Raw genomic sequence first — 49,737 nt, forward strand, 5'->3', positions numbered from 1 at the left:
AGGCCGTCGATGAGCCGGATGTAGCGCGAGGGGTGCACCTGCGCCAGGTGCCGGATGAGGTCGTCGAACGCGTCGTCCGACACGGCGCCGTCCGCCGTTGCCCTCTCCACTGCGGCGCCGTACGCCGCGTCGTCCAGCGCCACGGCGTGACCGTCGATCGCGCGCTGCCGGAAGTCGACGCCGTCGATGCGCAGGGTCTGGAAGCTGTCCGACATCGCGTGGATCTCGCGGAGGAAGTCCTGCGCGGCGAAACGCCCCTCGCCGAGCGCGTTCGGCGGCGTGTTGGAGGTCGCCGCGAGCCGGGTCCCGGTGGGCACGAGCTCACCGAGCAGACGCGTCATGACCATGGTGTCGCCCGGGTCGTCGAGCTCGAACTCGTCGATGCAGAGCAGATCGGCGCCCTTCAGGAGGTCGACGGTGTTCTTGTAGCCGAGGGCACCCACCAGGGCGGTGTACTCGATGAACGAGCCGAAGTACTTCCGGCGCGCGGGCATCGCGTGGTAGATCGACGCGAGCAGGTGGGTCTTGCCCACGCCGAAACCGCCGTCGAGGTAGACCCCGGGCTTCAGCTCGGGCTCCTTCTTCGCCCTGCTGAACAGGCCGCCCCGCTTGACGGGGGCGCCGCGTCCGGCGAACCGGAGCAGCGTCTGCTTGGCCTCCTCCTGCGACGGGTAGGCGGGGTCCGCACGGTAGCTGTCGAACGTGGCGTCGTCGAACTGCGGCGGCGGCACCAGGCTCGCGAGCATCTCGGGTCCGCTGACCGTCGGCGTGCGCTCGGTGAGGTGGACGGTTCCGGTGCGGGTGGTCGGGTCGGTCATCACGGTCCTGAATCAGGCAACGGCCTGTGTCGAAGTCTTACGGATCGGGTCCCGGGGGCGCGCGGAGGATCTATCGTCGAAGGGACGGATCCACACTACGCCGTCCGTACCGCCCGCTCGCCCGCTCACCGCTACGGAGACCCCATGGCCATCGAGTTCGACTCCTCCTCCCCCAAGTTCGCCGAGTACGCCGAACCCGGCCGCCTGGTGACGACCGAGTGGCTCGCCGCCCACCTGGGAGAGCCCGGCCTCGTCGTCGTCGAGTCGGACGAGGACGTCCTCCTCTACGAGACGGGCCATATCCCCGGAGCGGTGAAGGTGGACTGGCACACCGAGCTCAACGACCCGGTGGTGCGGGACTACGTCGACGGCGAGGGCTTCGCCGAGCTGCTGAGCCGCAAGGGCATCGCCCGCGACGACACGGTGGTCATCTACGGCGACAAGAACAACTGGTGGGCGGCGTACGCGCTGTGGGTGTTCTCGCTCTTCGGCCACGAGGACGTCCGTCTGCTCGACGGCGGTCGTGACCGCTGGATCGCGGAGGGCCGCGAGCTCACCCGCGAGGCGACGAACCGCCCCGCCACGGAGTACCCGGTGGTGGAGCGCGACGACACGGTCATCCGCGCATACAAGGAGGACGTGCTCGCCCACCTCGGCGCCCCGCTCATCGACGTGCGCTCGCCGGAGGAGTACAGCGGCGAGCGGACCACCGCTCCCGCTTACCCGGAGGAGGGGACGCTGCGGGCCGGCCACATCCCCACCGCGCAGAGCGTGCCGTGGGCGAAGGCCGTCGCCGAGGATGGCGGCTTCAAGAGTCGCGCAGAACTCGACGCCATCTACCGTGACGGCGCCGGGCTGCAGGACGGCGACGACGTCGTGGCCTACTGCCGCATCGGGGAGCGCTCGAGCCACACCTGGTTCGTGCTGAAGCACCTCCTCGGCTTCGAGAACGTCCGCAACTACGACGGCTCGTGGACGGAGTGGGGCAGTGCCGTGCGCGTCCCGATCGTTACGGGCACGGAGCCCGGCACTGTCTGAGGTGGGAGAATGGCGGGGATGAACGCCTCCACCCTGCCCGAGACCCTCGCCGAGATCCGCGACGGATTCCTGGAGACCCCGGAATCGGACCGTCTGCTGCTGCTCCTGGAGTACGCCGACGAGCTGCCTGCCGTCTCCGACGAGGTGGCGGCGCATCCGGAGATGTGCGAGCGCGTCGCGGAATGCCAATCGCCGGTCTACATCTTCGTCGAGGTCCACGACGACGTTGTGACCATGCACGCCACGGCTCCGGAAGAGGCGCCGACGACCCGGGGGTTCGCGAGCATCCTCGTGCAGGGCCTCACCGGACTGACGGCGGACGAGGTCCTGGCGATCCCCGAGGACTACCCGCAGTCGATCGGGCTCACCAAGGCCGTGTCACCGCTGCGGATCGGCGGCATGACCGGCATGCTGATGCGGGCCAAGAACCAGGTCAGGCAGAAGCGCTGAGCCCCTGTGCCGCGAGCCACTCCGTGATGGCCGTGGTCCAGCCCTTCTCGTCGTAGTTCCAGAGCTTGGTGTGCCGGGCGACGGTGAAGCGCGGCATGGTCACGAGGTCCGGCCGCGCCTCCTGCAGGGCGTGCGAGGCGTCCGCGGGGACGAAGCCGTCGTCGTCGCTGTGCAGGATGAGGATCGGCGCCTGCAGCTCGTCGGCCCGCGCGACCATGTCCAGGCGGTCGAACAGGATGGGCTCGTCCGCACCGCTGAGCTTCGCCGTGAGCGGCAGCTGCAGCGCCCCCATCGCGAGGGCGGGCAGAGGTTCGCGGACCCGGGCGACCCGGGCCTGGAAGCGCAGCACGGTGCGCCAGTCCACGACCGGCGACTCGAGGATGATGCCCGCGATGCGATCGCGGTGGCCAGAGTTGACCGCAGCCTGCAACGACACCGCCCCGCCCATGGACCAGCCCATCAGCACGACGCGCTCCGCGCCGTGACGCAGCGCGTAGGCGATCCCGGCGTCCACGTCCCGCCACTCCGACGCGCCGAGGGCATAGGCGCCCGCTCGCGTGCGCGGCGCCTCGCCGTCGTTGCGGTAGGACACGACGAGCGTGGGCAGCCCGGCCGCGTGCAGCACCGGCACGGCACGGAGGCATTCCGCCCGCGTGGTGCCGCGACCGTGCACCTGGATGACCCAGGTCGAGGATTCCCCGGGGAAGAACCACGCGGGGCACGGTCCGGCCGGAGAGCCGATGAGCACGTTCTCCCAGCGCAGGTGCAGCTCGCTCGGCGACGTGTAGTAGCTTCCGCTGAACGATGCTCCGCGGTCCACCCGGGCTCCGGGTTCGATCTTCGTGAGGAGCTTGCGCCGCACGGTCGTGCTGTCCGCGCTGAGCACCGCGCCGAGCTTGACGTAGCCGTAGGTGCCCGTGGTGAAGAGGCCGTACCGCCCCGGCAGCTCGGTGTCGAGGGTGCGGCGGAGCTCGATCGTCTGGGCGCCGGTGTCGATCGCGAGGATCTCCGTGTCCTGAATGCGACTGCGCAATGGGATGACGACCCGGCGCGCCACCGCGATCACGAGGACCCCGACGGCAGCGCCCACAGCGAGGAGCGCGGGGACAACGATCGCAACGGCGTGCCTGAGACTCTTCATCGCCTTCCGACTCTAGCCTGTTGCCGTGACCGCACACCCCGAGGCCGGGACGCCCTTCGACGCCGCCGTCGCCGAACTGCGCGCGACCGCGTTCCGCGACGACATCGCGGTCCGTGAGATCCCCACGCCGCAGAATCTGGCCCCCTTCGCGATCGCTCTGTCCGCCGACGTCCGCCCGGGCGAGGACGGCGACTCCGTGTACGGGACCGGACGGTTCATCCTGCTGCACGACCCGCACGAGCCGGATGCCTGGGGCGGCGCCTGGCGCATCGTGATCTTCGCCCAGGCGCCACTCGAGACCGAGATCGGCACCGACCCCCTGCTCGCCGACGTCACCTGGTCGTGGCTCGTGGACGCGCTGGATTCCCGGGACGCGATCTACCACTCCCCGTCGGGCACGTCGACGAAGACGCTGTCGAAGGGATTCGGCGGCCTCGCCGACGAGGGCGATGGCGCACAGATAGAATTGCGGGCGTCCTGGACTCCGGAGGGCCCGTTCCGACCGCACGTCGAAGCATGGGCCGAGCTGGTCGGAATGCTGGCGGGGCTTCCGCCGGGTTCCGAGGGCATCGCCGTGATCGGCGCGCGAAAGGCTGTACGTGACTGAATACTCCGTGATCTCCGAAACCGAGGAGTTCCGCGCCGCCTGCGCTGCGCTCGCCGCAGGCACCGGCCCGGTCGCCGTCGATGTCGAGCGGGCGTCCGGCTTCCGCTACTCGCAGCGGGCCTATCTGGTGCAGGTGTTCCGGCGCGAGGCCGGGGTGTTCCTGTTCGACCCGCCCGCAATCGGTGACTTCGCTCCCCTGCAGGAGGCCATCGGTGACGTCGAGTGGGTGCTCCACGCCGCCAGCCAGGACCTCCCGTCGCTGCGCGAGCTGCACCTGGAGCCGACGGAGATCTTCGACACCGAGCTCGCGTCCCGCCTGCTCGGTCACGACCGGGTGGGTCTGGCCGCCGTCGTCGAGGACACGCTCGGCATCACCCTGAAGAAGGAGCACTCGGCGGCCGACTGGTCGACCCGGCCGCTGCCCGACTCCTGGTTGGACTATGCCGCGCTGGACGTGCTGCACCTCGTCGACGTCCGCGACGCCCTCGTCGCCGAGCTCGAGGAGCAGGGCAAGACCGCCTTCGCTGCCCAAGAGTTCGCCGCCACCCTGGCCCGAGCCCCGAAGGCCCCGCGCGAAGACCCCTGGCGGCGGCTGAGCGGTCTCCACCAGGTGCGCGGTGCCCGCAATCTCGCCGTCGCCCGCGCCCTGTGGGAGGCACGGGAGATGTACGCGCAGCAGCAGGACATCTCCCCCGGCCGTCTCGTTCCCGACCGCTCTCTCGTCGCTGCGGTCCTCGCCAACCCCGCCTCCAAGCAGGCTCTCGCCGGAGTCAAGGAGTTCCAGGGCCGCGCGAGCCGCACCCAGCTCGACCGCTGGTGGCAGGCGATCGTCGACGGCCGTGCCGCCGAGACGCTGCCGCGCGAGCGTGTGCCGAGCGACGCGCTCCCGCCGCCCCGCGCCTGGGGCGACCGCAACCCGGAGGCGGACGCCCGCCTGAAGGCCGCCCGTCCCGCCGTCGAGGCGGTCGCGGAGGAGCTGGGCATGCCCACCGAGAACCTCCTCACGCCCGAGTACCTGCGCCGGGTCGCGTGGGACGGCCCGGACGCCACGGCGGAAGGGATCGGTGCCGCGCTCTCCGCGCTCGGAGCCCGCCCCTGGCAGGTTGAACAGACTGCACAGAAGATCGCCGACGCCTTTGTAGAGGCGACGCAATCGCCCGACACCACGTCCGCGACCGCTTCGTAGGTTCGATCCAACCGATTCCTCCCGGTTTCCGGCCGTTCATAGACTGAGGCCACCGCACTAACTTGGAGGCAGAGTGGCCGAGATCTCGGACGTCTTCTTCGTCGATGGAGTGCGCACCCCCTTCGGGCGCGCCGGCGAAAAGGGCATGTACTGGAACACCCGCGCGGATGACCTCGCCGTCAAGGCGACCATCGGCCTGATGGAGCGCAACGCGGCCGTGCCGGCGGACCGCATCGACGATGTCGCCATCGCCGCGACGAGCCAGACCGGCGACCAGGGGCTCACCCTCGGGCGGTCGGTGGCGATCCTCGCCGGACTCCCCCAGACCGTCCCCGGACTCGCGGTCGAGCGCATGTGCGCCGGCGCGATGACGAGCGTGACGACCATGGGCGCCTCGATTGGCGTGGGCATGTACGACCTCGCCCTCGCGGGCGGCGTCGAGCACATGGGGCACCACCCGATCGGCGCGAACGCCGACCCCAACCCGCGTTTCGTGGCGGAGAAGATGGTCGACCCCGGCGCCCTCAACATGGGCGTCACCGCGGAGCGCATCTTCGACCGCTTCCCGCACCTCACCAAGGAGCGCTCCGACCGCTACGGCATGCGCAGCCAGCAGAAGGTGCAGGCCGCCTATGACGCCGGCAAGATCCAGCCGGATCTCGTGCCGGTCGCGATCAAGGGCGCCGACGGCGCCTGGGGCCTGGCCACCGAGGACGAGGGCCGCCGTCCGCAGACCACGATGGAGGACCTCGCCGGTCTCAAGACGCCGTTCCGTCCGCACGGCCGCGTCACCGCCGGGACGTCTTCGCCGCTCACCGACGGCGCGACGATGTCGCTGCTCGCCGGCGGCAGCGCCGTCAAGGAGCTCGGCCTCGCGCCGAAGATGCGGATGGTCTCGTTCGCCTTCGCCGGCGTGCAGCCGGAGATCATGGGCATCGGCCCGATCCCGTCGACCGAGAAGGCGCTCAAGAAGGCCGGCCTCGACATCTCCGACATCGGACTCTTCGAGCTCAACGAGGCGTTCGCCATCCAGGTGATCTCCCTCCTCGACCACTTCGGCATCGACGACGACGACCCCCGGGTGAACCCGTGGGGCGGCGCGATCGCCGTCGGCCACCCGCTGGCCGCCTCTGGCGTCCGGCTCATGATCCAGCTCGCGGCGCAGTTCGCGGAGCGCCCCGACGTGCGCTACGGCCTGACGGCGATGTGCGTCGGTCTCGGCCAGGGCGGCTCGGTCATCTGGGAGAACCCGCACTACGACGGAAAGAAGAAGAAGTGAGCTACGACGACGTCGACTTCTCGCCCATCCAGGCGCTCACCGAGGGAGAGGTCGTCACGCACTCCCCCGTGCGCGACATCCGCCTCGCCTCGGGCAAGGTCCTCGCCCTGATCACGCTGGACAACGGTCGTGACCACACCCGCCCGAACACCCTGGGCCCGGCCACCCTCACCGAGCTCGGCGCGACGCTGGACGGACTCAAGGCCCGCGCGGTGGCCGGCGAGATCCAGGCGGTCGGCATCACCGGCAAGCAGTACATCATGGCCGCCGGCGCCGACCTCTCGGACATCAGCAAGGTCGGATCGCGCGACAACGCGCGTCTGATCGCCCAGCTCGGACACAAGGTGCTCGGGAAGCTGAGCGAGCTCGGCGTGCCGTCGTTCGCGTTCGTGAACGGCCTGGCGCTGGGCGGTGGGCTGGAGATCGCCCTGAACTCCACGTACCGCACGGTCGACGCCTCGGCCGCGGCCGTGGCGCTCCCCGAGGTCTTCCTCGGCATCATCCCCGGGTGGGGCGGCGCCTACCTGCTGCCGAACCTCATCGGCATCGAGAACGCCCTCGAGGTGGTCATCTCCAACCCGCTCAAGCAGAACCGCATGCTGAAGCCCCAGCAGGCCTTCGACCTCGGCATCTTCGACGCTATCTTCCCTGCCGCGACCTACCTGGAGAACTCTCTCGCCTGGGCGGACGCGGTCCTCGGCGGCAAGAAGGTCGTGCGCAAGAACGAGCCCGGCAAGATCGAGCGCCTCACCAAGTGGCCGATCGCCATCAAGATGGCCCGCGGCATGCTGGAGTCGAAGATCGGCACCGTGCCGAAGTCGCCGTACGCCGCCCTCGAACTGCTCGACAAGGCGAAGAGCGGCACCAAGGCGGAGGGCTTCGCCCGCGAAGACGAGGCGCTGGCGGAACTCGTGACCGGCGATCAGTTCGCGGCCTCGATGTACGCGTTCGACCTCGTGCAGAAGCGCGCGAAGCGTCCGGTCGGCGCCCCCGACAAGGAGCTGGCGAAGAAGGTCACCAAGGTCGGCATTATCGGTGCGGGCCTCATGGCCAGCCAGTTCGCGCTGCTGTTCGTGCGCAAGCTCCAGGTGCCGGTGCTCATCACCGACCTCGACCAGGCGCGCGTCGACAAGGGTGTCGCCTACATCCACGAGGAGATCGGCAAGCTGGAGACCAAGGGCCGGGTGGACGCGGACACCGCGAACAAGCTGCGCGGCCTCGTCACCGGCACGACCGACAAGAGCCTCTACGCGGACTGCGACTTCGTCATCGAGGCGGTCTTCGAAGAGGTCGGCGTCAAGCAGCAGGTCTTCGGCGAGATCGAGAAGATCATCGCGGAGGACGCGGTGCTCGCCACCAACACCTCGTCGCTGTCGGTCGAGGAGATCGGCGCGAAGCTGGCCCACCCGGAGCGGCTCGTCGGCTTCCACTTCTTCAACCCGGTCGCGGTCATGCCGCTGATCGAGATCGTGAAGACGCCGGCGACGGCGGACACAGCACTGTCGACCGCGTTCGTCGTCGCCAAGAACCTCGGCAAGAACGCGGTGCTCACCGCCGACGCCCCGGGCTTCGTGGTGAACCGTCTGCTCGCGAAGGTCATGGGCGAGGCGGCGCGCGCCGTCTACGAGGGCACCCCGATCGCTGACGTCGAGAAGGCGTTCGCGCCGCTCGGCCTGCCGATGGGTCCCTTCCAGCTCATCGACCTCGTCGGCTGGAAGGTCGCCGCGCACGTGCAGGACACGATGGTGCGCGCGTTCCCCGACCGGTTCTACGCCAACGAGAACTTCCACGCCCTGGCCGAGCTCGACCAGGTCGTGGAGAAGGACAAGGGCGGCCGGGTGGTCGGCTGGACGAAGCGGGCCGAGAAGGTCCTCGCTCCGGCGGTCGGCAAGAGCCCGGCGTCCGCCGCCACGATCCTGCAGCGCGTACAGGACGGGCTCGCGACCGAGATCAAGCGGATGCTCGACGAGGGTGTGGTCCCGGAGGTCGAGGACATCGATCTGTGCCTCATCCTGGGCGCGGGCTGGCCGTTCATCGATGGTGGGGCGTCGCCGTACCTCGACCGCGAGGGGGCGTCCGAGCGCGCGTTCGGCGGCTCGTTCCACACGCCGCAGATCCGCGGTATCGAGAGCCGCTGATCACATCTCCGCAGGGGGTCGCGCCGAAGGCGTGGCCCCCTGTGTCGTCCCCGGCGTCGGCCGGGGATCCGGCTCCCCGCGTCGTGGCCAGTGCGACAGGGCGTGCTCCGCGAGGGCGGTGATGGTCAGGGACGGGTTCACCCCCGGATTGGCGGGCACGGCGGCCCCGTCGACGACATGCAGTCCGGGGTGTCCCCAGACGCGCTGATACTCGTCCACGACGCCGTGCTCCGGCGAAGCGGAGATGACCGCCCCGCCGAGGAAGTGCGCGGTGAGCGGGATCCCGAAGACCTCCGGCCAGGAGCCGCGCGCTTCGGTGGGCACCCCGCCCTCGCGCTGCAGCCGGGCGGCGATGGCACGGGCGGCGCGATGCGCCTCGGGGAGGTGGCTGGGGTTCGGTGCGCCGTGCCCCTGGGCGCTCGTGAGCTGCACGCGCCCGAAGCGCCGCCGCAGCGACAGCGTGAGCGAGTTGTCGGCGGTCTGCATGACGAGCGCGATGATCCCCCGCTCGCTCCAGCGTCGGAGAGAGGCGAGGCGCAGGGCCCGCGCGGGACGGCGCAGCACCTGCCCCGCGAGCGCGACCAGGCGACCCGGCAGGGCGCGGTCACCCGGGACCAGCACGGTGGCGAGAGCGCCCATCAGGTTCGATCCCGGACCGTAGCGGACGTTCTCGACGTGGGTGCGCTCGTCCACGTGGAATGAGGTCGTGATCGCCACGCCGCGCGCCAGTTCCACCCCCTCGGGCACTCGGACGGCGACGGCCCCGTCCAGGGCCTCCGAGTTGGTCCGCGTGAGCCGGCCCACGGCGTCGGAGATCCGTGGCAGCGCTCCGGCGTCCTTCATCCGGTGCAGGAGCTGTTGCGTGCCCCAGGTCCCCGCGGCCAGCACGACCTCTCGTGCGGTGACGGTCTGCTCCCGCCGGCGGAACCAGGCCCCGCTGCGCCGCGTCGTGACGGAGAAGCCGCCGTCCGACAGCTCCCTCACCTCGGTGACGGTGCGCAGCGGCTCGATGACCGCTCCGCGGCGCTCGGCGAGGGCGAGGTAGTTCTTCACCAGGGTGTTCTTGGCACCGACGCGGCAGCCGACCATGCAGTTACCGCAGAGCGTGCATCCCGTGCGATCCGGACCCTCGCCCCCGAAGAACGGATCGGCGACCCGCTTCCCGGGTTCACCGAACCACACGCCGACCGGAGCTCGGCGAAAAGTCGCGCCCACCCCGAGGTCCTCCGCGGCTCCGGCCATGATCCGCTCCACCGGACCCTCGTGCGGGTAGCGCTCCACCACACCGAGCATGCGCCTGGCCGTGGCATAGTGCGGTGCCAGTGCCGCGCGCCAGTCTCGGATCGACGCCCATTGGGGGTCGGAGAAGAACGCCGCGCCCGGTTCGTAGAGCGTGTTCGCGTAGTTGAGCGACCCGCCGCCGACGCCCGCGCCGGCGAGGATCATGACGTGCGGCAGCCGATGGATGCGCTGCACCCCGAAGCACCCGAGCGCCGGGGCCCAGAGATAGCGACGCACGTCCCAGCTGGTCTTCGCGAAGTCCTCGTCGGCGAAGCGCCGCCCGGCCTCGAATACGCGGACGCGGTAGCCCTTCTCCGTGAGTCGGAGCGCCGCGACGGATCCGCCGAACCCCGACCCGACGATGACGACGTCCTCATCGAACATGCGTGTCCCTCCGCTCCGCCCGGGTCATGACGGTCAGTGCCCCCGCGCGGATCGAGATGGTGCAGGAATCCTCCCCCACGCGCTCGCCGTCCGCGTAGGCCACAAGCCCCGGGGCGGCGACGGTGACCGTGCGGGCCCGGACGTGCCGCACCTCCCGGCGCGCCAGGTGCGTCCCGCGCAGGAGGAGTGGGAACAGGCGCACCAGCCGGAGGCGGCCCAGGGGCCCCACGGCGACGACGTCGAGGGCGCCGTCGTCCGGGGCCGCCCCCACGCAGACCGGCATCCCCCCGCCGTAGCTGGCCGTGTTCCCGACCGCCACGAGGATGCCGCGGGCCGGGGTCACCGGGCCGTCATCGGCACGGATCGTGAAATCGAGGGGACGCAGCCGGATGAGCTCGATCAGCAGCGCGAGGTAGTACCGCAGCGCGCCGGAGGGCCAGCGGAGGCGGTTGGTGCGATCGCTCACCCGGGCGTCGAACCCCAGAGCCGCCACGGTGAGGAAGAGGGAAGTGCCCGTCGACGTCCGCACCTCGCCGATGTCGATGGCGCGGGGCACGCCGGTCAGCGCGAGCTCGACCGCCTCCGCCACGTCCGCGCGCGGCAGCCCGAGCGCGCGCGCCAGATCGTTCCCGGTCCCGGCGGGGACCACCGTGACCGGGATGCCCGCGGCGCACACGAGTTCGAGGATGCCCGAGAGGGTGCCGTCGCCGCCGACCACGACGAGACCGTCCGGTGCCGCGTCCAGGGCCACCGCGGCCAGCCGCCTCGTGTCGGCAGCAGAACGCCCGGCGTACACGCGCACGTCCGCGCCGCACCGTCGGAGGTGAGCGAGCGCGTCGTCCGCGACCCGCTGCCCGCGGCCCTTGCCGGACAGCGGGTTCGACAGCACCGCTATGTGCCCCATGTCAGACGGTCGTCCCGATCGGGACATCGGCGAGGACGGCGCCCGGGTTCATGATGCCGCGAGGATCGAGCTCCCGCTTCACGGCCGTGAGGATCCGCACTCCGGTGTCCCCGATCTCCTGCGCGAGCCAGGGGGCGTGATCGCGACCCACGGCGTGATGGTGGCTGATCGTCCCGCCGTTCGCGAGGATCGCGTCGTTCACCCTGCCCTTCACGACGGTCCAGGCGCCGAGCGGATCCTGTCGCAGCCCGGCGAGCACCGTGAAGTAGAGGGACGCGCCGGTCGGGTACACGTGGGAGACGTGACACATGACGTACGAGCGGGCGTCCGCCGCGTCGAAGCCGTCCCGCAGCGCCCCCTCGACCGCTTCCTTCAGAGTGCGCAGGTTCGACCAGGTGGTCGCGGTCTCCAGCGTCTCGCAGAACACCCCGGCGTCGAGCAGAGCATCGCGCAGATACGGACCGTCGAAGCGTCCCGCCGCCCATTCCTCCGCGTCGCCGGTGCCCGCGGACCGGCCGCCGACCTCGGCGAGGATCTCCGCGGTCCGGTCCCGGCGCGCTGCGGCGTCGTCGCCCTCGAACACCGTCACGACGCTCGCCCCCTTCGCGAGAGCCTTCCCGATCCGGCCGACCTGGGCGAGGCTCACAGCGGTCTCGGCTTCATCCGAGAGCCGGATGACCGTGGGGCCGGCCCCCTGCTGGACGACCCGGCGGAGCGCATCGGCCCCGCGATCGAAATCGGGAAAGGTCCACGACTCGAAGATCCGCACCGTCGGTACCGGGTGCACGCGGACGCGGACCTCCGTGATCACGCCGAAGATCCCCTCGGAACCCAGGAAGAGGCGGAGGAGATCGGGCCCCGCCGCCGATCCCGGCGCGCGGCCGAGGTCGAGGTCTCCCGTCGGCGTCGCGACGCGGATCCCCGTCACCATCGCGTCGAAACGCCCGTTGCCCGCGGAGTTCTGACCGGAGGATCGGGCGGCGGCGAAACCGCCGATGGTCGCGTACCGGAAGCTCTGCGGGAAGTGCCCCAGCTCGAACCCGTGCGCCGACAGCAGCGCTTCGGCCTCGGGTCCGGTGGTACCTGCCGCGAGGGTCGCCTCGCCGCTCACTTCGTCGAGCCGGAGCAGCCCGGAGAGCCGGCGCAGGTCCAGGCTCAGCACCGCGCGATGCGGGCCGGTCTCCGGGTCCAGCGCCCCGACCACGCTCGTTCCTCCACCGAAGGGGATCACGGCGATCCCGCGCTCTACCGCCAGCGCGAGGCAGGCGCACACGGCGTCATGGTCCGCGGGGAACACGACGGCGTCGGGCGCATCCTGCTCGACAGCCCGCCGCCGCAGGAGATCGGGGGTGGAGCGCCCCCCGGCATGCCGGAGGCGCGCCGACGACGTGGCGTCGACAGCGTCGGGACCGACCGCCGCCACCAGCGCGTCGAGATCAGCGGCCGTCAGCCGGGAGGGCCGCACACGCACGTCATCCAGAGCGGGCGGACGCGGCGGGCGGGGAACACGGCCTAGCAGCAGGGGCAGCAGGCCGCGGACCGCGAGAGGGAGGTCCTTCGCCCGTTCCGGGTCGCCCCAGCCGTTCCAGCGCATCTCGGGCCTGTCGGCTCCTCTGCCGTTCCGCTGCTCCATGGGTTACAGTGTGACACATCATGGAAGAACGTCAACCTTCGGATTCTCCCACGGAAGCCTTCCCTCCCACCTGGGATGCCACGCAACGCCGAGTCCTCGACGCGGCGGACGACCTGCTCGTCCGCACCGGTGTCCACGGCGTGACCATCGCCGCACTCGCCCGGCGCTCCGGCCTCAGCCGCCCGACCATCTACCGGACCTGGCGTGATGCCGACGACGTCGTCCGTTCCGCACTCCTCCGGCGCGTCGCCACCCTCCTCCAGGAGTTCCCCAAGAAGGTCGACTCCCGGGATGCGCTCGTCGCCGACGTGCTCCGGTTCACCTCCCTCTTCCGCGCCGATCCGGTGTACGGGCATCTCCTCGACGAGGAGCCCGAGGCGTTCACCCGCTATACGCTGCACCGGGTGGGCTCCAGCCAGCGACTCATCCTCCGGTGGCTGGCCGACGCGATCGCAGCGGCACAGGCCCAGGGCTCGGTGCGCGCGGGCGAACCCGGCGAGATCGCCGTCATGCTGCTCCTGATCGCCCAGTCTGCCGTCCTCTCGCACGGCACGGTGGCCGACCTCATCGACGAGCAGGCGTGGGAACGCGAGCTCCGCGCCGCGCTGGACGGACACCTGCGGCCATGACCGCCGCCTCGACCGCCCTCCACGCGGCGCGCCGCGGAAGCGACCTCGCGGCCGCGGCCGCCGACACGTGCGACCTCCTCGTGGTCGGCGGCGGGATCACCGGGACGGGCGTGGCCCTGGACGCCGCATCACGCGGGCTTCGCGTGACCCTCATCGAGGCGGAGGACCTCGCCTTCGGGACGAGCCGGTTCAGTTCGAAGCTCGTCCACGGCGGCCTGCGGTACCTCGCGACGGGCGACGTGGCGACGGCACGCGAGAGTGCACGGGAGCGGCATCTGCTGATGTCGGTGATCGCGCCGCACCTCATCCGTCCGCTCGGACAGCTTCTCCCGTTCGCCCCGGGCGTCAGCGGCCGCCAGCGCGGGGCCGGCGCGGCGGGGATGGCCATGGGCGACCTCCTCCGCCTGCAGGCGCGCACGAGCGGGAAGGTCCTGCCTGGCCCTCACCCCGTCGGGACGGCGAGAGCGCTGCGCCTCTTCCCCGCTCTGAATCCCCGCGGCCTGCGGGGTGGCATGGTCACGTACGACGGCCAGCTGTCCGATGACGCGGCCCTCGTCGTGGCTGTCGCCCGCACGGCTGCCGGTCTCGGCGCGCGGATCCTCACGCGAGTCCGCGCCGAGCGGCTGCACGCCGACGGAGCCACGGCGACGGACATGCTCACCGGCGAACGCATCGAGATCCGGGCACGGGCCGTCGTCAACGCCACCGGAGTCTGGGCGGCGACCCTGGACGACGGCCTCACGCTGCGCCCGAGCCGCGGCACCCACATCGTCCTCGACGCCGCCGACCTCGGCCGCCCGACCGCCGCGCTCACCATCCCTCTCGAAGGCTCCATCAGCCGCTACGTGTTCGCCCTGCCGCAGCGCGGCGGGCGTGTCATCGTCGGGCTCACGGATGTCGACGCACCGGGGCCCATCCCCTCCGTCGCCGAACCCACCGAGGCGGAGATCGCCTTCCTCCTGGAGACCCTGAACCGCCTGCTCGCGGTGCCGCTGGCGCGGGACCGCGTCCGCGGGGCGTTCGCCGGCCTCCGCCCGCTCGTCGACACCGGAGCGGCTGAGACCGCGGACGTCTCCCGTCGGCATCTCGTGCGCACCTCCACGTCGGGCGTCGTCTCCGTTCTCGGCGGCAAGCTGACGACCTACCGTCGGATGGCCGAGGACGCCGTCGACCTGGCGGTGCGGCAACGCGGTCTCCGCGCCGGCCCCAGCAGCACCGCGTCCCTGCGCCTGATCGACGATCCCGCACCGATCGGCCCGCAGGACGCCGTCGTCGAGGGAGCCCCTCTCTCCCGCGCCGCCATCGAGCACGCCGTCCGGTTCCAGGGCGCCCTCACCGCAGCCGATGTGCTGGACCGCCGCACGCGGGTCGGTCTCGTCCCCGACGAGCGCGCCCGCGCCTTCACCGCAGTGGAACAGATCGTCGCCGAGACGGTGGCCGACCTCCGCTGACGACGGGAGTGCTGCTCGGGACCGCGTCAGTGGCGCTCGTGCAGCGGGAGCTCGATCGCGCCGGTCTCGCCGGCGTGTCGGGCCTTCGGGATCCGGGTGCCCAGCACCTGCGCCACGACGTCCTGGGCGATCTTCGAGGCGGTGAGCCCCGCGTCGGCGAGGATCTGATCGCGCGACGCGTGGTCGATGAACTCGTCGGGAAGGCCCAGCTCGTCGACGGCCGTGTCGATGCCCGCCTCGCGGAGCACCTGCCGCACGCGCGTGCCGATGCCGCCCACGCGGATGCCGTCCTCCAGGGTGATCACCAGGCGGTGCCGCGCCGCGAGCTCGACGACCGAGGGCTGCACGGGGATCGCCCACCGCGGGTCGATCACGGTGGCACCGATGCCCTGGGCGCGCAGCCGGTCGGCCACGTCCAGAGCCAGGGCGGCGAACGGACCGATGGCGACGATGAGGACGTCTTCGCCCTCGCCGCGGGCCAGCACGTCCACGCCGTCCGAGAGGCGCTCGAGCGCCGGCAGATCGGCGGAGACATCGCCCTTCGGGAAGCGGATGACGGTCGGAGCGTCCTCGACGGCGACCGCTTCGTCGAGTGCCTCCGTCAGTCGTGCACCGTCACGGGGTGCGGCGATGCGGATGTGCGGCACGATCTGCAGCATGGCGAGATCCCACATGCCGTGGTGGCTGGGGCCGTCGGGACCCGTGACGCCGGCCCGATCGAGCACGAAGGTCACACCGGCGCGGTGCAGCGCGACGTCCATCAGCACCTGGTCGAATGCCCGTCCCATGAACGTGGCGTAGACGGCGACGACCGGATGCAGGCCGCCGTACGCGAGTCCCGCGGCCGAGGCCACCGCGTGCTGCTCGGCGATGCCGACATCGTAGACACGGTCCGGGAAGCGCTCCGCGAAGGGGGCGAGGCCGGTGGGCCGGAGCATGGCCGCGGTGATCGCGATCACGTCCGAGCGCCGCTCCCCGACCTTCACGAGGGCATCGGAGAACACGTCGGTCCATCCGCGGCCGCCCGAGGACAGGGTCTCCCCCGTCGTGGGATCGATCTTGCCGACCGCATGGAACTGGTCGGCCTCGTCGTCGCGGGCCGGCTGGTAGCCGCGGCCCTTCTCGGTGATCGCGTGCACGATGACCGGTGCGCCGTACGACTTCGCCAGCTCCAGGGTCTCCAGCAACGCCGGAAGGTCATGCCCGTCGACCGGACCGAGGTACTTGATGTCGAGGTTGGAGTACAGGGCTTCGTTGTTGGTGAACCGGGAGAGGAAGCCATGGGTGCCGCCGCGCACGCCGCGGAACACGGCGCGGCCCACCGGCCCGAACGCGCGGAAGAGGCGATCGGACTTGTGGTGGAGGTCTTTGTAGGCCGCCGCGGTGCGGACCCGGTTGAGGAACCGCGACATGCCGCCGATGGTCGGCGCATACGAGCGGCCGTTGTCGTTGACGACGATGACGAGGTTGCGGTCGTTGTCGTCGGAGATGTTGTTCAGCGCCTCCCACGTCATCCCGCCGGTCAGCGCTCCGTCGCCGACCACCGCGACGACGTGTCGGTCCGCGCGCCCCGTCGCGGTGAGCGCCCGGGACACACCATCGGCCCAGCTCAGCGAGCTGGAGGCGTGGGAGGACTCGACGACGTCGTGGGGGCTCTCCGCCCGCTGCGGGTAGCCCGCGAGGCCGTCCCGGACGCGCAGCTTAGAGAAGTCCTGACGACCGGTGAGGATCTTGTGGACGTAGGACTGGTGGCCGGTGTCGAAGATGAAGGGATCGTCCGGAGACGAGAACACGCGGTGCAGGGCGATCGTCAGCTCCACGACGCCGAGGTTCGGACCGAGGTGACCGCCCGTCTGCGAGACGTTCTCGACGAGGAAAGCCCGTATCTCCGCAGCGAGTTCTTCCAGTTGCTCCGGCGAGAGCCGATCAAGATCGCGCGGTCCAGAGATGCTCGGAAGAATGGGCATCTGCGCCTCCTCACAGGCCTCGGCGGTGCGCCCGAACGGGTGCGGACACGCTCTCGATCCTACCGCTCGGAGCCGGGAATCCCCCGAGGGCGGCAGACCCTTGACATGCCGAAGGGGCCCGTGTCCGTGGACACGGGCCCCTTCGTCGTCGTGGCTCAGACGAGCGAGCGCAGCACGTACTGCAGGATGCCGCCGTTGCGGTAGTAGTCCGCCTCACCGGGGGTGTCGATGCGGACGACCGCGTCGAACTCGACGGTCTGCTTGCCCTCAGGCGAGTGCTCGCTCGGGGTGGCGGTGACCTTGACCGTCTTCGGGGTGACGCCGTTGTTGAGCTCTTCGAGCCCCGTGATCGAGACGATCTCGGTGCCGTCGAGGCCCAGCGACTCCCAGCTCTCGCCGGCGGGGAACTGCAGCGGGACGACGCCCATGCCGATGAGGTTGGAGCGGTGGATGCGCTCGAAGCTCTCCGTGATCACGGCCTTGACGCCCAGGAGGCTCGTGCCCTTGGCGGCCCAGTCGCGCGACGAGCCGGAGCCGTACTCCTTGCCGCCGAAGACGACCAGCGGGGTGCCCTGCTCGGCATAGTTCATGCACGCGTCGTAGATGTACGACTGCGGGCCGCCCGGCTGCGTGAAGTCGCGGGTGTAGCCGCCCTCGACGACCTGTCCGTCGTTCACGGCCGAGACCATGAGGTTCTTCAGACGGATGTTCGCGAAGGTGCCGCGGATCATGACCTCGTGGTTGCCGCGACGCGAGCCGAAGGAGTTGAAGTCCTTGCGGTCGACGCCGTGCTCCGTGAGGTACTGGGCCGCGGGGGTGCCCGGCTTGATGTTCCCGGCGGGCGAGATGTGGTCGGTGGTGACCGAGTCGCCGAGCGTCGCCATGACGCGCGCGCCCTCGATGTCCTTCACCGGGGTGAGCTCCATCTTCATGCCGTCGAAGTACGGGGCTTTGCGCACGTAGGTCGAGTTCTCGTCCCACTGGAACGTGTCGTCGTCCGGCGTGGGCAGGTTGCGCCAGCGCTCGTCACCGTCGAACACGGTGGCGTACTGCTTGATGAACTGGTCGCGCGAGATCGACGAGTCGACGATCTCCTGCACCTCGTCCGGCGAGGGCCAGATGTCCTTGAGGAACACGTCGTTGCCGTCCGGGTCCTTGCCGAGCGCGTCGGTCTCGAAGTCGAAGTGCATCGAACCGGCGAGGGCGTACGCGATGACCAGCGGCGGGCTGGCCAGGTAGTTCATCTTCACATCCGGGCTGATGCGACCCTCGAAGTTGCGGTTGCCCGAGAGGACGGCCGTGACCGCGAGGTCGTGCGAGTTGATCGCCTCGGAGACCTCTTCGATCAGCGGGCCGGAGTTTCCGATGCAGATGGTGCAGCCGTAGCCGACCGTGTAGAAGCCGAGACCCTCGAGGTCCTTGTCCAGACCCGACTTCTCGTAGTAGTCGGTGACGACCTTCGAGCCGGGGCCGAGCGTGGTCTTGACCCACGGCTTCTGCTTGAGGCCCTTCTCCCGCGCCTTGCGGGCGAGGAGGCCGGCGGCGATCATGACCGACGGGTTGGACGTGTTGGTGCACGACGTGATGGCGGCCAGGGTGACGGCGCCGTTGTCGAGCGTGTACTTCTCACCCTCCGGAGTCGTGACCGGGACGGGGTTCGACACGTTGGCCGGCGCACCGCTGCTGATGTGCACGGGGCGCGTGGTCGGCTCCTCCTCGCCGGGGACCTGACCGGGGTCGGACGCCGGGAAGGAGTGCTTGGACTCGAGATCGACGATGTCGTCGCTGGTCGAGGCCGTGGCGTAGTTCAGGATGTCCTGCTCGAACTGCGTCTTCGCCTCGGAGAGGAGGATGCGGTCCTGCGGGCGCTTCGGGCCGGCGATCGACGGGACGACCGTGCTCAGGTCGAGCTCCATGTACTCGCTGAAGACCGGCTCGTGGGAGGCGTCGTGCCAGAGCTTCTGCTCCTTGGCGTAGGCCTCCACCAGCGCGACGGCCTCGTCGCTGCGGCCGGTGAGGCGCAGGTAGTCGAGGGTGACGTCGTCGATCGGGAAGATCGCGGCGGTCGAGCCGAACTCGGGCGACATGTTGCCGATCGTCGCGCGGTTCGCGAGCGGCACCGAGGCGACGCCCTCGCCGTAGAACTCGACGAACTTGCCGACGACGCCGTGCTTGCGCAGCATGTCGGTGATGGTCAGCACCACGTCGGTCGCGGTCACGCCGGCGGGGATCTCACCCGAGAGCTTGAAGCCGACGACGCGTGGGATGAGCATCGACACGGGCTGGCCGAGCATCGCGGCCTCGGCCTCGATGCCGCCGACGCCCCAGCCGAGCACGCCCAGTCCGTTGACCATCGTGGTGTGCGAGTCGGTGCCGACACAGGTGTCGGGGTAGGCCTGGAGGACGCCCCCATTGGTGCGGTCGTAGATGACCTTCGCCAGGTGCTCGATGTTCACCTGGTGGACGATGCCGGTGCCGGGGGGCACGACCTTGAAGTCCTGGAACGCGGTCTGGCCCCAGCGGAGGAACTGGTACCGCTCGCCGTTGCGCTCGTACTCGATCTCGACGTTGCGCTCGAGGGCGTTCTCGGTGCCGAACAGGTCGGCGATGACGGAGTGGTCGATGACCATCTCGGCCGGCGAGAGCGGGTTGATCTTGTTCGGGTCGCCGCCGAGCGCCGTCACGGCCTCGCGCATGGTGGCGAGGTCGACGATGCAGGGCACACCGGTGAAGTCCTGCATGACCACGCGCGCCGGCGTGAACTGGATCTCCGTGTTGGGCTCCGCATTGGCGTCCCACGACCCGAGCGCCTCGATCTGCGCCTTCGTGACGTTCGCGCCGTCCTCGGTGCGAAGCAGGTTCTCCAGGAGGACCTTGAGGCTGAAGGGGAGCTTGTCGAAACCGGGCACCGTGTCGATGCGGAAGATCTCGTAGTCGGTGCTGCCGACCGTCAGGGTGCTCTTGGCACCGAAGCTGTTCACCGTGGACACGAATCCGTCTCCTTCTATTCGGATGGGAGCGACAGGCGCCTCCATCTTGCTCGCCGGTGCGGCCATGCGGCTAGCAAGGGGGACCTAACCAGTCTGCTCCGCGCTGGTCACCGGCGAAAGCCCGTGATTTATCTTGATGTCGAGATAAATCTATCACGCCGCCGCGGCGTCGTCGTGCGACGACGCGCGGGGATAGAGCGCGCGGACGACCAACCACGTCACCGCGATCAGGGGCGCGAACAACGGCAGCCCCATCACGAGCTTGAGGGTCCCGAGGGCGGTGACGTCGCCGGCCAGATACAACGGGAACTGCACGATCAGCCGCGCGAAGAACAGCGTGGCCCAGGCGATGCCGAGCCAGAAGAACGCGCGTCGCTTGCGACGGTCCGCACGCCAGGCGGTTCCCTCCCCCATGAGGAAGCCGACCGCGAGACCGATGACGGACCAGCCGATGAGCGCCGAGACGAGGATCGCCGAGCCGTAGACCGCGTTCGTGATGAGGCCGGGGACGAAGTTGTCCTCGCCGCGGCCCGTCCACAGCGCCAGCCCCGCAGCGGCCACAGCCGCGATCAGCCCGCCGAGAGCGGCCGACGGCGGCGACTTCTGGACCAGCCGGACGACCGTGAACACGGCGGCCAGACCGACCGAGACTCCGAGAGGCAGCAGCAGGGGTTCGGGGCGGAGGGTGAACAGGATCACGAATGCGAGGCTCGGCAGCACCGACTCCAGGATCCCGCGCCAGCCGCCCATGGCCGACCAGACGACCTTGTGCGTGCTCGCACTCTCGGACGGGTCGAGCCCGGCCTTGCGCGCTGCCCCGCCGAGTGCTGCTCCGAGGATCTCCGACGCGCTCTGCGTGCGCGGCTCCTCGGCGTCCGGCGTGGTCACGCGGAGCCCGGCGTCGCCGGCATCTTCAGCGGGATGAGGTCGCGCGGCGGCATGGGCGCTCCCCCGCGGACGACGACGATCGAGCGGAAGAGGTCCTCGACCTTTGCCGCCGCCTCGGGGTCGGACGCCGCCGCCCCGCCGATCACGCCGCGGAGGAACCAGCGCGGACCGTCGATGCCGATGAAGCGCGCCAGACGCAGGCCGGAACCCTCGCTGGCCGTCGCGGGGACCTCGGCGAGCAGCTCCTTGCCGAGCGGCCCCTCCCGCTCCTCGACGCGACCGCCCTGCGCCTTCACCTGGTCGCGCAGCTGGACGCGCGTCTCGTCCCACAGACCGCCGCTCCGCGGAGCCGCGAACGGCTGCACCTGGAGCGACGACTCGGCGTAGTCGAGCCCGACCGCCACGATGCGCTTGCTCTGCTCCTCGACCTCGAGCCGCAGGTTCAGGCCCTCGCGCGGCAGGATCTTGATCCCGCCGAGGTCGATGTACGGGCGGACGGGGTTCGCCTCGGAGTCGTCGAACGGGCCCTCGGTGGCGCGGTTCTCGGGCGCCGACTTGGAAGGAGTGTCGTTGCTGTCGGTCATTTCGCCTGTCCTGCTTCGTTCTCGGGAGTCTGTGCCTGGTAGCCGGTCGAGCCGAATCCGCCGGCGCCGCGGACGCTGTCCGGAAGCTCGTCGACCGGGAGGAACCGGGCACGGGTGACGGGCATCACGATGAGCTGCGCGATGCGATCGCCGACGGCGACATCGTACGCGCTGTGGATGTCCGTGTTGATCAGACTGACCTTGATCTCGCCCCGGTAGCCGGCGTCGACGGTGCCGGGCGAGTTCACGATCGAGATGCCGTGCTTCGCCGCAAGACCGCTCCGGGGCACCACGAAGGCCGCATAGCCGTCCGGCAGCGCGATGCGCACGCCCGTGGGCACGAGCGCCCGCTCCCCCGGCTCCAACCGCACAGCCTCGGCGGCGACGAGATCGGCTCCGGCGTCGCCCGGATGCGCATAGCCGGGGACCACTGCGGCGATAATGGGGACATCAACGGAATCGGTCACCCCATGAGGCTAATGCAGAACCCCGCAACGGACGCACGTCCCCGCTACCACGAACGACTGGCCCCCAGCCTGTGGCTGCTGGTCACCATCGCCCTGGCGGGACCGATGGTGTCCCTGATCTTCGTGCCGGTCGGCTCGACCTTCGCGCTGCTCCTCGGCGCGGCGGTCTCGGCGCTCCTCGTGGTGGCTGCCCTCGCCCTCGCTCCGGTGGTGGCGGTGCAGGACGGCGTACTCCGCGCCGGGCCGGCTCACATCGACGCGCGCTATCTCGGCGAGCCGATGGCGTTGACCGGCGAGGACGCGCGCAGCGCCAGAGGACCTGAGCTGCCCGCACGCGGGTGGCACCTCATCCGCGGCGGCATCGATGGCGTCGTCGTGGTGCCGAACACCGACGAGGCCGACCCCGTCGTGGCCTGGACGATCTCGACCCGCACGCCCGACCGCCTCGCCGCGGCCATCCGCGCCGCACGGGGCTGAGCGCACCCGCAGACGACAGCGCGCCCCTGACCGGGATGGTCGGGGGCGCGTGGGGCGTCGCTCAGAGGGCTGCTCAGGCAGCGCACTCCTTGCAGATGGGGCCATCGGGTCCCTCGTGGTCGAGCTGCGAGCGGTGCTTCACGAGGAAGCAGCTCATGCAGGTGAACTCGTCCTGCTGCGCGGGCAGCACGACGACATCCAGCTCGAGGTCGGAGAGGTCCGCGCCAGGGAGGTCGAAGCTCGACGGGTTGTCGGAGTCCTCGTCTCCGGTCGTGCCGGACAGCTTGTCCGGCACACGCTCCTTGAGGGCTTCGATCGACTCGGAGTCGTCTTCACTCTTTCGGGGAGCGTCGTAATCGGTTGCCATGCGGTGAATCTCCACTTTCATGGTGCGAGTGGGCGGGTGCGCCGTCGGGTAATCGGCGGCCATAGTTTGCATGACCGGCGGGCGTTTCGCAAATGCCCTCCCATGCGACAGGGCAAACTCACGGCACGCCCGCCGTATTCCCCGTTCGGGCCCCGCCGGCGTGACACCATGAACGCACACCCATCAGAGGGGCATTCGCATGGAAAACGTCACCATCGTCGGCACAGAGGCAGGAGTGCTCGTCCTCGCTACCGAGGCGGGCGAGCGGTTCGCGCTGCCCATCGACGCCGTGCTGCAGCGGGAGATCCGCCGCGCGACGCGCCAGGCCGAACCGGCCGCCCAGAAGCTCGCCGCGAGTCCCCGCGACATCCAGGCACAGATCCGCGCCGGTCTCACCGCCGCGGAGGTCGCCGACCTCCTCGGGATCAGCGTCGACGACGTCGCCCGGTTCGAGGGCCCCGTCCTCGCCGAGCGCGAGCACATCATCGGCCAGGCCCTCGCCGTGCCCGTCCTCATCGGCAGCGAGGTCGAGCCGGACGCGCAGCCCACCTTCGGAGCTGCGGTCCGCGCGAAGCTCGCCGAGGTGGCCGCTTCGTCCGAACGCTGGGCCAGCTGGAAGGAGGAGTCCGGTTGGATCATCAAGCTGGAGTTCTCCGCCAACGACGTCGAGCATGACGCCCGCTGGAGCTTCGATCCGCGGCGCAGCGCCCTCTCCCCTCTGAACGCCGATGCCACGCAGCTCTCCCGCCAGGGCTCGCTCCCGGAGGGCCTCATCCCGCGCCTCAGGGCGGTGGAAGCCGACCGTGCCGCTTCCCCCTACAAGGACGACAGCCGCTTCGACTCCGGTGCCTTCGGTCCTCGTCTGGTCCCGGCTCCGGTCGCAGAGGCCGACGAGCCGACCCAGCCCGAGCGCTCGGCGCCGGCGGTCCAGGACGCCGCGATCAACCGCGCGCCCGACTCCGCCTCGACGAGTCCGGAGACCGCCGACCTCCTCGAAGCCCTGCGCCGCCGTCGCGGCCAGCGGGAACCGTCGCCGATCGAGCACGAGATCGAGGAGACTCCGGAAGAGTCCGACCCCATCGCCCTGTTCGCCGCCCTGGAGGAGCCCGACGACGAGCCCGAGGCCCCCGAGCCCGCGCCGCGCCAGCCTGCTTCCGGGGACAGCGACGGCAGCGGGCGTCGACGCCGCCGGAACGCGATGCCATCGTGGGACGAGATCGTCTTCGGAGCGCGCACCGACGAGTGATCGGTCCCGGGTCGCGCCTCAGGAGGCGAACGACCCGAACCGCAGGAAGGGAACCCGCGTCTCATCCGGCGTGAGCGCCCCGTGCTGCCCCACCATGCCGCGATTGCGCTGGTCGTCGGCCGTACCGTCGTAGAGCGCCCGGACTCCCGTGGCGATGGCCAAGACATCGCCGATGCGCTCCAGGACCTCGTCTCGCACGACCGGACCGAAGAGCCCGGCCTGCACCGCCTCCGAGCGGGTGACGACATCCGCCGCGCCCTCGAGGTCACGGCGAAGGCGCGTCACAACCAGAGCGGCATCGGCGTGGGGTTCACGGTAGAGGTGCAGCATGCGCGGCTCGCCTCCCACGTGACGGATACCCGCGAGATGCGACTCCTCGAGCACGACCTGGCGGTGGAACGGCACATCGACCATCCCGTGATCCGAGGTCACCACCACGCCGACCCGCGGGGGGACACGGAGCGACAATGCCCCGTCGATCCGCTCCAACGCGGCCACCCACTCAGCGGACGCGACACCGTGCTTGTGGCCCGCCTTGTCGACCTCGGGAAGGTAGCAGTACACCAGCGAGCCCGGATTCTCCGCAGCCAGCGTGTAGGCGACCTCGACCCGCTCCTCCGGCGTGGCGGTAGGCACGAAGGTCGCTCCCCGCAAGGTCGCGCGCGTGAAGCCGCTGTGCGCGTAGGTCGCTAGTCCGACGGCGAACGTCTCCCGTCCGACCGACGCCGCGCGCTCGAACACGGTGGGCGTCCCCTGCCAGGTGAGGGGATCCAGGCCGTCCGTCTCCCACCCGCTGAGCTGGTTCACGAGCACGTCCCGTTCCGGATCCCTGACCCGGTACCCGACGAGGCCGTGCTCCCCCGGCCAGGCCCCCGTGGTGAGACTGGTCAGCGCCGCCGCCGTCGTCGTCGGGAACACCGTCTGGGCGATGTCCTTCTTCGTCATGGAAGCGGTCAGCGACCGGGCATGACCGGCGTGGCCCCGGAGGCTGATCGCCCCGAGACCGTCGATCACCACGAGCACGGCCGAATCGGCGCGCGGCAGCGTGGCGGATTCGCCGCGGAGAGCGGCGCACAGGTCGTCCGCCACCCCGACGACGCTCCGGGCGCCGGGCGGCGCGGACGGTAGCATGAAGGACATCCGAGCCAGTCTGACACAGGCTCCCGTACGCCCTCAGGAAGTCCATGCCGAAAACCCCGCCGCCCGAGCCTGTCGAGGAACGCATCCAGGACATCGATCTCTCCCACGAGATGCAGGGCTCGTTCCTGGAGTACGCCTACTCCGTCATCTACTCGCGCGCACTCCCGGACGCCAGAGACGGCCTCAAGCCGGTGCAGCGACGGATCCTGTTCCAGATGGCGGAGATGGGGCTGCGTCCTGACCGCGGTCACGTGAAGAGCGCCCGAGTGGTGGGCGAGGTCATGGGAAAGCTGCACCCCCACGGCGACTCGGCCATCTACGACGCGCTCGTCCGCCTCGCGCAGGAGTGGGCCCTCCGGGTGCCGCTCGTCGACGGCCACGGCAACTTCGGCTCGTTGGACGATGGCCCGGCCGCCGCCCGGTACACGGAGGCGCGCCTCGCCGCCCCGGCGCTGTCGCTCACCGAGAACCTCGACGAGGACGTCGTCGACTTCATCCCGAACTACGACGGCCAGTTCCAGCAGCCTGCCGTCCTGCCTGCCGCCTTCCCGAACCTGCTCGTCAACGGCGCCAGCGGCATCGCCGTGGGCATGGCGACCAACATGGCGCCGCACAACCTCATCGAGGTCGTCGCCGCGGCCACCCACCTGCTCGAGCACCCGGACGCCACCACCGAGGACCTCATGGAGTACGTCCCGGGCCCCGACTTCCCCTCGGGCGGGATCCTCATGGGGCTCGACGGCGTGAAGGACGCGTACACGACCGGTCGCGGCGCCCTCAAGGTCCGCGGACGCACGTCGATCGAGCCGCTGGGGCCCCGCCGCACGGGCATCATCGTCTCGGAGCTGCCGTACATGGTCGGCCCGGAGCGTCTGATCGAGAAGATCCGCGACGCGGTGCAGGCGAAGAAGCTCCAGGGCATCAGTGACGTCACCGACCTCACCGACCGCAACCACGGTCTCCGCGTCGCCATCGGGATCAAGACCGGATTCGACCCGAACGCCGTGCTGGAGCAGCTGTACCGGCTCACGCCGCTCGAGGACTCCTTCAGCATCAACAACGTCGCCCTCGTCGACGGCCAGCCCCGCACGCTCGGGCTCAAGGAGATGCTCAGCGTCTACGTCGGCCACCGCATCGAGGTCATCACCCGCCGCAGCCGCTATCGTCTCGCCCGTCGGGAGGAGCGCCTGCACCTGGTGGAGGGTCTGCTCATCGCGATCCTCGACATCGACGAGGTGATCCAGGTCATCCGATCCTCGGACGACACGGAGCAAGCCCGCACGCGGCTCCGCTCCGTGTTCGACCTCAGCGAGCCGCAGGCCGAGTACATCCTCGAGCTGCGTCTGCGCCGTCTGACGAAGTTCTCGCGCATCGAGCTCGAGGCGGAGCGGGACGCCCTCCTCGCGGAGATCGCTTCCCTGCGCGAACTGCTCGCCAGCCCGGCGCTGCTGCGCGCGGCCGTCGCCCAGGAGCTGGACGCCGTGGCCGAGGCCTACGGCACGCCGCGCCGCACGCTGCTGATGAACGCCGCCCCGCCGAAGCCCCGCGCGACGAAGGGCACGGTGGATCTGCAGATCGCCGACGCGCCGACGACGGTGGTCCTCTCGACCACGGGCCGCGCCGTGCGCGTGGACCTCGGCGAAGGCCAGGAGCTCACGGCTCCAGCCCGGCGGAGCAAGCACGACGCCATCCTCGCGACGGTCGAGACGACGGTCCGGGGTGAGGTCGGTGCCCTCACGAGCACGGGACGCGTCGTCCGCTTCTCCCCCGTCGACCTGCCCTCCGTGCCCGGCACCTCCGTGCAGCTCGCCGCAGGGACCCCGCTGCGCGACTACCTTGGGATCACGACCAAGGGCGAGCGCATCCTCGGGTTCGTCCGTTTCGACAGCGAGACCCCCGTCGCCCTCGGCACCGCCCAGGGCATCGTGAAGCGGATCGTGCCGTCGACCCTGCCCGCGCGGCCCGACCTGGAGGTCATCGGCCTCAAGGCCGGCGACGCCGTGGTCGGTGCAGCCGACGCGGCGGATGACGCCGACCTCGTGTTCCTCACCACCGACGCGCAGCTGCTGCGGTTCTCGGCTTCGACGGTACGCCCCCAGGGGGCACCTGCGGGTGGCATGGCGGGCATCAAGCTCGGCTCCGGCGCCGCGGTCCTCTTCTTCGGCGCCGTCGCCCCGGACACCGAGGCCGTGGTTGCCACGGTCTCCGGCGCGGAGAGCATCCTGCCCGGAACCGATCCCGGCCGTGCGAAGGTCTCGGCCTTCACGGAGTACCCGTCGAAGGGCCGCGCGACCGGTGGCGTCCGCGCCCACGCCTTCCTGAAGGGCGAGGACCGCCTCACCGTCGCCTGGGTCGGCCCGAACCCGGCACTGGCCGTCGACCCCACCGGCGCGGTGCGCAAGCTCCCGGACGTCGGGGCACGACGCGATGCCTCCGGCCAGCCGATCGACGGGGTCATCGGCAGCATCGGCCGCACGCTCGTCTGATCCGTTCCACGAAGAAGGGGACCCGGCCTCGCCGGATCCCCTTCGTCGTTGCGTTTTCCGTCAGGCGTCGATGGACTCGCGGGAGAGCTGGTCAGCGGAGTCGATGATGAACTCCCGCCGAGGGGCGACCTCGTTGCCCATGAGCAGTTCGAAGACCCGGCCCGCCGCCTCGGCGTCCTCCATCCGCACACGGCGGAGCAGCCGGCCGGAGCGGTCCATTGTCGTGTTCGCGAGCTGCTCGGCGTCCATCTCGCCGAGGCCCTTGTAGCGCTGGATCGGCTCATGCCAGCGCTTGCCGGCCTTGCGGAGCTTGGCGAGCAGCGCGTGCAACTCCTGCTCGCTGTACGTGTAGATGGTCTCGTTCGGCTTGGATCCCGGGTTGATGACGATGATCCGGTGCAGCGGCGGCACAGCCGCGAAGACCCGCCCGTGCTCGATGAGCGGTCGCATGTAGCGGAAGAACAGCGTGAGCAGGAGGGTGCGGATGTGCGCACCGTCGACGTCGGCGTCGCTCATGAGGATGATCTTCCCGTAGCGCGCGGCGTCGATGTCGAAGGTCCGACCGGAGCCGGCCCCGATCACCTGGATGATGGACGCGCATTCGGCGTTGGACAGCATGTCGCCGACCGATGCCTTCTGCACGTTGAGGATCTTCCCGCGGATCGGCAGCAGCGCCTGGAACTCGCTGTTGCGCGCGTTCTTCGCCGTGCCGAGGGCCGAGTCGCCCTCGACGATGAAGAGCTCGCTGCGCTCCACGTCGTTCGTCCGGCAGTCGACGAGCTTGGTCGGCAGGGTCGAGGACTCGAGCGCGTTCTTCCGGCGCTGCGTCTCCTTGTGCGCCCGTGCCGACACGCGGGCCTTCATCTCGGAGACGATCTTGTCGAGCAGCTGCGTGGCCTGGCTTTTGTCGTCGCGCTTGGTCGAGGTGAAACGCTGCTGGAGGTCCTTCCGCATCACCTGGGCCACGATCTGGCGCACGGCGGGCGTGCCGAGCACCTCCTTCGTCTGACCCTCGAACTGCGGCTCCGGAACGTTGACCGTGAGGACCGCAGTGAGGCCGGCGAGGACGTCGTCCTTCTCGAGCTTGTCGTTGCCGACCTTGAGTCGGCGGGCGTTCTGCTCGACCTGGCTGCGGAGCACCTTCAACAGCTCCTGCTCGAAGCCCTGCTGATGCGTGCCGCCCTTCGGCGTGGAGATGATGTTCACGAAGGAGCGGATGCGGGTGTCGTAGCCGGTGCCCCAGCGCAGGGCGATGTCGACGGCGCAGACGCGCTCGACCTCGGTCGCCACCATGTGCCCGTCGGGCTGCAGGACCGGGACGGTCTCGGTGAACGTGCCCTCCCCCTGGATACGCCAGGTATCGGTCACCGGCGGGTCGACCGCGAGGTAGTCCACGAACTCGGAGATGCCGCCCTCGTAGAGGTACGAGGTCTCCACGGGGCCGGTCGGCGCCCCGTCCTCCCCCACCCCGGCGCTCGCGGTGCGCTCGTCGCGCACTACGATCTCGAGCCCGGGGACGAGGAAGGCCGTCTGACGCGCTCGCGTCTCGAGCTCGGCGAGCTGGAACGCGGCATCCTTGGTGAAGATCTGACGATCCGCCCAGTAGCGCACGCGGGTGCCGGTGACCCCGCGCGGCGCCTTGCCGATGACGCGCAGCTCGCTGTTCTCCTCGAACGGGGTGAAGGGCGCGTCGGGTCGCTTCTCCCCGGAGTCCTGGAAGATGCCGGGCTCGCCACGATGGAACGACATCGCGTAGGTCTTGCCGCCGCGGTCGACCTCGACGTCGAGGCGCTCGGACAGCGCGTTCACCACGGAAGCGCCGACGCCGTGGAGACCGCCGGACGCCGCATAGGAGCCGCCGCCGAACTTTCCTCCCGCGTGCAGCTTCGTGTAGACGACCTCGACACCGGTCAGACCGGTCCGGGGCTCGACGTCGACGGGGATGCCGCGACCACGGTCGTGCACCTCGACGCTGCCGTCGTCGTGGAGGATGACGTCGATCCGGGAGCCGTTGCCGGCGACCGCCTCGTCGACGGAGTTGTCGATGATCTCCCAGAGGCAGTGCATGAGCCCGGGCGAACCGTTCGAGCCGATGTACATGCCGGGGCGCTTGCGGACCGCTTCGAGTCCTTCGAGCACCTGGAGATGATGGGCGGAGTACTCGGCATTCACAATCTCCGAGTCTATTCGCGAGAGGGAGCCGCCCCTCGCAGACACTCCCCGGGGCGCCGCCATCGCGGGTGCGCGCGTACGCGCTGAGCGAAACACGCCGTCGACCGGGCATGCCCCCAGGTGCAGCGTGGTTGTATTGAGCACGACCAACAAGGACGCCGACACCCGAGGAGGCCCCGAGATGAATGCAACGACCGAACGTGAGACCTCCGCTGTCGAGTACCGCCTGACCGCGATGGACCGCTGCGACTCGTGTGGAGCGCAGGCCTACATCGCCGCCGAGGTCAACGGTTCCGAGCTGCTCTTCTGCGCCCACCACGGCCGCAAGTACGAAGAGAAGCTGCGCAGCGTGGCCACGAGCTGGCACGACGAGACCGCTCGTCTCATCGAGACGGTCTGATCAGCGCCTGACCCGGCCGAGCCGGTTCAGTCCACGACCCTCCGCCGAATCCGCGGACCGAGGCGGGTGAGGATCTCCTCGCCCACCGTATCGATCCGCTCGGCGAGGGTCGTTGCTGTCTCCTCCCCCTGTGCTCCGGGGCCGAAGAGCGTCACCTCGTCGCCGACCGCCATCTCCGGCCAGCCTTCGACCGTCATCGTGGCGACATCGATGGTCGAGACCGCACGAGAGCCGGCGGGGGTGCCTACCGTCATCCCGGTCAGCGTGGAGGGGACGCCGTCCAGACTCCCGACGGCGACGATCGCGCTCTCGCCCTCCACCCGCACGACCGGCGCGACGAGACGCGCCGCAGGACGAACCCCGTCGAGCTCCGGACCGTCGGCCGAGCGGATGCCGTAGCAGAACGCGCCGATCCGCGACACGGTCCCGCGCAGCTCAGGTCGCCACCAGGACGCCGCCGAGGCCGTGAGGTGCAGGGACGCCGGCCGCGGCCCGGAGAGACCGACGACTCGGACGGCCTCGAGGAACAAGGCCTGCGCCGCGTCGTCCTCGGCGTCGCTCGCCTCGGCGATATGGCTCCAGACCCCGACGAGGGCGAGTGCGCCGGATCGCTCGGCGTCTCGGGCTTCGGCGACCGCGGCCGCCCAATCCTCCGGCCGCACGCCGTTGCGGTGCAGCCCGGTGTCGATCTTGAGGTGTACCCGGGCGCGCGCACCGAGGATCTCCGCCCGGGCGATGATCCGTCGGAGGTACTCGACCGTGCCGACGCCGAGCTCGATGTCCTGCAGGAGCGCCTCATCGATCTCCTCATCGGTCGAGGTCGCCCAGGCGAACACCGTGACCTCTCCGCCCGCGATACGCCGGACCTCGACGCCTCCGCGCACGTCGTAGCTGCCGAAAGAGGTCACTCCGGCCTCGAGGGCCGTCTCGACCGCCCAGCGGAGCCCGTGGCCGTAGGCGTCGTCCTTGAGGACCAGCATCAGCGCGGAGTCGCCCAGGCGGTCTCGGACCGCCGCGATGTTGCTGCGGAACACGGCGCTGTCCAGACGCAGTTCGGGGCGCATCGGGCCACCCATCATGCCTCCCATCCGCGCACGGCGTGCGCTCCGGGGACCGCGACGAGCTCCGCCGGGGTCATCCCGGTGAGCGTCGCCCAGCGTGCGATGGCGCCGGACGCGGGGCCGGCACCACCGAAGAAGGTGACCGCGTCGCCGACGTCCGCCGCGGTGTCCTGGAGATCGATGACGCAGACGTCCATCGCGACACGCCCGACGATGGGGTGCAGCGCGCCGTCGATCTCCACGTCGACCTGATTGCCGAGGCTTCGGACGACGCCCTGGGCGTAGCCGCCCGTCACCAGCGCGACGACGGTGTCCTCCGCCGCACGGAACGTGTAGCCGTAGGAGACGGCCTCCCCGGCCCGCAGACGCTTGGTGGACATGACGCGGCCGACGAGACGCATGACCGGAGCCGTCGCCGGGAGCCCCTCCGCGGACGGCAGCCCATAGAGGAGAAAGGGATCGAGGTCTGGCTCTCCGGTGGTGGTCGCGGTGATGCCTTCGAGACGGAGCGCCTCGACCTCTCCGGGAGAGTCCACGAGCACCTCTTCCGCCCCCGCGGCGGTAACCACCTGAGCGACGGCGAGCAGCCCATGTCCCCACGCATCGCGCCGGAGGTCGGCCCGGCGGCCGCCCGCCCGGATCGCCGCGGACGCGCCGGCCGCGAGGGCCGAGCGCGAGATCATCGCCTGCGGAAGCGCACTCGAACTCGTGTCACACACGTCTTCCAGCCTAGCTTCCGTGCTCCCAGGAGCCTGGGGGCTCCCCGCGTAGACTGGGACGTCGATCCCTAGACCCGGAGCTTCATGTCACGCCTTTCTCTCGCGCCCCGCATCCGCTATCTCCTCGGCCGCGCCCGCCGCATCGACGTCGGTTCGGTGTTCGAACGGGCCAGGGAGGCCTCGGCCCAGCACCACCGCCCCGTTCCCACGATCGTCGCCGACATGCTCTGGTCGGCGGCTCGTCACAACGTGGGTTTCCAGGACTACATCGACTACGACTTCGCGATGCTCAACCGTGCCGAGCGCGAGACGTACATGACGCACCCCGTGTCCAACCAGCTCTCGCAGAAGTACGACCACCCCGACTTCCGCTGGATCTTCCAGGACAAGATCGAGTTCAACCGCAAGTTCTCCGCGCATCTGCACCGCGAGTGGATGGTGGTCGAGGAGGGGAACGCCGACGAGGTCCGTGCCCTGACGGAGCGCCTCGGCACGATCGTCACGAAGGAGCCGGTCGGTCAGGCCGGGACCGGTGTGCACCGGTATCACGCGGCCGACATCACGGACTGGACCGAGTTCCACCGCGGCCTCCTCGATCGCGGCGAGCTGCTGATCGAAGAGGTCATCCGTCAGCACGACGACCTGGCGGCCGTGTGCCCCGGGACCGTGAACACCACGCGCATCACCGCGTTCTTCGACGGCGAGAAGGCACACATCCTCGCGATGGCCCAGAAGTTCGGACGCGGCGCGGTGAGCGACCAGATGACCTTCGGCGGCTTCTACACGATGCTCGACGAGAACGGGCACGCGGTCGGGGCCGGCTACGACTCGCACGGCCACGTCCACGAGACGCACCCGGACTCCGGGTTCCGCATCGCCGACTTCCAGCTGCCCTACATGGACGAGGTGCGCGCGTTCATCGATCAGGTCGCCCGCGTCGTGCCGCAGGTGCAGTACGTCGGGTGGGACGTCGTCGTGACCCCGGACGGCCCCGTCCTCGTCGAGGGCAACTGGGGCGCGGGCGTGTACGAGAACAAGCCCAGCGTCACCGGCATCCGCACCGGCCACAAGCCGCGGTATCGCGAGGTCATCGGCTTCTGAGCCTGTCGGACCGTCGAACCGGCCCCTTGCGCGCGAACCGGCCCCTTGCGTTTGCACGCAAGGGGCCGGTTCGTTCGTAAAGGGGTGGTTCGACCTGCTCAGACCGCGCGGACGATGCCGAGCGGAGTGGACTCGAGACCCTGACCGAGCGGGTTGTCCCCGAGGATCTTCACCAGGCGCAGCTCCCCCGCCTTGTCCAGCGTGGAGCCGAGGATGTTGCCGCCGAGATCGTTGATGTCGACCACCGCCACCTCGGCCTGGCCACCGATCAGCGTCTTCAGGTGCGCCGCGACCCGGTCCGGGTCCTTCGGCCCGAGCACCACAGCCTCGTTGTACGGAGGGATGGTGTGCTTCGTCGGGCCATCGATCGCGCGGGCCTTGTCCCCCGCGATGCGGTAGAAATCGCCCTTGCGCCCGAACGCCTTGGTGACCGCCGAGACGGCCGCCGCGAAGAGGATGCGCGGCGTACCGCACTCGCGCAGCGCCATCTCCATCGTCTCCGGCATGCCGAGACCGATGCCGTACGGCGTGCGGGTGACGTACTTCGACAGGAACAGCGCGAGCTTGCGCGGCTTGATCTCGTCCAGGCGGTAGGACCGCCCCTGCGTGATCGCGACGATCTTCTCGGTCACGAAGAGCAGGTCGCCCGGCTGGACGGCGGCCTTCGCGTACTCCGTGATGATCGCGTCGAGATCGTCGTCCGGCATCACGACACGGGTGCGCAGCGGGATCCGCGCATAGCTCTTTCCGTCGACGCTCGTCTCGAGCGCCTTGCCCTCGTTCGCCTGCATCACTCGAGGTAGTCCCGCAGCGACTGCGAGCGGCTCGGGTGGCGCAGCTTGGCCATCGTCTTCGACTCGATCTGGCGGATGCGCTCACGCGTCACGCCGAACGTGTCACCGATCTGGTCGAGCGTCTTCGGCTGACCGTCGCCCAGGCCGAAGCGCATCCGGATCACTCCGGCCTCGCGCTCGGAGAGCGAGTCGAGGAGCTGCTCGAGCTGACGCTGCAGCATCGTGAAGCCCACGGCGTCGGCGGGAACCACGGCCTCGGTGTCCTCGATGAGGTCACCGAACTCGCTGTCGCCGTCTTCACCGAGCGGGGTGTGCAGGGAGATCGGCTCGCGGCCGTACTTCTGCACCTCCACGACCTTCTCCGGGGTCATGTCGAGCTCGCGGCTCAGCTCTTCCGGAGTAGGTTCGCGACCGAGGTCCTGCAGCATCTGCCGCTGCACGCGGGCGAGCTTGTTGATGACCTCGACCATGTGCACCGGAATGCGGATCGTGCGGGCCTGGTCCGCCATCGCACGGGTGATCGCCTGACGGATCCACCAGGTGGCGTAGGTCGAGAACTTGAAGCCCTTGGTGTAGTCGAACTTCTCGACCGCGCGGATCAGACCGAGGTTGCCCTCCTGGATCAGGTCCAGGAACTGCATCCCGCGGCCGGTGTACCGCTTGGCGAGCGAGACGACGAGTCGCAGGTTCGCGCCGAGCAGGTGGCTCTTGGCGCGCTGACCGTCACGGGCGACCCACTGCAGGTCGAGACCGAGCTGGCTCGTCTTCTCGGCGGGGGACATCGCGGAGAGCTTCTCCTCCGCGAAGAGACCCGCCTCGATGCGCATCGCGAGCTCGACCTCTTCGGCCGCGTTCAGCAGCGCGACCTTTCCGATCTGCTTCAGGTAGTCCTTGACCGGGTCGGCCGTGGCTCCGGTGATCTGAGTGGAGTAGACCGGGACCTCTTCGTCATCCTTGGAGGAGATGACGATCGCTCCGGTCGGCAGCGGCTCGGTGAAGGTCGGCTTCGCGTCGTCCTCCTCCTCGTCGCCAGCGGCGTCGTCGGTCGCAGCGGCGTCGTCCTCTTCGACGACGTCGTCGGCCTTCTTCTTCTTCGCGGGGGCGCGCTTGGCCGCGGCGCGCTTGGGCGCGGGAGCCGCTTCGGTCGCTTCGACGTCCTCGACCTCGGGATCCGCGGTGATCTGATCGGCCTTCTTCGTCCGCGTGTTCTTCGTCGTGGCAGGAGTCACGTTTCGCCTTTCACGGGGCCGCTGGGAGACCCCGGGACATTTCGGACACTAGTAAGACCCTTGTCAAGTCCAGTGCTCGAAAACACTGATTGACAACGGGTCGGACTCCTAGTATCGCACACGTATGGCGATGAGGACGCATTCGCGCCCGATCCGTGCGGACGGATTCAGCCGCGCCCCGGCTTGTCCTCGTCGCCGGACGGACGCGAGGCGAGATAGCGCTCGAGCTCGGCCGCGAGTTCATCGGCACTGGGCAGGTCTCGTTCACTGAATCCGCCCTCGTCGTACGAGTCGTCCTCGGGGTCACGACCGGCCATGTAGGCGTCGTACCGCCGCTCGAGGTTGTGCACCATCTGCTGGAGTTCGTCGTTCGCGGCGACCTGCTCGTCCACGCGCGCGATGTAGTCCGCACGCCGCTCCTGCACCGCATCCAGCATGAGCACGAGACCGGTCGACGCCATGAGCTTCTCCGCCGCGGCACTGACCGCTTCCGGGTTCTCGGTCTCGGCGAGGTAGTGCGGCACGAGGAGGACGAAGCCGACGACGCGTTCCCCGCGCTCCGCGAAGCGGTACTCGAGCAGGTGACCCGCGGTCGCCGGGACCTGCGTGCGCGGACGCCACACGGAGTGCGACACCACGAGGTCGCGCCGGTTCCCGCTCACCGTCGTCCCGATGGGTCGCGTGTGCGGCACGGGCATCGCGATCGAGTGGACCCAGTGCAGTCCCGAGGCCTCGAACTCCGCAGCAAGATCCAGAACGGTCTCCGCGAAGGCGTTCCAGGCGAAGTCGGGCTCATACCCCGTGAGCAGCAGGAACGGGCGTCCCAGCGCATCCGTGGCGAGGGAGAGCTCGAGGCGGGGCGGGCGGAACTCGGCGAGGTGGTCCTGGTCGAACGAGATGACCGGGCGACGCGCGCGATAGTCGAGGAGCACATCGTTGTCGAAGATCGCGAGCGGCTGCGGCGACGTCGTCTCCCGCAGGTGATCGATGAGCCCAGACACCGCACTGCCGGCGTCGGTGAAACCGGTGAGCAGCATCACGAGAGGCAGGCCGTGGGGCACCGCGGGGGCGTTCGCGACGCGTTCGTGGATCTCTCCGGAGAAGGGCATGTCTCCATGCTACGAGCCGCACCCGGAGCCGGGCTCTGACGTGTCTCGCTGAGAGCGAACACACCCCGGCCGCCGGACCGACGACCCCGGCGCGGAGATCCTAGGATGGAGAGCATGACGCTTCCCGTGCTCTCGCACACCACCGATCAGTTCCCCGGAAGCGCTGCCGATGCCGCAGTGCTCGTCGTCCCCGATCTCTCCGAGTCGGCCGAGTCGCTGGCAGCTCACCCCGGTCTCGCCGATGTCCTGGCGGGCATCGGCTTCACCGGCGCCGCCGGTGCCTTCGCTCGGGTGTACGCACCGGAGCTGACGACCCTCCCGTTCGCCGTCGTCGGCGTCGGTTCCACCGTCGACGACGCGTCCGTTCGGAGTGCAGCCGGCGTGGCGCTCCGCTCCCTGACCGGGTTCGACACGGTCGCGCTCGGCCTCGCCGCCGGGCTCGAGGAGCACGCGGGCGCCGCGGCGGAGGGCGCCGTTCTCGGCGGCTACCGCTTCGACGACTACCGCGCCGAGAACGGCAGGAAGAAGCGGGCGACGGCGGTCGTCGTCCACGCCCCGCTCGACGACGAGACGATCGCCCGCGCCCACGCCACCGGCGAGGCTGTCGCCCTCATCAAAGACCTCGTGAACGTACCCGCCGAGTGGCAGAGCCCCGCGCAGCTCGCGCAGAGCGCCGCCGACAGCGTCGCGGATCTGGATGTCACCGTGGAGATCCTCGACGAGACCGCGCTCGCGGAACAGGGCTTCGGCGGCATCCTCGGCGTCGGCCAGGGATCCGACCGTCCGCCGCGCCTCGTCCGCCTCGACTACGCGCCGGCGGACGCGCAGCGCCACATCGCCCTCGTCGGCAAGGGGATCACGTTCGACACCGGTGGGCTCTCCCTGAAGCCGGCCGCGTCGATGGTCGGCATGAAGTTCGACATGGCGGGTGCCGCGACCTCCCTCGCCGCGCTCCGCGCCATCGCCGCCCTGCGGCTTCCCGTGCACGTGACCGCCTGGCTCTGCATCACCGACAACATGCCGTCCGGCCGCGCCCTGCGCCCCGGCGACGTCATCCGCATCCTCGACGGCACCACCGTCGAGGTGCTGAACACCGACGCCGAGGGGCGCCTCGTCCTCGCCGACGGGCTCGTCGCGGCGAGCCGGGAGAACCCCGACGTCATCATCGACGTCGCGACCCTGACCGGCGCGATCGTCGCGGCCCTCGGCCACCGCCACACCGGCGTCTTCGGCGACGACGAGACGGTCGCGGAGTTCCTCGCCGCCGCCGCGCGCACGGGAGAGCCGGCGTGGCACATGCCCCTGCCCGCCTACATGGAGGAGACGCTCGACTCCCCCATCGCCGACATGATCAACGCCAACATGGGAGATCGGATGGGCGGCGCGTCCTTCGCCGGTCTCTTCCTGCGGCGCTTCGTCGGACGCACCTCGGAGGAGGACGACGCGCCGCGCATCCCCTGGGTGCACCTGGACATCGCGGGCTCCGGTGAACACGCGGGCGCCCCCTACGGCTTCACCGAGAAGGGCCCCACGGGGGCGATGGTCCGATCGATCATCGCCTTCGCCGAAGCAGCATCCCACCCGGAGGCATGACACCCATGACAACCCACACCTTCGACATCGTCGTCCTGGGCGGCGGCAGCGGCGGGTACGCCGCGGCACTGCGAGCCAGCGAGCTCGGCAAGTCCGTCGCACTGATCGAGAAGGACAAGGTGGGAGGCACGTGCCTCCACCGCGGGTGCATCCCGACCAAGGCGTTGCTGCACGCCGCCGAGGTGGCGGATCACGTGCGTGACGCCTCCTCCGTGGGCGTCACGGCCTCGTTCGGCGGGATCGACCCCGCGGGCGTGCGCACGTACCGCGAGGGCATCGTCGCCAAGAAGTACAAAGGCCTCGAGGGGCTCGTGAAGGCGCGCGGGATCACGACGGTCACCGGGCTCGGCCGCCTGAACGCAGACCGGAGCGTCAGCGTGGGCGACGACGTCTACGTGGGTACGGACGTGATCCTCGCCACGGGCTCCTACAGCCGCTCGCTGCCCGGGCTGGAGATCGGCGGACGCATCCTGACCAGCGAGCAGGCACTCGCCCTGGACGTCATCCCCGAGCGCGTGCTCATCCTGGGCGGCGGCGTGATCGGCGTCGAGTTCGCGAGCGTGTGGCGCTCCTTCGGTGCCGAGGTGACGATCGTGGAGGCGCTGCCCCACCTCGTCCCGAACGAGGACATCGCGATGAGCAAGGGCCTCGAGCGCGCCTTCCGCCGGCGTGGCATCCAGTACTCGCTCGGCGTGCGCTTCCAGACAGCCACCCAGGACGACTCGTCCGTGACCCTCACTCTGGAGGACGGCACGGAGTTCACCGCCGACTACCTCCTCGTCGCCGTCGGCCGCGGCCCCGCCACCGCCGACCTGGGCTTCGAGGAAGCCGGAGTGCGCCTGGACCGCGGGTTCGTGACGGTCGACAACGACCTCCGGACCGATGTCCCCGGCGTGTGGGCGGTCGGCGACATCGTCCCCGGTCTGCAGCTCGCCCACCGCGGGTTCCAGCAGGGGATCGCGGTCGCTGAGCGCATCGCGGGCCTCTCCCCCGTGAACGTGCCTGACGTGCAGATCCCGAAGGTCACCTACTCCAGCCCCGAGGTCGCCTCCGTCGGTCTCACGGAGGAGGCGGCAGTCGCCGCGCACGGTGCCGATGCCGTCCACTCCTACGAGTACAACCTCGCCGGGAACGGGAAGAGCGAGATCATCGGCACGGGCGGCCTCGTCAAGGTCGTCCGTCTCAAGGACGGTCCCGTCCTCGGTGTGCATCTCCTCGGCGACCGCGTCGGCGAACTCATCACCGAGGGGCAGCTCGCGGTCGCGTGGGAAGCCCACCCGGAGGACATCGCGCCGCTCATCCACGCCCACCCGACCCAGAGCGAGGCCCTCGGAGAAGCCTTCCTCGCGCTGGCCGGAAAGCCCCTGCACGCCCTCTGAGCACCAACCGGTGCCCGAGTCACTAAGCTAGACAAGCGTCATACAACTTCTGAAGGAGACTCAGTCATGAGCACATCCGTGGTCCTCCCCGCTCTCGGTGAGAGCGTCACAGAGGGTACGGTCACCCGCTGGCTCAAGCAGGTGGGAGACACCGTCCAGGCGGACGAGGGCCTGCTCGAGATCTCGACCGACAAGGTCGACACCGAGATCCCCTCCCCCGTCACCGGCGTCATCGAGGAGATCCTCGTCGCCGAGGACGAGACCGTCGAGGTCGGTGCTCTGCTGGCCCGCATCGGTGACGGCAGCGGCGCGGCCCCTGCCGACGATGCCCCTGCTGCCGCCGAGGCCGCTCCGGCCGAAGCCGCCGCCCCCGCCGCTCCGGAGCCCGAGGCGGCTCCCGCAGCGGAGCAGCAGGCTCCCGCCGAGTCCGCTCCCGCTGAGGCCGCCCCTGCGGCTCCGTCTGGCGACGCCACCGACATCGTGCTCCCTGAGCTCGGCGAGAGCGTCACCGAGGGCACGGTCACCCGCTGGCTCAAGCAGGTCGGCGACTCGGTCGAGGTCGACGAGGCGCTCCTCGAGATCTCCACCGACAAGGTCGACACCGAGATCCCGTCGCCGGTCGCCGGCGTGCTGCAGGAGATCGTCGCCGGCGAGGACGAGACCGTCGAGGTCGGCGCCGTGCTGGCGCGCGTCGGTTCCGGTGCTGCGCCCGCCGCTCAGCCCGAGGCTCCCGCCGCTCCCGCTCCGCAGGCCGAGGCTCCGGCACAGCCCGCTGCTCCGGCACAGCCCGCAGCTCCGGCCCAGCCCGCTCAGGCCGAGGCTCCGAAGCTGTCGTTGCCGACCGAGNGGCACAGCCCGCTGCTCCGGCACAGCCCGCAGCTCCGGCCCAGCCCGCTCAGGCCGAGGCTCCGAAGCTGTCGTTGCCGACCGAGAGCGACAACCTGTACGTGACCCCGCTCGTCCGCCGTCTGGCTGCGCAGCAGGGTGTCGACCTTGCCACGGTCAAGGGCACCGGTGTCGGAGGCCGTATCCGCAAGGAGGACGTCCTCAAGGCCGCCGAGACGGCGACGGCCGCACCGGCAGCTGCCGCGGCGCCCGCTCCGGCACCGCTCGAGGTGTCGCCGCTGCGTGGGACCACTCAGCCGATGTCGCGCCTGCGCAAGGTCCTCGCCAAGCGCGCGGTGGAGTCGATGCAGCAGACCGCTCAGCTCACCACTGTGGTCGAGGTCGACGTCACTGCTCTCGCGGAGTACCGCGACAGCGTCAAGGCGTCCTTCCTCGAGAAGACGGGCGACAAGCTCTCCTTCCTGCCGTTCTTCGCGCTGGCGGCGGCGGAGGCCCTGCAGGCCTTCCCGATCATCAACGCGACGGTCGACGGCGAGCAGATCGTCTACCCGGCCTCCGAGAACGTCTCGATCGCGGTCGACACCGAGCGCGGCCTGCTCACGCCGGTGCTCCGCGACGCGGCGTCGAAGAACATCGCCGAGATCGCCCACGAGATCGCCGATCTCGCGGCGCGCACGCGTGACAACAAGCTGAAGCCCGATGAGCTCGCGGGCGGCACGTTCACGCTGACCAACACCGGCTCGCGCGGCGCGTTGTTCGACACGCCTGTCGTGTTCCTGCCGCAGTCGGCGATCCTCGGCACGGGCACGGTCGTCAAGCGCCCTGGTCTGGTCAAGGTCGGCGGCACGGACGCGATCGCGGTGCGCTCCTATGTGTACCTGGCCCTGTCGTACGACCACCGCATCATCGACGGCGCCGACGCAGCCCGCTTCCTCGGCGCTGTCAAGGCGCGCCTGGAGGCCGCGCAGTTCAGCGGTCAGCTCGGCGCCTGACTCGACGGCTTCGCCTCATCTCGGCTGGTCCGCGACGCGATATGCGTCGCGGACCCGCCATTTTTCTTCCATGCGCGCGAGAACAAGAGTGATCGCACCCTCCGTCCCGTCTTCTACAGCGGACGATGACGGCACTTCGAGCACGGCGATGTCTCCATAGCGATCGATGAGAGCGGCATCCTGGACGCCGGCGGCTCCGGCCACGAGCGGGATGACCTCCGACGGGCTCGCCGCGACCGCGGAACCGCACACCCGGTCCTCCTGAGCTTCGCACTCCTCGATCTGCGCCACGAGCCCCGGCAGGGCGAGTACCGGATCATCGCCCGTCGGCACCACCGTCGTGCGCGCCGAGGGAGCCGGCGACCGCGACTCTTCGTCCTCAGAGTCGGCTCCCGCACGATGAGACGAGGCGGAGGGCCTGCTCCCCGGGGACCCGACCGCCGGATCATCTCGCTCGTTCGGCCACAGCAAGCCGATAAGCAGCACCACCACCGCACCGGCACCGGCCACGGCGAGAACCCGTGTCCGTCGGGATCCGGTCCTCCACTCCCGTGCGGGCCGGCGCGGCCGATCGGCCTGCTGGCCGATGAGGGCTCGCGTCCTGTCGACGAGGCGGTCGCGCAGAACGAGAAGGTCGGCCGCCATCCGCGTCGAGCGCGGTCCGCCCGGTCTTTCCACCCGCGCCCGGCGTTGCCGCAGCCGCTCACGGGCAACCGGCTCGACCCTGACGCCCCGCAACGCCCCGGCAACACCCGTCTCCGCGGGAGGGGCTGCCCGGTCTTCGGCTGCCTCTTCCAAAGGTCGCGGCGCCGCCATCTCCAGGAGGTCGCTCTCCGCCTCCTCGAGCAGCCGCCGCGGCACCCTGCGCTGTGCCGCGGCCGTGCCGATTCGACCCCGGGCGCGGTCGAGAGCCCGGGCCAGCATCTTGTCCGTACACTCCGCGCGCAGCCGGCCCATGATCTCGGAGACGGCAGACACCGCCTCCTGGCCGGGCCCGACCACGAAGAGCGGCCGGCCGCCCTCGGTGAGCCACCATGTTCCCTCCGCCTCGACAACAGCCGCCGGGCCCAACTCCGCCAGTCCGCGCAGCAGACTCACGACCACCGTGCCGATCTCCCCGGGCGGCAGCCCGCCCCGTGTCCGGAGCCGTCGGTCCAGGTACGACTCCAGGCGCTCCGTGCACCAGGGAAGCAACACGTCATGCCCGTCCATCCGTCGGGCGATGTCGACCGGGGCGGCCACGTGCTGAGAGCCCGCGTACCGCCAGCCCGCCCAGCCGGCGAAGCTCTCGGCGTCGGCGCGCACGAGCGGTCCCTCCGGTGAGGTCACGAGCGCACCGAGGAAGGGCCCTTCGGAGGGATCGAGAAGACGGATCGTCCGGTGCGCTTGTGCGAGCACAGCCGGTTCCTGCAACGGAGTCTCACGCGCTGGTGTCATGTGGTCCATCCCACCCTTTCCGCCGGACCCGCCGTGCCGGTTCGGTGCCGCCGGGATGGGATCCGGTCGCGGTCCGAATTGTGCAGGAACGGTCACCCTCTGCTCTCCGCTGCACGCGAACGGCGGCATCGCAAGGCGCTCGGACTCGGTAGGCTGGTCTCCATGGCAAAGCGTGCTCCCGAACCCGAGAAGCGTCCTGGGTTCTTCTCCCAGATCAAGTCCCTCTTCCGGTTCACGCGCGAGGCCTACCCCTGGCTCCCCTGGGCGCAGGCCGCGATCCTCATCGGCGGCGTGCTGCTCGGTCTCCTGGCCGGCTACCTGATCCCGCCGTTCCAGGTGTGGACGCTCGTCCTCTGGGCGATCACCGGTCTCATGCTCGGTGTGCTCGGCGCCCTCTTCCTCATGACCCGGCTCTCGACGTCGGCCATGTACACGAAGATCGACGGCATGCCCGGTGCGACGGGTCACGTGCTCAGCACCAGCCTCGGCCGCCGGTGGCAGGCCTCCGAGACCCCGGTGGGCATCAACCCGAAGACGCAGGAGGCCGTGTACCGGACGGTCGGCCGTGGCGGCATCGTCGTCGTCGGCGAGGGCGCCCGCGGACGTCTCACGCGACTGGTGAACGAGGAGCGCAGCCGGGCGCAGCGCGTCGCCCACGGCGTGCCGATCACGGTGCTCTACGTCGGGCACGGTGAGGACGAGGTGCCGATCGCAGACCTCGCGAAGACCATCAAGAAGCTTCCGAAGGCCATCGACAAGGCCACGATGGCGGCCGTCATCCGCCGCATCGACTCGGTGTCGCAGTCGCTGTCGTCGCTTCCCATCCCGAAGGGGATCGACCCGACGAAGGTGCGGGCGCAGCGTCCGCGCTGACCCGCTCTCCGGAATCGCGAAGCGCGGCCGTCCTCACCGAGGGCGGCCGCGCTTCTCTCATTCCGAGAGCGGCTGCTTGGGGAGGCGGCGCACCTTCGCCCGCCGGCGACGACGCTCGGGGATCATCGAGCGCATCTCATCGAGCTTGCCGAAGCAGAACAGGCGGTCGTCGGGTTCGAGGACCACGTGCTTGCGCGGGTTCGGGATCACGCTCACCCCGCGGTGCAGCGTGAGCACTGTGATGTCGCGTTCCCACAGGCCCGCCTCTCCCAGCGTCTTGCCGACGAGATCCGCGGCGCCGTGGACCATGAGCTCGGCCACGCCGTATCCGGTGGAGACCGTGAGGCGCTGCCGCACGTCGATCTCCGGGAAGGCCACCTGACCGGCGATGTAGTCGATGATGGCGCCCGCGACGTCGAGCTTGGTCGCGGTCTCGATGCCCTGCAGGCCCGGAGAGGAGTTGACCTCCATCACCAGGGGTCCCTCGTCACCCTCCAGCATGTCCACGCCGGCGACGCGGAGCCCCATGATCTGGGCCGACCGCACGGCGGCCCGCTCGTAGACCGGGTCGAGTTCGATCGCCTCGACCGAGCCGCCACGGTGCACGTTCGAGCGGAACTCGTCTCCGGCCGCCGAGCGCCGCATCGCCGCGACCACGCGGTCCCCGACGACGAGCGCGCGGATGTCGCGCCCCCGGCTCTCGGCGATGAACTTCTGGATGAGCACGTTCTGCTTGGTGGAGTGCAGCGTCTCGATGATGGCCTCGGCCACCTTCACCTGAGGCGCGAGGATGACGCCGATGCCCTGGGTGCCCTCGAGCAGCTTGATCACCACGGGAGCGCCGCCGACGCGCTCGATCGCCGGTCGCACGTCGGCGCGGTTGCGCACGAAGGCGGTCGGCGGCATCGCGATGTTGTGCCGGGAGAGGATCTGGTTCGCCCGGAGCTTGTCGCGCGCGCTGGAGATGCCGTTCGCCGTGTTCGGGGTGTAGACGTCCATCTGCTCGAACTGCCGTACCACGGCGGTGCCGAAGTACGTGATCGAGTTGCCGATGCGGGGCAGGATCGCGTCGTAGTCGCTGAGCTGCCGGCCCCGGTAGTGCAGGTCGGGCTCGTCGGAGGTCAGATCGATCGCGAAGCGCAGCGTGTTGAGCACCTTCACGTTGTGGCCACGCTGCAGTGCGGCCGCGCGGAGGCGTTGGGTGGAGTACGCCTGCGGCGCACGGGACAGCACTGCGATCTTCACGGGGGATTTCCTGCCAGGATGTATCAGGTGAGTAGGTCTACCCATTCAAACACCCTTACGGGGTGGCGCGAGTGGGTGAGCCTGCCCGATCTCGGCGTCGACTGGATCAAGGCCAAGATCGACACCGGCGCCCGCACCTCGTCCCTGCATGCATTCGACATCCAGGAGTTCGAGCGCGACGGCGAGGCCTGGGTGCGTTTCCGCGTGAAGCCCTGGCAGGACAGCCAGGAAGACGCTGTCGTGGTGGAGTCCCCCATCCACGACCGCCGGGCCGTCCGGAGCTCGTCCGGGCACGCGCAGGAGCGTCTCGTCGTGCAGCTGATGATCCGGCTCGTTGACCGCGAGGTGATGGCCGAGGTGACCCTGAGCAACCGGGACGAGATGGGTTTCCGCATGCTGATCGGCCGCGAAGCGCTGCGCCGCGGCTACGTCGTGGATCCGGCGCGCTCCTTCCTCGGCGGCCGTGCACCCCGTGAGGCACGCCGGCGCAACCGCGGCCGCGCCTGAGCGTCAGGCGCGGATGAGGACCGTTCCCACGGCCTTGTCGTGCAGACCGCGCTGATCCGGATCCCACACCACGGCCGGGATCACGATCAGGAGCAGCAGCGTGCGCACGATCGGGCGCCACAGACCGATCCATCCGCCGTCGAGACGGACGACGCGCATGCCGAGGATGCGGTGCCCGGGGCTGCCGCCCGCGGTCGGGATGAAGAGGATCTGCACGACGCCGAAGATGAGCAGCGTGGCGAACGGGTCGTACTGGAAGAACGCGACGGAGAGGATGACGGCTGCCGTCCAGTCGATCGCGAGGGCGCCGATCCGGCGTCCGGGGCGGCCGATGCTCCCCGGTCCGGACTCCGGGAGTCCGAGTCGCTCACCGGGGTACGTGTTCACAGCATCCGTCACCCCTCCAGCCTACCGAGGCTGTGGATGCCCTCCGATCCTGCTCACGCTGTAACACGGACGAAACAAAGCGGATACCGTGGAGAAATCCCCCGTCCGTACTGTGCAAAGTGGCCCCGAAGCCATCGATCCGCATCACAGGAGTCGTACATGTTCAAAGATTCGTCCGAGGTACTGGCCTACATCAAGGAGAACGACGTCAAATTCCTTGACATCCGTTTCACCGACCTCCCTGGTGTGCAGCAGCACTTCAACATCCCTGCGGCGACGGTCGACGAGGCCTTCTTCACGGACGGACAGCTGTTCGACGGCTCCTCCATCCGGGGCTTCGCCAGCATCCACGAGTCGGACATGCAGCTCATCCCCGATGTGACGACGGCGTACATCGACCCCTTCCGCGAGGCGAGCACCCTCGTGATGATCTTCGACATCTACAACCCGCGCACCGGCGAGATCTACTCGAAGGACCCGCGTCAGGTCGCGAAGAAGGCGGAGAAGTACCTCACCTCCACCGGCATCGCCGACACCGCGTTCTTCGCCCCCGAGGCCGAGTTCTACATCTTCGACGACGTGCGCTACTCCGTGACCGCCGGCGAGAGCTTCTACAAGGTCGACTCCGAGGAGGCCGCGTGGAACACCGGCCGCGAGGAGGAGGGCGGGAACCTCGCCAACAAGACCCCCTACAAGGGCGGCTACTTCCCCGTCAGCCCGGTCGACAAGACGGCCGACCTGCGCGACGACATCACCCTCAAGCTCATCGATGCGGGCTTCATCCTCGAGCGCTCCCACCACGAGGTGGGCACGGCCGGCCAGCAGGAGATCAACTACCGCTTCGACACCATGGTGCACGCGGCCGACGACATCCTGAAGTTCAAGTACATCGTCAAGAACACCGCCGAGGAGTGGGGCAAGGTCGCCACCTTCATGCCGAAGCCGCTGTACGGCGACAACGGCTCGGGTATGCACACCCACCAGTCGCTGTGGAACGACGGCAAGCCGCTGTTCTACGACGAGGCCGGATACGGTCAGCTCAGCGACATCGCGCGGTGGTACATCGGCGGCATCCTGGCGCACGCGCCGGCACTGCTCGCCTTCACCAACCCGACGCTGAACAGCTACCACCGTCTGGTCAAGGGCTTCGAGGCTCCGGTCAACCTGGTCTACTCGGCCGGCAACCGCTCCGCCGCGATCCGCATCCCGATCACGGGCTCGAACCCGAAGGCCAAGCGCATCGAGTTCCGCGCCCCCGACGCCTCGGGCAACCCGTACCTCGCCTTCGCCGCGCAGCTCATGGCGGGCCTCGACGGCATCAAGAACCGCATCGAGCCGCACGAGCCCGTCGACAAGGACCTCTACGAGCTTCCGCCCGAGGAGGCCAAGAACATCCCGCAGGTGCCGAACTCCCTGCTGGACTCGCTCGAGGCGCTCCGCGCCGACCACCAGTTCCTCCTCGAGGGCGGCGTGTTCACCGAGGAGCTCATCGAGACCTGGATCTCCTACAAGTACGAGAACGAGATCCTGCCGATCGCTCAGCGCCCGCACCCGTTCGAGTACGAGCTGTACTTCGGAGTCTGAGCCGACCGCGGATCGCGACAGAGCCCGTCCCCATCTGGGGGCGGGCTCTTTCGCCGTCCGGGGCCGGGAGATGACGGCAGCCCTACCCCTCCGTACTCGTTCGAGGTGCTTTCATTCACGAATCCAGACATATCGCTGTCTTCTGACCCTGTCTTCACCTATGCTCGATCCCGCAGCCGGGGGGCTCGCAGGAAGAGGGCGGCATGTCGCAGGACTATGAGGTCGACACGGACGTGTTGCGGGCAATGGCGGCGAAGACGCGACGCATCATCGCCGACGTCGGGTCGACCGACCTCGCCCCGCCGACGAGCGCCGGCCACGAGTGGGTGGTCGCAGCCTCTGAGCGGTTCGCCGATGCCTGGTCTGCGGGCCTCGCAGCCCGGGTGACGGAGTCCGACGATTTCACCGAGCGTTTGGCGACGACGGCCCGGGTCTTCGACGAGGGGACGGATGCCGCGAAGGCCGAGGTCGACGCGATGATCTGGGAAGAGTGATGGAGCTCGGGCAGACCCGCTCCGCCGCCGCGCTCATTCCCGGCTCCCCCGGCGAGGTCAGGGCGACGGCCGAGGCATGGAAGGCACACGGCGTGGCTGCGGCACGGGTGCACGACCAGCTCGCGACGCTCGACGATGAGGGCACCTGGACCGGCGAGGCCTACGACGCCTACCTGACGCGCTTCGACCGTCAGCTGCTGCACTGGTCGAACGCGGGCGACGGGCTCCGCGAGGGCGCTCAGGCCCTGTTCACCTGGGCGGATGCGCTGGAGTGGGCGCAGGAGGAGGCCGCGCGCGCCATCACCCTGTGGGACGAGGCCGAGCAGCAGGCCGCCAGGGCACTGGCCGCGCACCGCGCTTACGTCCGCGAGCTTCGGGTCGGGCAGGGCCTACGGCACCCGGAGGTGGAGGTGCCGTTCGTCGACCCGTCCGGTGCGGCGCATGAACAGGCCAGAGAGGTGCTGTTCAACGCCCGGGCGACGCTGGAGGTCTTCGCCCGGGACTGCGCAGTCCGATTGGACCAGGCTGCAGAGGCCGCGCGCATGCCGCTCACCGAGGCTGAGGTCGCAACCGCAGCCCAGCATGCCGTCACCGAGGTGGTGTTCACTCTCGCTGTCGTGCAGCCGTTCCAGGCCACGATGGACATGCTCGCCGTCTCCGCACAGACGCTGTGGGAGCACCCGGACATCATCCTCGAACTCCTCGGCGGAGCCGCCCTGGTCATCGGCGGCGGGGCCATGATGGGCGGCGGCGGAGCGGTCGCCGTAACCGGCGTCGGCGCCGTCCCTGGGGGTGGTCTGGCCTGGGCTGGCGCCGGCGTAGCCGCGGCCGGCCTGACCGCAGCCGGACACGCTGCCGGCAGGTGGGCGAACGAGTCCGCTCAGAATCCTCCTGAGCGCCCCGCCCCACACCCCACGCACGGCGGACGGAACGTGCTCGGCCAGTACAACGGCGACGGCAAACGCCCCTGGGTCGACACAGAAAAGACCGGACTCGATCGTGTCGCCGAGGACACCGGCAAGGATGTTATCCGCAACAAGATCCGCGCGACCATCCAGGGGTATCACCACAATCCCCAAGCGACCTCAGACCAAGTTCGCTATTACGATGGCTTCATCGAGAACGCCGACGGGACGTACACCGGCATCGAGATCAAGGGCGGCACGGGCAGCCGCGATGCAGCCCAACGTGGCTTCGATGCCACCGTGAGCCCCGAACGACCAGCGACCGCCACCCTGAATGGGGAGAGAATCACAATCACTCGAGTAATTCTGGAGACCGTGAATTGAGTCAACCGACACATATCCGTCAGATCAATGACGATACTCGCGGCGCACTGGTCGATTACTTCCGGCCGTACCAGGAACAGATCCAGTTCTCGCTGCGTCAGCTCAACGGGTCCTCAACATGGGCATGGAGCCTGTGGCGCGCCCCGGAGGGCGCGGACCTCCTGGACAGCATCCCCTTCAGCGAGGAGTACATCCAGTGTGCCGGGACAGCAGAAGCCCTCACGATCGAGGTCCGTTATGTCGATCCGGACGGCACCGCGCATCAGTATGTCGTCGGGCGTCCGGGCGCGGACATGTCCGGCGAGCCCACCGAGGTCATCCACTGGGATGACGGACGGTACTCCACCACCGTGCATCCCAACGAGGTGTTCACAGCAGACGAAGCCGCGGTGATCTTCTATACCTACTTCCTCACCGACAAAGTCGCCCAGCCCTACACGCTCCGCGAGATCGACATGAGCGTCCCCGACCCCACCGAGGACGACGCGACATGAGGGTCGCCGCCCGTCACGACGCGATCGCCGACACGGTCGCGCAGCTCGCTGCGTTCTCGGGAGAGAGGAGACTGCGGTGACCTCAAGCAGGACGCACGGCCAGCAGTTCACAACGGGTCAGATGGGGTGGATCACAGAGAACAGGCGCCCCGTCGTAGATCACTTGCGCCTCATGCTCGGCCGCTTGGACGGCGTGAGTGAGTTCACGTACAGCATCTGGCGTGGCGCGGACCCGTCTAGCATCATTGGATTCCAGAAGCTTCTGACCGACTCCTTCATCCAGGCGGCCGGTTCAGCCCATCAGATAACCGTGGAAGTGCGCCTCCCCGCGCCTGACGGCGAGACCCACCTGTACACGGTAGGGCGTGGCGAGCCTCTCGACGGGACGACGACGCTGATTCCGATCAGTCGAACCCGTGCGGTGCGCGTCTTCTCGGACGAGATGTTCACCGCTGACGAGGCCGCGGTCATCTTCTACACG

Annotated in this window: 43 protein-coding genes and 1 pseudogene (1 of these 44 only partly in view); 23 read left to right on the forward strand and 21 right to left on the reverse strand. The window is 69.8% G+C overall.

Annotated elements, in window-relative coordinates; genetic code table 11:
• Positions 1–818, reverse strand: the 5' portion of a protein-coding gene (zapE, locus tag BK819_RS08250; protein WP_071328674.1) for a cell division protein ZapE. The gene continues 220 nt to the left of window position 1, outside the view; only the first 818 of its 1,038 coding nucleotides appear in the window; it begins with the start codon at positions 816–818; its stop codon lies off the left edge, out of view.
• A gap of 144 nt (positions 819–962) precedes the next feature.
• Between zapE and BK819_RS08255 the strand changes: the two genes are divergently transcribed.
• Together BK819_RS08255 and BK819_RS08260 are read left to right on the forward strand one after the other, a co-directional pair.
• The gene (locus BK819_RS08255; RefSeq protein WP_071328675.1) at positions 963–1,856 is read left to right on the forward strand and encodes a sulfurtransferase; all 894 of its coding nucleotides are present in this window, start codon (positions 963–965) and stop codon (positions 1,854–1,856) included.
• An 18-nt stretch (positions 1,857–1,874) separates the two neighbouring features.
• The gene (locus BK819_RS08260) at positions 1,875–2,306 is read left to right on the forward strand and encodes a SufE family protein (protein WP_071328676.1); all 432 of its coding nucleotides are present in this window, start codon (positions 1,875–1,877) and stop codon (positions 2,304–2,306) included.
• Here the strand turns inward: BK819_RS08260 and BK819_RS08265 are convergent.
• Entirely contained in the window at positions 2,290–3,447 is a 1,158-nt protein-coding gene (locus BK819_RS08265) for a S9 family peptidase (RefSeq protein ID WP_071328677.1), read from the reverse strand. The genes BK819_RS08260 and BK819_RS08265 overlap by 17 nt on opposite strands.
• A 25-nt stretch (positions 3,448–3,472) precedes the next feature.
• On the opposite strand from BK819_RS08265, the gene BK819_RS08270 reads away from it, so the two are divergent.
• The 4 genes from BK819_RS08270 to BK819_RS08285 all read left to right on the forward strand — a co-directional run bounded on the left by BK819_RS08270 (position 3,473) and on the right by BK819_RS08285 (position 8,657).
• The gene (locus tag BK819_RS08270) at positions 3,473–4,054 is read left to right on the forward strand and encodes a DUF3000 domain-containing protein (RefSeq protein WP_071328678.1); all 582 of its coding nucleotides are present in this window, start codon (positions 3,473–3,475) and stop codon (positions 4,052–4,054) included.
• On the forward strand, positions 4,047–5,240 hold the full coding sequence (locus tag BK819_RS08275; RefSeq protein WP_071328679.1) for an HRDC domain-containing protein: 1,194 nt from the start codon (positions 4,047–4,049) through the stop codon (positions 5,238–5,240). The genes BK819_RS08270 and BK819_RS08275 overlap by 8 nt, the downstream gene beginning before the upstream one ends.
• Positions 5,241–5,313: 73 nt before the next feature.
• On the forward strand, positions 5,314–6,519 hold the full coding sequence (locus BK819_RS08280; RefSeq protein WP_071328680.1) for a thiolase family protein: 1,206 nt from the start codon (positions 5,314–5,316) through the stop codon (positions 6,517–6,519).
• Positions 6,516–8,657, forward strand: coding sequence for a 3-hydroxyacyl-CoA dehydrogenase NAD-binding domain-containing protein (locus BK819_RS08285; protein WP_071328681.1), 2,142 nt, complete (start codon positions 6,516–6,518; stop codon positions 8,655–8,657). Before BK819_RS08280 ends, BK819_RS08285 begins: the two co-directional genes overlap by 4 nt.
• Here the strand turns inward: BK819_RS08285 and BK819_RS08290 are convergent, their stop codons facing one another.
• Genes BK819_RS08290 through BK819_RS08300 form a run of 3 tightly spaced genes read right to left on the reverse strand, consistent with a single transcriptional unit; the run spans position 8,658 to position 12,859 of the window.
• On the reverse strand, positions 8,658–10,322 hold the full coding sequence (locus BK819_RS08290) for a GMC oxidoreductase (protein ID WP_071328682.1): 1,665 nt from the start codon (positions 10,320–10,322) through the stop codon (positions 8,658–8,660).
• Positions 10,312–11,226, reverse strand: coding sequence for a YegS/Rv2252/BmrU family lipid kinase (locus tag BK819_RS08295; protein ID WP_083391704.1), 915 nt, complete (start codon positions 11,224–11,226; stop codon positions 10,312–10,314). Before BK819_RS08295 ends, BK819_RS08290 begins: the two co-directional genes overlap by 11 nt.
• A 1-nt stretch (position 11,227) precedes the next feature.
• Positions 11,228–12,859, reverse strand: a complete 1,632-nt coding sequence (locus BK819_RS08300; RefSeq protein WP_256209413.1) for an FAD-binding oxidoreductase — start codon at positions 12,857–12,859, stop codon at positions 11,228–11,230.
• A 20-nt stretch (positions 12,860–12,879) separates the two neighbouring features.
• Here BK819_RS08300 and BK819_RS08305 point away from each other — a divergent pair, with 20 nt between their 5' ends.
• Positions 12,880–13,488: a TetR/AcrR family transcriptional regulator gene (locus BK819_RS08305; RefSeq protein WP_071328685.1), complete on the forward strand. Its 609-nt coding sequence runs from the start codon at positions 12,880–12,882 to the stop codon at positions 13,486–13,488.
• Positions 13,485–14,939, forward strand: coding sequence for a glycerol-3-phosphate dehydrogenase/oxidase (locus BK819_RS08310; RefSeq protein WP_071328686.1), 1,455 nt, complete (start codon positions 13,485–13,487; stop codon positions 14,937–14,939). The genes BK819_RS08305 and BK819_RS08310 overlap by 4 nt, the downstream gene beginning before the upstream one ends.
• Positions 14,940–14,965: 26 nt before the next feature.
• Here the strand turns inward: BK819_RS08310 and dxs are convergent, their stop codons facing one another.
• The 5 genes from dxs to dut form a co-directional block, all read right to left on the reverse strand.
• On the reverse strand, positions 14,966–16,906 hold the full coding sequence (gene dxs / locus BK819_RS08315) for a 1-deoxy-D-xylulose-5-phosphate synthase (protein ID WP_071328687.1): 1,941 nt from the start codon (positions 16,904–16,906) through the stop codon (positions 14,966–14,968).
• Positions 16,907–17,061: 155 nt separating this feature from the next.
• The gene (locus BK819_RS08320) at positions 17,062–19,941 is read right to left on the reverse strand and encodes an aconitate hydratase (protein ID WP_177173813.1); all 2,880 of its coding nucleotides are present in this window, start codon (positions 19,939–19,941) and stop codon (positions 17,062–17,064) included.
• 108 nt (positions 19,942–20,049) lie between these two features.
• A complete protein-coding gene (locus BK819_RS08325; RefSeq protein ID WP_071328689.1) occupies positions 20,050–20,784 on the reverse strand; it encodes a DUF3159 domain-containing protein in 735 nt (244 codons plus the stop codon).
• Complete coding sequence (locus BK819_RS08330) at positions 20,781–21,368, reverse strand: DUF3710 domain-containing protein (protein ID WP_060921813.1); 588 nt, start codon at positions 21,366–21,368, stop codon at positions 20,781–20,783. Before BK819_RS08330 ends, BK819_RS08325 begins: the two co-directional genes overlap by 4 nt.
• The gene (gene dut / locus BK819_RS08335; protein WP_060921812.1) at positions 21,365–21,835 is read right to left on the reverse strand and encodes a dUTP diphosphatase; all 471 of its coding nucleotides are present in this window, start codon (positions 21,833–21,835) and stop codon (positions 21,365–21,367) included. Before dut ends, BK819_RS08330 begins: the two co-directional genes overlap by 4 nt.
• A 12-nt stretch (positions 21,836–21,847) precedes the next feature.
• Between dut and BK819_RS08340 the strand changes: the two genes are divergently transcribed.
• Complete coding sequence (locus BK819_RS08340; protein WP_083391705.1) at positions 21,848–22,312, forward strand: DUF3093 family protein; 465 nt, start codon at positions 21,848–21,850, stop codon at positions 22,310–22,312.
• A 73-nt stretch (positions 22,313–22,385) separates the two neighbouring features.
• Here BK819_RS08340 and BK819_RS08345 read toward each other — a convergent pair whose 3' ends face one another.
• Positions 22,386–22,679 (reverse strand): DUF4193 domain-containing protein, encoded by a 294-nt coding sequence (locus BK819_RS08345; protein WP_060921810.1) that lies wholly within the window; start codon positions 22,677–22,679, stop codon positions 22,386–22,388.
• 199 nt (positions 22,680–22,878) lie between these two features.
• On the opposite strand from BK819_RS08345, the gene sepH reads away from it, so the two are divergent.
• Positions 22,879–23,925, forward strand: coding sequence for a septation protein SepH (sepH, locus tag BK819_RS08350; protein ID WP_071328691.1), 1,047 nt, complete (start codon positions 22,879–22,881; stop codon positions 23,923–23,925).
• 18 nt (positions 23,926–23,943) lie between these two features.
• On the opposite strand, the gene BK819_RS08355 is transcribed toward sepH, so the two are convergent.
• A complete protein-coding gene (locus BK819_RS08355; RefSeq protein ID WP_071328692.1) occupies positions 23,944–25,065 on the reverse strand; it encodes an alkaline phosphatase family protein in 1,122 nt (373 codons plus the stop codon).
• A 44-nt stretch (positions 25,066–25,109) separates the two neighbouring features.
• Between BK819_RS08355 and BK819_RS08360 the strand changes: the two genes are divergently transcribed.
• The gene (locus BK819_RS08360) at positions 25,110–27,551 is read left to right on the forward strand and encodes a DNA topoisomerase (ATP-hydrolyzing) subunit A (RefSeq protein WP_071328693.1); all 2,442 of its coding nucleotides are present in this window, start codon (positions 25,110–25,112) and stop codon (positions 27,549–27,551) included.
• A 60-nt stretch (positions 27,552–27,611) separates the two neighbouring features.
• Here the strand turns inward: BK819_RS08360 and BK819_RS08365 are convergent, their stop codons facing one another.
• On the reverse strand, positions 27,612–29,723 hold the full coding sequence (locus BK819_RS08365) for a type IIA DNA topoisomerase subunit B (protein WP_371259832.1): 2,112 nt from the start codon (positions 29,721–29,723) through the stop codon (positions 27,612–27,614).
• Positions 29,724–29,904: 181 nt separating this feature from the next.
• On the opposite strand from BK819_RS08365, the gene BK819_RS08370 reads away from it, so the two are divergent.
• Positions 29,905–30,123, forward strand: a complete 219-nt coding sequence (locus BK819_RS08370) for a hypothetical protein (protein WP_025103577.1) — start codon at positions 29,905–29,907, stop codon at positions 30,121–30,123.
• Positions 30,124–30,149: 26 nt separating this feature from the next.
• Here BK819_RS08370 and BK819_RS08375 read toward each other — a convergent pair whose 3' ends face one another.
• Together BK819_RS08375 and BK819_RS08380 are read right to left on the reverse strand one after the other, a co-directional pair.
• On the reverse strand, positions 30,150–31,187 hold the full coding sequence (locus BK819_RS08375) for an alanine racemase (protein WP_071328779.1): 1,038 nt from the start codon (positions 31,185–31,187) through the stop codon (positions 30,150–30,152).
• An 11-nt stretch (positions 31,188–31,198) separates the two neighbouring features.
• A complete protein-coding gene (locus BK819_RS08380) occupies positions 31,199–31,903 on the reverse strand; it encodes an alanine racemase (RefSeq protein WP_256209414.1) in 705 nt (234 codons plus the stop codon).
• A gap of 84 nt (positions 31,904–31,987) precedes the next feature.
• Between BK819_RS08380 and BK819_RS08385 the strand changes: the two genes are divergently transcribed.
• Entirely contained in the window at positions 31,988–33,004 is a 1,017-nt protein-coding gene (locus BK819_RS08385; RefSeq protein ID WP_071328694.1) for a sugar-transfer associated ATP-grasp domain-containing protein, read from the forward strand.
• Between the two features lie 98 nt (positions 33,005–33,102).
• Here the strand turns inward: BK819_RS08385 and BK819_RS08390 are convergent, their stop codons facing one another.
• The 3 genes from BK819_RS08390 to BK819_RS08400 all read right to left on the reverse strand — a co-directional run bounded on the left by BK819_RS08390 (position 33,103) and on the right by BK819_RS08400 (position 36,136).
• Positions 33,103–33,795, reverse strand: coding sequence for a coenzyme F420-0:L-glutamate ligase (locus tag BK819_RS08390; RefSeq protein WP_071328695.1), 693 nt, complete (start codon positions 33,793–33,795; stop codon positions 33,103–33,105).
• A complete protein-coding gene (locus tag BK819_RS08395; protein WP_071328696.1) occupies positions 33,795–35,027 on the reverse strand; it encodes an RNA polymerase sigma factor in 1,233 nt (410 codons plus the stop codon). The genes BK819_RS08390 and BK819_RS08395 overlap by 1 nt, the downstream gene beginning before the upstream one ends.
• A 167-nt stretch (positions 35,028–35,194) precedes the next feature.
• The gene (locus tag BK819_RS08400; RefSeq protein WP_071328697.1) at positions 35,195–36,136 is read right to left on the reverse strand and encodes a proteasome assembly chaperone family protein; all 942 of its coding nucleotides are present in this window, start codon (positions 36,134–36,136) and stop codon (positions 35,195–35,197) included.
• A 114-nt stretch (positions 36,137–36,250) separates the two neighbouring features.
• Here BK819_RS08400 and BK819_RS08405 point away from each other — a divergent pair, with 114 nt between their 5' ends.
• The 3 genes and pseudogenes from BK819_RS08405 to sucB all read left to right on the forward strand — a co-directional run bounded on the left by BK819_RS08405 (position 36,251) and on the right by sucB (position 40,946).
• Positions 36,251–37,729, forward strand: coding sequence for a leucyl aminopeptidase (locus BK819_RS08405; protein ID WP_071328698.1), 1,479 nt, complete (start codon positions 36,251–36,253; stop codon positions 37,727–37,729).
• A gap of 5 nt (positions 37,730–37,734) precedes the next feature.
• Positions 37,735–39,108, forward strand: coding sequence for a dihydrolipoyl dehydrogenase (gene lpdA / locus BK819_RS08410; RefSeq protein ID WP_071328699.1), 1,374 nt, complete (start codon positions 37,735–37,737; stop codon positions 39,106–39,108).
• A gap of 66 nt (positions 39,109–39,174) precedes the next feature.
• Positions 39,175–40,946, forward strand: a pseudogene (gene sucB, locus BK819_RS08415) (2-oxoglutarate dehydrogenase, E2 component, dihydrolipoamide succinyltransferase).
• 15 nt (positions 40,947–40,961) lie between these two features.
• Here the strand turns inward: sucB and BK819_RS08420 are convergent.
• Positions 40,962–42,344 (reverse strand): hypothetical protein, encoded by a 1,383-nt coding sequence (locus tag BK819_RS08420; protein ID WP_083391708.1) that lies wholly within the window; start codon positions 42,342–42,344, stop codon positions 40,962–40,964.
• Between the two features lie 201 nt (positions 42,345–42,545).
• On the opposite strand from BK819_RS08420, the gene BK819_RS08425 reads away from it, so the two are divergent.
• Positions 42,546–43,256, forward strand: coding sequence for a DUF4191 family protein (locus BK819_RS08425; protein WP_071328700.1), 711 nt, complete (start codon positions 42,546–42,548; stop codon positions 43,254–43,256).
• A 57-nt stretch (positions 43,257–43,313) separates the two neighbouring features.
• Here BK819_RS08425 and BK819_RS08430 read toward each other — a convergent pair whose 3' ends face one another.
• Positions 43,314–44,501, reverse strand: a complete 1,188-nt coding sequence (locus tag BK819_RS08430) for a RimK family alpha-L-glutamate ligase (protein WP_060923121.1) — start codon at positions 44,499–44,501, stop codon at positions 43,314–43,316.
• 18 nt (positions 44,502–44,519) lie between these two features.
• On the opposite strand from BK819_RS08430, the gene BK819_RS08435 reads away from it, so the two are divergent.
• A complete protein-coding gene (locus BK819_RS08435; RefSeq protein ID WP_036292426.1) occupies positions 44,520–45,008 on the forward strand; it encodes an ATP-dependent zinc protease in 489 nt (162 codons plus the stop codon).
• A 3-nt stretch (positions 45,009–45,011) separates the two neighbouring features.
• Here the strand turns inward: BK819_RS08435 and BK819_RS08440 are convergent, their stop codons facing one another.
• Positions 45,012–45,407 (reverse strand): RDD family protein, encoded by a 396-nt coding sequence (locus tag BK819_RS08440; RefSeq protein ID WP_071328701.1) that lies wholly within the window; start codon positions 45,405–45,407, stop codon positions 45,012–45,014.
• 147 nt (positions 45,408–45,554) lie between these two features.
• Here BK819_RS08440 and glnA point away from each other — a divergent pair, with 147 nt between their 5' ends.
• The 5 genes from glnA to BK819_RS08465 form a co-directional block, all read left to right on the forward strand.
• Positions 45,555–46,979 (forward strand): type I glutamate--ammonia ligase, encoded by a 1,425-nt coding sequence (glnA, locus tag BK819_RS08445; RefSeq protein ID WP_025103592.1) that lies wholly within the window; start codon positions 45,555–45,557, stop codon positions 46,977–46,979.
• Positions 46,980–47,182: 203 nt separating this feature from the next.
• Positions 47,183–47,473, forward strand: coding sequence for a hypothetical protein (locus BK819_RS08450; protein WP_071328702.1), 291 nt, complete (start codon positions 47,183–47,185; stop codon positions 47,471–47,473).
• A complete protein-coding gene (locus BK819_RS08455) occupies positions 47,473–48,762 on the forward strand; it encodes a WXG100 family type VII secretion target (RefSeq protein WP_071328703.1) in 1,290 nt (429 codons plus the stop codon). The genes BK819_RS08450 and BK819_RS08455 overlap by 1 nt, the downstream gene beginning before the upstream one ends.
• A complete protein-coding gene (locus tag BK819_RS08460) occupies positions 48,759–49,256 on the forward strand; it encodes a hypothetical protein (RefSeq protein ID WP_071328704.1) in 498 nt (165 codons plus the stop codon). Before BK819_RS08455 ends, BK819_RS08460 begins: the two co-directional genes overlap by 4 nt.
• A gap of 76 nt (positions 49,257–49,332) precedes the next feature.
• Positions 49,333–49,737, forward strand: a 405-nt coding sequence (locus BK819_RS08465; protein ID WP_071328705.1) for a hypothetical protein, incomplete at its 3' end; no start/stop codon positions are given.

The organism is Microbacterium sp. LCT-H2, from assembly GCF_001866135.1.
GTDB lineage: Bacteria > Actinomycetota > Actinomycetes > Actinomycetales > Microbacteriaceae > Microbacterium.

What these genes read in the sequence shown, in the direction of transcription:
- BK819_RS08255 (WP_071328675.1), top strand. Translation starts at nt 963, where the DNA reads ATGGCCATCGAGTTCGACTCCTCCTCCCCCAAGTTCGCCGAGTACGCC.
- BK819_RS08260 (WP_071328676.1), top strand. Translation starts at nt 1,875, where the DNA reads ATGAACGCCTCCACCCTGCCCGAGACCCTCGCCGAGATCCGCGACGGA.
- BK819_RS08265 (WP_071328677.1), bottom strand. Translation starts at nt 3,447, where the DNA reads ATGAAGAGTCTCAGGCACGCCGTTGCGATCGTTGTCCCCGCGCTCCTC.
- BK819_RS08290 (WP_071328682.1), bottom strand. Translation starts at nt 10,322, where the DNA reads ATGTTCGATGAGGACGTCGTCATCGTCGGGTCGGGGTTCGGCGGATCC.
- BK819_RS08295 (WP_083391704.1), bottom strand. Translation starts at nt 11,226, where the DNA reads ATGGGGCACATAGCGGTGCTGTCGAACCCGCTGTCCGGCAAGGGCCGC.
- BK819_RS08300 (WP_256209413.1), bottom strand. Translation starts at nt 12,859, where the DNA reads ATGGAGCAGCGGAACGGCAGAGGAGCCGACAGGCCCGAGATGCGCTGG.
- BK819_RS08305 (WP_071328685.1), top strand. Translation starts at nt 12,880, where the DNA reads ATGGAAGAACGTCAACCTTCGGATTCTCCCACGGAAGCCTTCCCTCCC.
- BK819_RS08310 (WP_071328686.1), top strand. Translation starts at nt 13,485, where the DNA reads ATGACCGCCGCCTCGACCGCCCTCCACGCGGCGCGCCGCGGAAGCGAC.
- dxs (WP_071328687.1), bottom strand. Translation starts at nt 16,906, where the DNA reads ATGCCCATTCTTCCGAGCATCTCTGGACCGCGCGATCTTGATCGGCTC.
- BK819_RS08320 (WP_177173813.1), bottom strand. Translation starts at nt 19,941, where the DNA reads ATGGAGGCGCCTGTCGCTCCCATCCGAATAGAAGGAGACGGATTCGTG.
- BK819_RS08330 (WP_060921813.1), bottom strand. Translation starts at nt 21,368, where the DNA reads ATGACCGACAGCAACGACACTCCTTCCAAGTCGGCGCCCGAGAACCGC.
- BK819_RS08340 (WP_083391705.1), top strand. Translation starts at nt 21,848, where the DNA reads ATGCAGAACCCCGCAACGGACGCACGTCCCCGCTACCACGAACGACTG.
- BK819_RS08345 (WP_060921810.1), bottom strand. Translation starts at nt 22,679, where the DNA reads ATGGCAACCGATTACGACGCTCCCCGAAAGAGTGAAGACGACTCCGAG.
- sepH (WP_071328691.1), top strand. Translation starts at nt 22,879, where the DNA reads ATGGAAAACGTCACCATCGTCGGCACAGAGGCAGGAGTGCTCGTCCTC.
- BK819_RS08355 (WP_071328692.1), bottom strand. Translation starts at nt 25,065, where the DNA reads ATGTCCTTCATGCTACCGTCCGCGCCGCCCGGCGCCCGGAGCGTCGTC.
- BK819_RS08360 (WP_071328693.1), top strand. Translation starts at nt 25,110, where the DNA reads ATGCCGAAAACCCCGCCGCCCGAGCCTGTCGAGGAACGCATCCAGGAC.
- BK819_RS08370 (WP_025103577.1), top strand. Translation starts at nt 29,905, where the DNA reads ATGAATGCAACGACCGAACGTGAGACCTCCGCTGTCGAGTACCGCCTG.
- BK819_RS08375 (WP_071328779.1), bottom strand. Translation starts at nt 31,187, where the DNA reads ATGCGCCCCGAACTGCGTCTGGACAGCGCCGTGTTCCGCAGCAACATC.
- BK819_RS08385 (WP_071328694.1), top strand. Translation starts at nt 31,988, where the DNA reads ATGTCACGCCTTTCTCTCGCGCCCCGCATCCGCTATCTCCTCGGCCGC.
- BK819_RS08390 (WP_071328695.1), bottom strand. Translation starts at nt 33,795, where the DNA reads ATGCAGGCGAACGAGGGCAAGGCGCTCGAGACGAGCGTCGACGGAAAG.
- BK819_RS08400 (WP_071328697.1), bottom strand. Translation starts at nt 36,136, where the DNA reads ATGCCCTTCTCCGGAGAGATCCACGAACGCGTCGCGAACGCCCCCGCG.
- BK819_RS08405 (WP_071328698.1), top strand. Translation starts at nt 36,251, where the DNA reads ATGACGCTTCCCGTGCTCTCGCACACCACCGATCAGTTCCCCGGAAGC.
- lpdA (WP_071328699.1), top strand. Translation starts at nt 37,735, where the DNA reads ATGACAACCCACACCTTCGACATCGTCGTCCTGGGCGGCGGCAGCGGC.
- BK819_RS08425 (WP_071328700.1), top strand. Translation starts at nt 42,546, where the DNA reads ATGGCAAAGCGTGCTCCCGAACCCGAGAAGCGTCCTGGGTTCTTCTCC.
- BK819_RS08435 (WP_036292426.1), top strand. Translation starts at nt 44,520, where the DNA reads ATGTATCAGGTGAGTAGGTCTACCCATTCAAACACCCTTACGGGGTGG.
- glnA (WP_025103592.1), top strand. Translation starts at nt 45,555, where the DNA reads ATGTTCAAAGATTCGTCCGAGGTACTGGCCTACATCAAGGAGAACGAC.
- BK819_RS08450 (WP_071328702.1), top strand. Translation starts at nt 47,183, where the DNA reads ATGTCGCAGGACTATGAGGTCGACACGGACGTGTTGCGGGCAATGGCG.
- BK819_RS08455 (WP_071328703.1), top strand. Translation starts at nt 47,473, where the DNA reads ATGGAGCTCGGGCAGACCCGCTCCGCCGCCGCGCTCATTCCCGGCTCC.